This is a genomic window from Pedobacter superstes, assembly GCF_037622515.1.
Taxonomy (GTDB): domain Bacteria; phylum Bacteroidota; class Bacteroidia; order Sphingobacteriales; family Sphingobacteriaceae; genus Paradesertivirga; species Paradesertivirga superstes.
Genome location: NZ_JBBJCN010000009.1, coordinates 1 through 57,671, shown reverse-complemented (window position 1 = coordinate 57,671; position 57,671 = coordinate 1). Strand labels below are relative to the sequence as shown.

Annotated in this window: 52 protein-coding genes and 1 tRNA gene (1 of these 53 running past the window's edge); 24 read left to right on the top strand and 29 right to left on the bottom strand. The window is 37.9% G+C overall.

Going from position 1 to position 57,671, the window contains the following annotated elements:
* The 4 genes in view from WG906_RS17840 to WG906_RS17825 are tightly spaced (at most 32 nt apart) and all read right to left on the bottom strand, a layout consistent with a single transcriptional unit that may run on beyond the window.
* Positions 1–1,750 carry the 5' portion of an efflux RND transporter permease subunit gene (locus tag WG906_RS17840; protein WP_339994222.1) on the bottom strand. 1,679 nt of this gene lie to the left of the window's left edge, so 1,750 of the gene's 3,429 nt are visible here — the first part of the coding sequence; it begins with the start codon at positions 1,748–1,750; the stop codon falls past the left edge of the window.
* Positions 1,751–1,782: 32 nt separating this feature from the next.
* Positions 1,783–2,868: an efflux RND transporter periplasmic adaptor subunit gene (locus tag WG906_RS17835; RefSeq protein ID WP_339994221.1), complete on the bottom strand. Its 1,086-nt coding sequence runs from the start codon at positions 2,866–2,868 to the stop codon at positions 1,783–1,785.
* A gap of 19 nt (positions 2,869–2,887) precedes the next feature.
* Positions 2,888–4,291: a TolC family protein gene (locus WG906_RS17830; RefSeq protein ID WP_339994220.1), complete on the bottom strand. Its 1,404-nt coding sequence runs from the start codon at positions 4,289–4,291 to the stop codon at positions 2,888–2,890.
* 11 nt (positions 4,292–4,302) lie between these two features.
* Positions 4,303–4,914 (bottom strand): TetR/AcrR family transcriptional regulator, encoded by a 612-nt coding sequence (locus WG906_RS17825; protein WP_339994219.1) that lies wholly within the window; start codon positions 4,912–4,914, stop codon positions 4,303–4,305.
* Between the two features lie 147 nt (positions 4,915–5,061).
* On the opposite strand from WG906_RS17825, the gene purB reads away from it, so the two are divergent.
* Positions 5,062–6,408: an adenylosuccinate lyase gene (gene purB, locus WG906_RS17820; RefSeq protein ID WP_339994218.1), complete on the top strand. Its 1,347-nt coding sequence runs from the start codon at positions 5,062–5,064 to the stop codon at positions 6,406–6,408.
* A gap of 84 nt (positions 6,409–6,492) precedes the next feature.
* Complete coding sequence (locus WG906_RS17815) at positions 6,493–7,062, top strand: NifU family protein (protein WP_339994217.1); 570 nt, start codon at positions 6,493–6,495, stop codon at positions 7,060–7,062.
* Positions 7,063–7,159: 97 nt separating this feature from the next.
* On the opposite strand, the gene WG906_RS17810 is transcribed toward WG906_RS17815, so the two are convergent.
* The 6 genes from WG906_RS17810 to WG906_RS17785 all read right to left on the bottom strand — a co-directional run bounded on the left by WG906_RS17810 (position 7,160) and on the right by WG906_RS17785 (position 15,795).
* Entirely contained in the window at positions 7,160–7,951 is a 792-nt protein-coding gene (locus WG906_RS17810; protein ID WP_339994216.1) for an inositol monophosphatase family protein, read from the bottom strand.
* Positions 7,948–9,114, bottom strand: coding sequence for a prolipoprotein diacylglyceryl transferase (locus WG906_RS17805; protein WP_339994215.1), 1,167 nt, complete (start codon positions 9,112–9,114; stop codon positions 7,948–7,950). Before WG906_RS17805 ends, WG906_RS17810 begins: the two co-directional genes overlap by 4 nt.
* Before the next feature lie 36 nt (positions 9,115–9,150).
* The gene (gene mtaB, locus WG906_RS17800; protein ID WP_339994214.1) at positions 9,151–10,470 is read right to left on the bottom strand and encodes a tRNA (N(6)-L-threonylcarbamoyladenosine(37)-C(2))-methylthiotransferase MtaB; all 1,320 of its coding nucleotides are present in this window, start codon (positions 10,468–10,470) and stop codon (positions 9,151–9,153) included.
* An 88-nt stretch (positions 10,471–10,558) separates the two neighbouring features.
* Positions 10,559–11,122 carry a UbiX family flavin prenyltransferase gene (locus WG906_RS17795; RefSeq protein WP_339994213.1) on the bottom strand — a complete coding sequence of 188 codons (564 nt, stop codon included), beginning with the start codon at positions 11,120–11,122 and terminating at the stop codon, positions 10,559–10,561.
* Between the two features lie 1,215 nt (positions 11,123–12,337).
* On the bottom strand, positions 12,338–13,201 hold the full coding sequence (locus tag WG906_RS17790; protein WP_339994211.1) for an N-acetylglucosamine kinase: 864 nt from the start codon (positions 13,199–13,201) through the stop codon (positions 12,338–12,340).
* Between the two features lie 131 nt (positions 13,202–13,332).
* A complete protein-coding gene (locus WG906_RS17785) occupies positions 13,333–15,795 on the bottom strand; it encodes a glycoside hydrolase family 95 protein (RefSeq protein ID WP_339994210.1) in 2,463 nt (820 codons plus the stop codon).
* 206 nt (positions 15,796–16,001) lie between these two features.
* Here WG906_RS17785 and WG906_RS17780 point away from each other — a divergent pair, with 206 nt between their 5' ends.
* A complete protein-coding gene (locus WG906_RS17780) occupies positions 16,002–16,904 on the top strand; it encodes an AraC family transcriptional regulator (protein ID WP_339994209.1) in 903 nt (300 codons plus the stop codon).
* A gap of 306 nt (positions 16,905–17,210) precedes the next feature.
* On the top strand, positions 17,211–17,537 hold the full coding sequence (locus WG906_RS17775; protein WP_339994208.1) for a hypothetical protein: 327 nt from the start codon (positions 17,211–17,213) through the stop codon (positions 17,535–17,537).
* A 75-nt stretch (positions 17,538–17,612) separates the two neighbouring features.
* On the opposite strand, the gene WG906_RS17770 is transcribed toward WG906_RS17775, so the two are convergent.
* Entirely contained in the window at positions 17,613–18,002 is a 390-nt protein-coding gene (locus WG906_RS17770; RefSeq protein ID WP_339994207.1) for a response regulator transcription factor, read from the bottom strand.
* 254 nt (positions 18,003–18,256) lie between these two features.
* On the opposite strand from WG906_RS17770, the gene WG906_RS17765 reads away from it, so the two are divergent.
* Positions 18,257–18,340 (top strand) — tRNA-Leu (locus WG906_RS17765).
* A 52-nt stretch (positions 18,341–18,392) separates the two neighbouring features.
* Here the strand turns inward: WG906_RS17765 and WG906_RS17760 are convergent.
* The 5 genes from WG906_RS17760 to WG906_RS17740 all read right to left on the bottom strand — a co-directional run bounded on the left by WG906_RS17760 (position 18,393) and on the right by WG906_RS17740 (position 24,132).
* Positions 18,393–19,496: a fatty acid desaturase family protein gene (locus tag WG906_RS17760; RefSeq protein WP_339994206.1), complete on the bottom strand. Its 1,104-nt coding sequence runs from the start codon at positions 19,494–19,496 to the stop codon at positions 18,393–18,395.
* Positions 19,497–19,755: 259 nt separating this feature from the next.
* Positions 19,756–20,526, bottom strand: a complete 771-nt coding sequence (locus tag WG906_RS17755; RefSeq protein ID WP_339994204.1) for an MBL fold metallo-hydrolase — start codon at positions 20,524–20,526, stop codon at positions 19,756–19,758.
* Complete coding sequence (locus WG906_RS17750) at positions 20,523–20,798, bottom strand: hypothetical protein (protein ID WP_339994203.1); 276 nt, start codon at positions 20,796–20,798, stop codon at positions 20,523–20,525. Before WG906_RS17750 ends, WG906_RS17755 begins: the two co-directional genes overlap by 4 nt.
* Positions 20,799–20,906: 108 nt before the next feature.
* Positions 20,907–21,557 carry an outer membrane lipoprotein periplasmic chaperone LolA1 gene (gene lolA1, locus WG906_RS17745; protein WP_339994202.1) on the bottom strand — a complete coding sequence of 217 codons (651 nt, stop codon included), beginning with the start codon at positions 21,555–21,557 and terminating at the stop codon, positions 20,907–20,909.
* A gap of 16 nt (positions 21,558–21,573) precedes the next feature.
* A complete protein-coding gene (locus tag WG906_RS17740) occupies positions 21,574–24,132 on the bottom strand; it encodes an FtsK/SpoIIIE family DNA translocase (RefSeq protein WP_339994201.1) in 2,559 nt (852 codons plus the stop codon).
* A gap of 141 nt (positions 24,133–24,273) precedes the next feature.
* On the opposite strand from WG906_RS17740, the gene WG906_RS17735 reads away from it, so the two are divergent.
* Entirely contained in the window at positions 24,274–24,927 is a 654-nt protein-coding gene (locus WG906_RS17735) for an ankyrin repeat domain-containing protein (protein ID WP_339994200.1), read from the top strand.
* A 1-nt stretch (position 24,928) separates the two neighbouring features.
* On the opposite strand, the gene WG906_RS19510 is transcribed toward WG906_RS17735, so the two are convergent.
* The 3 genes from WG906_RS19510 to pyrF form a co-directional block, all read right to left on the bottom strand.
* Entirely contained in the window at positions 24,929–25,150 is a 222-nt protein-coding gene (locus tag WG906_RS19510) for a PspC domain-containing protein (RefSeq protein WP_431844491.1), read from the bottom strand.
* Position 25,151: 1 nt separating this feature from the next.
* On the bottom strand, positions 25,152–26,435 hold the full coding sequence (locus WG906_RS17730) for a DUF2851 family protein (RefSeq protein WP_339994199.1): 1,284 nt from the start codon (positions 26,433–26,435) through the stop codon (positions 25,152–25,154).
* 85 nt (positions 26,436–26,520) lie between these two features.
* Positions 26,521–27,345: an orotidine-5'-phosphate decarboxylase gene (gene pyrF, locus WG906_RS17725; protein ID WP_339994198.1), complete on the bottom strand. Its 825-nt coding sequence runs from the start codon at positions 27,343–27,345 to the stop codon at positions 26,521–26,523.
* A gap of 212 nt (positions 27,346–27,557) precedes the next feature.
* Between pyrF and rho the strand changes: the two genes are divergently transcribed.
* The 3 genes from rho (at position 27,558) to purS (ending at position 30,219) form a co-directional block, all read left to right on the top strand.
* Positions 27,558–29,168 (top strand): transcription termination factor Rho, encoded by a 1,611-nt coding sequence (gene rho, locus WG906_RS17720; RefSeq protein ID WP_339994197.1) that lies wholly within the window; start codon positions 27,558–27,560, stop codon positions 29,166–29,168.
* Between the two features lie 104 nt (positions 29,169–29,272).
* Positions 29,273–29,971 carry a CDP-diacylglycerol--serine O-phosphatidyltransferase gene (pssA, locus tag WG906_RS17715; protein WP_339994196.1) on the top strand — a complete coding sequence of 233 codons (699 nt, stop codon included), beginning with the start codon at positions 29,273–29,275 and terminating at the stop codon, positions 29,969–29,971.
* Positions 29,968–30,219, top strand: a complete 252-nt coding sequence (purS, locus tag WG906_RS17710; protein ID WP_339994195.1) for a phosphoribosylformylglycinamidine synthase subunit PurS — start codon at positions 29,968–29,970, stop codon at positions 30,217–30,219. Before pssA ends, purS begins: the two co-directional genes overlap by 4 nt.
* Here purS and WG906_RS17705 read toward each other — a convergent pair.
* Positions 30,216–30,596, bottom strand: coding sequence for an Hpt domain-containing protein (locus WG906_RS17705; protein WP_339994194.1), 381 nt, complete (start codon positions 30,594–30,596; stop codon positions 30,216–30,218). The two genes, purS and WG906_RS17705, sit on opposite strands and share 4 nt — an antisense overlap.
* A gap of 9 nt (positions 30,597–30,605) precedes the next feature.
* On the bottom strand, positions 30,606–31,097 hold the full coding sequence (gene folK / locus WG906_RS17700; protein ID WP_339994193.1) for a 2-amino-4-hydroxy-6-hydroxymethyldihydropteridine diphosphokinase: 492 nt from the start codon (positions 31,095–31,097) through the stop codon (positions 30,606–30,608).
* Positions 31,098–31,171: 74 nt separating this feature from the next.
* On the opposite strand from folK, the gene sppA reads away from it, so the two are divergent.
* Complete coding sequence (sppA, locus tag WG906_RS17695; protein WP_339994192.1) at positions 31,172–32,935, top strand: signal peptide peptidase SppA; 1,764 nt, start codon at positions 31,172–31,174, stop codon at positions 32,933–32,935.
* 9 nt (positions 32,936–32,944) lie between these two features.
* On the opposite strand, the gene WG906_RS17690 is transcribed toward sppA, so the two are convergent.
* Positions 32,945–34,048 carry an AI-2E family transporter gene (locus WG906_RS17690; protein WP_339994191.1) on the bottom strand — a complete coding sequence of 368 codons (1,104 nt, stop codon included), beginning with the start codon at positions 34,046–34,048 and terminating at the stop codon, positions 32,945–32,947.
* Between the two features lie 89 nt (positions 34,049–34,137).
* On the opposite strand from WG906_RS17690, the gene WG906_RS17685 reads away from it, so the two are divergent.
* The 4 genes from WG906_RS17685 (at position 34,138) to WG906_RS17670 (ending at position 38,141) form a co-directional block, all read left to right on the top strand.
* Complete coding sequence (locus WG906_RS17685; RefSeq protein ID WP_339994190.1) at positions 34,138–35,811, top strand: helix-hairpin-helix domain-containing protein; 1,674 nt, start codon at positions 34,138–34,140, stop codon at positions 35,809–35,811.
* Positions 35,808–36,758, top strand: coding sequence for a glycosyltransferase family 9 protein (locus WG906_RS17680; protein WP_339994189.1), 951 nt, complete (start codon positions 35,808–35,810; stop codon positions 36,756–36,758). Before WG906_RS17685 ends, WG906_RS17680 begins: the two co-directional genes overlap by 4 nt.
* A 90-nt stretch (positions 36,759–36,848) precedes the next feature.
* Entirely contained in the window at positions 36,849–37,526 is a 678-nt protein-coding gene (locus WG906_RS17675; protein ID WP_339994188.1) for a porin family protein, read from the top strand.
* 117 nt (positions 37,527–37,643) lie between these two features.
* Positions 37,644–38,141 (top strand): SixA phosphatase family protein, encoded by a 498-nt coding sequence (locus WG906_RS17670; RefSeq protein ID WP_339994187.1) that lies wholly within the window; start codon positions 37,644–37,646, stop codon positions 38,139–38,141.
* Here the strand turns inward: WG906_RS17670 and dprA are convergent.
* The 4 genes from dprA to WG906_RS17650 form a co-directional block, all read right to left on the bottom strand.
* The gene (gene dprA / locus WG906_RS17665; protein WP_339994186.1) at positions 38,138–39,235 is read right to left on the bottom strand and encodes a DNA-processing protein DprA; all 1,098 of its coding nucleotides are present in this window, start codon (positions 39,233–39,235) and stop codon (positions 38,138–38,140) included. The two genes, WG906_RS17670 and dprA, sit on opposite strands and share 4 nt — an antisense overlap.
* A 304-nt stretch (positions 39,236–39,539) precedes the next feature.
* Positions 39,540–40,205, bottom strand: a complete 666-nt coding sequence (rsmG, locus tag WG906_RS17660; RefSeq protein WP_339994185.1) for a 16S rRNA (guanine(527)-N(7))-methyltransferase RsmG — start codon at positions 40,203–40,205, stop codon at positions 39,540–39,542.
* A complete protein-coding gene (locus WG906_RS17655) occupies positions 40,162–40,776 on the bottom strand; it encodes an RNA polymerase sigma factor (RefSeq protein WP_339994184.1) in 615 nt (204 codons plus the stop codon). Before WG906_RS17655 ends, rsmG begins: the two co-directional genes overlap by 44 nt.
* Positions 40,767–41,888 carry a glycosyltransferase gene (locus WG906_RS17650; RefSeq protein WP_339994183.1) on the bottom strand — a complete coding sequence of 374 codons (1,122 nt, stop codon included), beginning with the start codon at positions 41,886–41,888 and terminating at the stop codon, positions 40,767–40,769. The genes WG906_RS17655 and WG906_RS17650 overlap by 10 nt, the downstream gene beginning before the upstream one ends.
* 198 nt (positions 41,889–42,086) lie before the next feature.
* On the opposite strand from WG906_RS17650, the gene tgt reads away from it, so the two are divergent.
* From tgt to WG906_RS17625, 5 genes are all read left to right on the top strand, one after another.
* Complete coding sequence (tgt, locus tag WG906_RS17645; RefSeq protein ID WP_339994181.1) at positions 42,087–43,217, top strand: tRNA guanosine(34) transglycosylase Tgt; 1,131 nt, start codon at positions 42,087–42,089, stop codon at positions 43,215–43,217.
* Between the two features lie 3 nt (positions 43,218–43,220).
* Positions 43,221–44,306 (top strand): LptF/LptG family permease, encoded by a 1,086-nt coding sequence (locus WG906_RS17640; RefSeq protein ID WP_339994180.1) that lies wholly within the window; start codon positions 43,221–43,223, stop codon positions 44,304–44,306.
* Between the two features lie 11 nt (positions 44,307–44,317).
* Positions 44,318–45,232 (top strand): DMT family transporter, encoded by a 915-nt coding sequence (locus WG906_RS17635; RefSeq protein WP_339994178.1) that lies wholly within the window; start codon positions 44,318–44,320, stop codon positions 45,230–45,232.
* Between the two features lie 738 nt (positions 45,233–45,970).
* Positions 45,971–48,784: a TolB family protein gene (locus WG906_RS17630; RefSeq protein WP_339994177.1), complete on the top strand. Its 2,814-nt coding sequence runs from the start codon at positions 45,971–45,973 to the stop codon at positions 48,782–48,784.
* A 5-nt stretch (positions 48,785–48,789) separates the two neighbouring features.
* Positions 48,790–49,068: a hypothetical protein gene (locus tag WG906_RS17625; RefSeq protein WP_339994175.1), complete on the top strand. Its 279-nt coding sequence runs from the start codon at positions 48,790–48,792 to the stop codon at positions 49,066–49,068.
* Here WG906_RS17625 and ispE read toward each other — a convergent pair.
* On the bottom strand, positions 49,065–49,868 hold the full coding sequence (ispE, locus tag WG906_RS17620) for a 4-(cytidine 5'-diphospho)-2-C-methyl-D-erythritol kinase (protein ID WP_339994174.1): 804 nt from the start codon (positions 49,866–49,868) through the stop codon (positions 49,065–49,067). The two genes, WG906_RS17625 and ispE, sit on opposite strands and share 4 nt — an antisense overlap.
* A gap of 70 nt (positions 49,869–49,938) precedes the next feature.
* Here ispE and WG906_RS17615 point away from each other — a divergent pair, with 70 nt between their 5' ends.
* The 5 genes from WG906_RS17615 (at position 49,939) to WG906_RS17595 (ending at position 56,633) form a co-directional block, all read left to right on the top strand.
* Entirely contained in the window at positions 49,939–50,733 is a 795-nt protein-coding gene (locus WG906_RS17615; protein ID WP_339994173.1) for a thymidylate synthase, read from the top strand.
* A complete protein-coding gene (locus tag WG906_RS17610) occupies positions 50,730–51,215 on the top strand; it encodes a dihydrofolate reductase (protein ID WP_339994172.1) in 486 nt (161 codons plus the stop codon). The genes WG906_RS17615 and WG906_RS17610 overlap by 4 nt, the downstream gene beginning before the upstream one ends.
* A gap of 115 nt (positions 51,216–51,330) precedes the next feature.
* Positions 51,331–54,324, top strand: coding sequence for a protein translocase subunit SecDF (gene secDF, locus WG906_RS17605; protein WP_339994171.1), 2,994 nt, complete (start codon positions 51,331–51,333; stop codon positions 54,322–54,324).
* Between the two features lie 129 nt (positions 54,325–54,453).
* Positions 54,454–55,758, top strand: a complete 1,305-nt coding sequence (locus WG906_RS17600; RefSeq protein WP_339994170.1) for an NAD(P)/FAD-dependent oxidoreductase — start codon at positions 54,454–54,456, stop codon at positions 55,756–55,758.
* Positions 55,759–55,769: 11 nt separating this feature from the next.
* Positions 55,770–56,633: a beta/alpha barrel domain-containing protein gene (locus WG906_RS17595; protein WP_339994169.1), complete on the top strand. Its 864-nt coding sequence runs from the start codon at positions 55,770–55,772 to the stop codon at positions 56,631–56,633.
* Here WG906_RS17595 and WG906_RS17590 read toward each other — a convergent pair.
* Both WG906_RS17590 and WG906_RS17585 read right to left on the bottom strand, forming a co-directional pair.
* Positions 56,614–57,048 carry a GNAT family N-acetyltransferase gene (locus WG906_RS17590; protein ID WP_339994168.1) on the bottom strand — a complete coding sequence of 145 codons (435 nt, stop codon included), beginning with the start codon at positions 57,046–57,048 and terminating at the stop codon, positions 56,614–56,616. The genes WG906_RS17595 and WG906_RS17590 overlap by 20 nt on opposite strands.
* Positions 57,014–57,520, bottom strand: coding sequence for a low affinity iron permease family protein (locus WG906_RS17585; RefSeq protein ID WP_339994166.1), 507 nt, complete (start codon positions 57,518–57,520; stop codon positions 57,014–57,016). Before WG906_RS17585 ends, WG906_RS17590 begins: the two co-directional genes overlap by 35 nt.
* Between the last annotated feature and the right edge of the window lie 151 nt (positions 57,521–57,671).

The following is a 57,671-nucleotide window of genomic DNA, read 5'->3' as shown; positions in this document are numbered from 1 at the left end:
CTAAAGCCCATGCCAAAAGTCTTACATACTTATCCTGAAAGGCAGGCCATATTTTCTTCTGAAACTTTTCTATAGCCGAGGTAAGGTAGAAATGATTCAAAAGGTATAGCAATGCAATAACCACTATAAAATTCCCAAATCCGAAATTGATAAGATAAGCTACAATTGCAAGTCCGCCAAAAATCCACATTGTTCTCTTGGTGCTTCTATCGAACGTTGGCTTTATATGCGAATTCTCATCATGCGGATGCATAAAATCTACCGCAAAAACAGGGTTTATAATGTAGGCCACAACCAAAGATGCCAGTAATGTAATGATGAGGGTTATGGGCAGGAAAAACATAAATTCACCAATAATTCCAGGCCAGAATAACAGCGGTATAAAAGGCGCCAAGGTTGTCAATGTTCCTGAAAGAACGGGTAAAAACACCTCCCCGGCAGCAATTTTAGCAGCTTTAACAATGGGGACTTTACCATTATCGAAAATCCGGTGTGTGTTTTCAATTACAACAATAGCATCATCTACCACAATCCCCAGTCCCAGAAGGAAAGAGAAAAGTACAATCATGTTCATGGTAAAACTGAAGCCAAAAACCGCACCTAACATGGGCATGGTTAAAAACGCCACAAACATCGATAAAGGAACAGAAAGGGCTACAAATAAGGCATTTGTTACTCCCATGAAAAACATGAGGATCACGGTCACCAATATGAACCCGATGATGATCGTATTAATCAAATCGTGCAAAGTAACACGTGTCTGATCTGACTGATCTCCGGTTACTGTAATATTAAGATTTGAAGGAAGTTCTTTACCCTTCATGTCCTCAATAAGGGCATTGATCTTGTCTGAAGCTTCAATAAGGTTTTCTCCGCTGCGTTTTTTAACATTTAAGGTAATAACGTTCTTTCCGTATAAACGGGCATAGCTTTCCTGCTCTTTAAATGAGTCTTTTATTTCAGCTATATCCCTTAAATAGATTGAGGCTCCGACAGGAGATTGTATGACCAGGTTTGAAATCTCAGCAGCACTTTTAAATTCATTTTTAATATTAATGGTACGCCTTACTCCGTCCATTTTCACTGTGCCTCCGGAAATGGTAAGATTTTCGGATCCTACTGCTCTTTCAATGTCCATAAAAGATATTTGAGCTGCAGCCATCTTATTTAAATCTACATTTATCTGGACTTCAGGGTCAAGAGCACCAACAATATCAACCCCTGAAATCTCTTTTAATCCTTCAATTCTATCCTGTAAATCATCCGCGTATTCTTTCAGGCGTTTTAAATCATAATCACCCGAAATGTTCACATACATAATTGGCAAATCTGCCAGGTTAATATCCTGCACAGATGGTTCATTAGGCAGATCGTTTGGCAATTCAGCTTTATCCACCGCATCCTTAACCAATTGCTTGGCATCTCTTATTTCCACATTAGTATTAAACTCAGCGGTAATAATTGAAAAATCCTGATAGGAATTTGAGGTGATTTTCTTTAATCCTTTGGTTGATTTAAGCTCCTTCTCAATCTGCTTGGTCACCAGGTTCTCCATATTCGCCGGAGATGTTCCGGGATAAACTGTGGTAACAAATATTTTAGGGATAATAACCTCCGGAAAGTTCTCTTTAGGCAAATTCTGATAAGCAGAATATCCCATAAGAGTTAAAATAACAACCAAAACATATATGGCCGTCTTATTATCTATAGCCCAACTCGAGGGGCCAAATTCTTTGTTAGCGTCTTTCATTTGTTTGTCTTTTTGTGATAATGTAAGACTGATTAAAATTTAACAGCTTCCCCTTCATTCAATTCCTGCATACCACTCACAATAACTTTGTCTCCAGCTTTTAGACCCAATAAGATTTCAGCCTTACCTTCAGAAACTTTACCGGTTCTGACATTTACACGTTTAGCTCTACCTTTTTCAGCCACAAAAACATAATCAGCAGTTTCTGATTTTTGAATCGCATTTATCGGGACAGTAATCGCATTCTCGATCTTATAATCGACAATACGCAGTACTGCAAGCATGTTCGGGCGGTATACATTTCTTCCGGGAAGTTTTACTTCAACATTAAAACTTCTGGAAACCGGATCGATAACTCTTGAAGCAAAAGTCACTCTCGTTTTTAAACTATCTGGCACATCAGGTAAAATTACTTCAACCTCATCACCCTGATTTACACGTCCCGCATAAGATTCTGCAACATCCGCTTCCACCTTTAAGTTATTGGTATTGACTACAGTAACTCCAGGCATTCCGGGAGATACTGCCTGACCTAATTTAAGGTCCATTTTATCAACCGTGCCTGAGATAGGAGATTTGATTTTATACATCGACTGTTGAGATCTTAATACCCCCATTTGCCGTTCGAGGCCTTCTTTCTGACTTTTAGCAGTTAGAAATTGAACTTCGGTACCAATCTTTTGATCCCAAAGATTTTTCTGGCGGCGATATAATGAGTTGGCCAGCTCTAATTGAGTTTGCAACTGAGCGATATTCTGACGCAAAACTTTATCATCCAATTGAGCCAATACCTGGCCGCGGCCCACTCTTTGGCCCGGTGATACATAAATTCCCGTAATTACCCCGGGTGCTTCCGGATTAACCTGTACGTTTTCTTCCGCATCTACTTTTCCCTGTACCTCAAGGTAATTCCTGAAAGATGATGGAATGATCTCTATAACAGAAACTTCAGCGACTTCCTGAACAGTATGAGTGCCTACTTCTTTCTCGAGTGCTGCAATTTTAGTGTTTAACTCATTACGCTCTTTCTTTAAATTTTCCAGCTCTGCCTTTTTATCTTTTGGCTTGGCACAGGCAGCTAATATTAAAATTACTGCCAGATAGATTATTTTTTTCATTTTATTTTTGATGATAAGGTTATTTAATACGTCCGTAAGCATTGTCCAGATCAACTTTACTTACAAGTGCGTTATATAAAGCCTGGATATAATTGTTCTCTGAAGTTTCAAGCTCTGTTTGAGCCTGAGTAACTTCAATGCTGGAACCAACACCTTCCTGATACTTAATTTTAGATACTCGTAAAACTTCCCTGGCCAGATCCATATTCGCTTTCTGGTTATTTAATGATTTAATGCTATTCTGATAAGTTATACGGGCTTGTTCCTGCTGAAGCAGGAAGCCATTTTTAGCAACATTCAACACATTATTGGTCTTTTGCAGTGCTATCCGGGCCTGCTTTATCTGATTTACCCGCTGAAATCCCGAGAATATTGGAACATTTAACTGAAGGCCAACATATACCGAAGGCAAACTCATGTCAAACAAATTATTAAAAGAGCTCGACTGGTAAGAACTTCCCGTACTACCGAAAGCCGCAAGTGAGGGTAATGCTTGTGATTTGATTCTCTGCAGATCCAGTTTGTTTAACCTCGCCTGAGTTTCTAACAAGCTGTATTCAACCCTGTTTTTGTATGCAGATGTGTCTACTGCGATCGAAGAAGCAACATCCAGACTCACGTTTTCTATTTTATCTTTCACCGATAATGATTCAGTTACCGGCATTCCCATTTGAAATTTAAGCAGCTGAACAGATAACACCAGCAATCTTTCGGTATTTTCTCTGGCAGTGGTCAGATTGTTAAACACCACTCTTAATCTGTCCAGATCTATTTTCTCAACAAAACCCTGCTTATTTAACTCTGTAGTTTCTTTTACCTGCTGACTCAGCTGTGTTAAATTAGCATCAAGTAAACGTAATTGCTCATTACTTACCAAAACCTGATAATAGGCTTTTGTGACAGAAACTGTGGTTGAAATTTTAGTCCGGTTAAAATTTTTCTCGCTTAGCTCTTTAAATGTTTTTGAGGCTTTTAAACCAACCAGGTAAGTTCCGTTGAACAATAATTGATTAACGTTGACAGCATAATTTGCGTTATATTTCTGTTGAAATCCTATTAAACCAAACTGTTCTCCAGTGGGAGCATCAACGCGATTGCCGCTAGTATTTTGAACATTCTGATCGTAAAGGATTTCCTGGAAGAGATAGTCAAAATTTGGAAAAGGAATCTTAGGTACTTTTAGATAATCCTGGAAACTTGCACTGCCGCTTATCTGTGGCAATCCGATTCCAATTGTTTCTTTTACTTTATATTTCGCACTTTCAATATCAAGCTGGGCATTTTTTAAAGAATCATTATTCTTATATGCATATTCAAGGCACTCCTGAAGGTTAAACTGGAACGTTTTTCCCGGCGAAGTATCCTGAGCCTTTGCAGCTATTGAATTTAGAATTATAAGTATGATAATTAGTGTAAATCTCATATTTCTTATTATTATTCTTCTGTTATTTGTTTGTACTTATTAATTAATTTATGTCCCTTTAAAGTGCAGAGGCCATATAAATAATGCTCTGTTATTTCTGTCATTACTTCCAGGAGCATAAACTTACCCGGCGGGAACACGATCTGATTAAAAACCATATCTACCTGTTCAAGCCTAAAAAGAGCTATGATTTCATGATTTAATTCTTTACGGAAAAATCCCTCTTCAACACCCCATTTTAAATTTTTCAGGAGACATTCTTTCATGTAGGCATACCTGAAATTTTTAAACAATGTCCATACCTCGGGGTGATACCGTTGTAAATCGTAAAAAACCATAGGATTCATTTTAGACAGCATTCCCTGCAAATGTGTTACAACCAAAAAAACCTCCTCAACGGCATTGCCTGCGTTTGCAGTTTGAGCATCCATAACTGCCATATGCTTTTCGAGCATATTCTGAAACAGTATATAGATCAATTCATTTTTATCTTTAAAATGATGATAAATGGTTTTTTTAGAAATCCCGAGCCGCCTGGCAATATCATCCATTGTAATCCTCTTTACACCGAATGTGCAAATCAGCTCATCTGCATCTGCCAATATTCTTTCCCTTACATCCATTTAAATGTTTCTCCTTAAACCTCTTGCAAAACTATGGAAACTTTTTTCAATTGCAAAGTTTCCATAAGGAAAATTCGAAAAACTTAATGCTGCCTGAATTATGGCTGTATGTGACTAAAAACGTAAATTGCGCAAAATTTTAATTTCATGAGCTTATCGCCCTTATATGCTATCTCCCCTATTGATGGACGTTATAGAAAAACAACACAACAACTTGCAGACTATTTTTCTGAAGCTGCATTAATAGAATACAGGGTTTATGTTGAAATAGAATATTTTATTGCATTATGTGAACTGCCTCTGCCACAACTCAAAGATTTCCCAAAAGAGAAGTATGTTAAGCTGAGAGAAATATACAAAAGCTTTAAACAGGAAGACGCTCAGCGCATTAAAGAAATTGAAAGCATTACAAATCATGATGTAAAGGCTGTCGAATACTTTATTAAGGAAGAATTCGATAAATTAAGCTTAAGTGATCATAAAGAATTTATTCACTTTGGTCTTACCTCACAAGACATAAATAATACCTCTATACCTCATTCATTTAAACTAGCTATCGATAAAGTCTATCTGCCGGCTTTAGAGGAGTTAATCGCCAATTTAAAAAATCGGGTAGAGGAATGGAAAGACATCCCCTTGCTGGCACATACTCACGGCCAGCCGGCATCTCCGACACGATTGGGGAAGGAATTAATGGTATATGTAGAACGCCTGGAAGCACAGTTGGGGCAGTTTAAAATCATACCTTATTCTGCTAAATTCGGTGGAGCAACAGGTAACTTCAACGCACATTTTGTTGCTTATCCGGAGATAGACTGGAAGGCTTTTGCGAATAATTTTGTGAATAATACCCTGCGCTTGAACCGCTCTCAATACACCACTCAGATTGAGCATTACGATAACTTTGCTGCTCAGTGTGATGCATTAAAGCGCATCAACAATATCATTATGGATTTAGATCGTGATATGTGGACGTATATCTCCATGAATTATTTCCGTCAGAAAATTAAGGCGGGCGAGGTTGGATCATCGGCTATGCCACACAAAGTCAATCCGATAGACTTCGAAAATTCCGAAGGTAACTTAGGTTTAGCTAATGCCATTTTTGAACACCTGGCAGCCAAGCTTCCTGTTTCTCGTTTACAACGGGATTTAACTGATTCGACTGTTCTGCGAAACATCGGAGTTCCGGTTGCACATAGTTTAATTGCTATAAAATCAACTCTGAGAGGATTAGGAAAACTTTTACTCAATGAAAATGTAATATTAAATGATTTAGAGGCTAACTGGGCGGTAGTTGCTGAAGCGATCCAAACTATATTACGAAGAGAAGCATATCCAAATCCGTACGAAGCCTTAAAAGAACTTACCAGAACCAATCAGAACGTAAACGCTGCTACCATATCAGAATTCGTGAAAACGCTGGATGTCTCTGATGTAGTAAAAGAAGAAATAAAACGAATTAGTCCAACTTCGTACACCGGAATAAATTAGGGTAGTCATACTCAAGTAAAAAGCTGGAGTATACTATTTAACTGGTGTGAAAATTGGTAGTTTTGCATTGTAAAAAACTCAGAAATGGCAACAATGGCAGGTAATATAAATGTATATACAGAAACAACGCCAAACCCGGCGACCATGAAGTTTCTGGTAAATAAGCTTTTATTAAACGGAAGCGCTGATTACGCTACTAAAGCAAGTGCTGAAAGTTCTCCCTTTGCTAAAGAATTATATAAGTTCAATTTTGTAAATGGTGTATTCTTCGCAAGTAATTTTGTAACTATTACAAAAACCGAAGATTCAGAATGGACAGATATTGAGCCTATTTTAAAGGAATTTGTCAAAGGAGCAGTTGAATCAGAACTAAAAATACAAGAAGTTGCGAATTCGGACGAAGCGCCGGCATTTGAAGGTTCAGAAACTGAAATAAAAATTCAGCAAATATTACATGACTATGTTCGTCCGGCTGTTGAACAGGATGGTGGCGCTATAAGCTTTAAATCATTTGATGAAGGTTTGGTGACTGTAGAACTCAGAGGTTCATGTAGTGGCTGCCCTTCTTCAACATTCACACTTAAAGCAGGAATTGAAAGCTTGCTAAAACGAATGGTTCCTGAAGTTCAGGAAGTAGTTGCTGAAGCGATGTAAGGTTTCAGGCAAAATAATAGAAACGCAAAGAGCGCTAAGTATGATTTAGCGCCCTTTGCGTTTTTTTTCGTTGTGATCTTTGCGTGAGATTATCTATTTAAAAAAAATGTTTCTGTATCACCCCTTTCATCGCCTCGCCTATTTTTCCATTTGATGCAATAATTTCCCTGGAGGCAAAAAACTCATCGTTGCCTGAAAAATTAAAGGCAGTTCCTCCGGCTTCTCTTACAATCACCACTCCGGCAGCGATATCATACAAATTGATATTGTATTCAAAATACGCATCGAATCTGCCACAGGCTACATAAGCCATATCAACAGCAGCAGATCCCATACGCCGGATGCCATGACAATGCTGCATTAATTCTTTAACAATTCTCAGGTATTGATCTTCTTTATCGAAATTATAGTACGGGAAACCAGTAGCTATTAAAGTTTTCGAAAATTCGGCATGAGGAGAAACCATTATAGGCTTAGCATTCAAATACGCCCCTCCATTTTTCCAGGCATAAAAACATTCATCCAGGTTAATTTCATAGACCACTCCGAGTACCAATTCTTTGTTCTTCTCTAAGGCGATACTTACAGAAAAAACAGGAAGTCCATGAATAAAATTAGTTGTCCCATCCAAAGGATCAACGATCCAGTTATAAACATCTCCGATCTTATTGATCGTTTCTTCTTCTGTTATAAACCCGGCTTCGGGAAGTAATTCCACCAGCCTTTTTACAATTTGTTCCTCGGCAGCTTTATCTACATAAGACACTAAATTACTGTGTCCCTTATACTCAATATCGCTTATCCTAAATTTAATTGATTCCGCTTTTATAAAGGCACCGACTTGCTTTGATAAAGCGATAACTTCTTGTGTTAATACCTCTAAATTCATGCTTTTGACAGATGTTTTTTCTTGTGATTATTAACTGACCAAATCATCCCTGCAATTCCTGCGATCACCATAATTACAGAAATTAACTCTGCCTGAGTAAAACTTAATCCGAAAGCGTGATATAAAGAATTCACCCTGATTGTTTCAATCAGGAAACGTTCAACTCCGGCTAAAATCAGATAGATTGAGAACATCATACCAGCCGGTTTAATCTTTTTACGGATAGACCACATAAATACAAATAATATAAGGCCTGCTATCACCTCATAAAATGCAGTTGGGTATACCGGCAGAGGCAGTTCGGCACAATACCTTCCGACACAATCTTTAATAGGAACCCCTTCGCTGATTACATTATGCGGGTATTTGAATGCCCACATCCAATCCGGAGCCCAGCTTAACCAGGATGGTTTTGGAGACGTATTATTTATCCCCCAATCACCATCTCCTGACATATGGCACCCCAATCGACCGACGGCGTAACCGATCATAACTCCAGGCCCACCTACATCAAACATATTCGCTGGTTTTATTCCATGTTTATTCGCGATGTAAATTACTGCCGCACCACCGCAAATTAAACCGCCATAAAATGTCAAACCGCTAAATGAAAACAGGCCCCCGATAGGATCTCTCATAAAATCGTCGATATACTCGAGATTATGAAAAACTTTAGCACCTATGAAACCCCATACAGCGGCCCAAACTACAATACTGCTCATCAATTGATAAGGATGAACGGTTTCTTCAACTATTTTTGGTTTGGGAAGTTGCTGTTTTTTTTTATCAGAATAAGCAAGGTATGCGAATAATCCTGCCAGAATTAGACCACCTAAAAAATTCCCTCTTGTTGATAAAATAGTTTCTTGAGGATTGTCGACAAAAGCTGTATAATTTAAAATTGCGTAAAGAAGTTTATACCCAACTAAGAACCCTAAAAAACCATTAATGATTAAATCAAAGGTTGAAGGAGCTTCGCCAATAGTTATTTGAGTTTTAAAAGGATGAACTAATCCTTCGGCCTCCTTGCGCTTTAATTCTTCAGATAAAGCGATATATGCCGCCACAAATGCCAGCGCCACAAAAAAACCAAACGTTTGAATAGGAAGCGGAATATTAACGCCAGTTAAATATTCAATAAGATACGATAGGGTTGGAAACATGGCCAAAGATAATGGGATGTTCGGAAAAACATAAAACTAATGAACCAGAACTTCTGCAGCTTCTGATATTTCTACCTCTCCTGATGCTGAAATAGTTTCCAGTTTTATCCATTTCAACTCATTTACAAGAACAGGATCATATTTCGCCTGAACCTTAACATAATTGGTTGTAAAGCCATGCATCAAACCGTCTTTCTGGTCGCCCTCAAATAAAACCTGAGCATCTTTTCCTAACTGCGCTTCATAAAATGCCCGGCGTTTTTTATCAGAAAGTATATGAAGCATTTTACTTCGATCGGCGCGCTGAGATCCGGGTACAGAATCCGGCATTTCTGCGGCTATCGTGTTTTCTCTTTCTGAATAGGTAAACACATGGAGATATGAGATATCTAACCCGTTTAAGAAATCGTACGTGTCAATAAAATCCTCGCGTGTTTCACCCGGAAAACCGACAATTACATCTACGCCAATACAGCAATCGGGCATTACTTCTTTAATCCTGGCAACCCGCTCAACATATAATTCCCTTTTATAACGCCTGCGCATCAGTGACAGAATTTTATCGGAGCCTGATTGAAGGGGAATATGAAAATGAGGCACAAATCGTTTCGAAACAGAAACGAATTGGATAATTTCATTGGTTAACAAATTTGGCTCAATAGAAGAAATCCGGATTCGATCAATGCCTTTCACCTCGTCGAGAGCTTTTACAAGATCTAAAAATTTATCCTCTCTTTTACCGCCCCTGATTCCAAAATCGCCAATATTTACACCCGTGAGTACTATTTCCTTTACCCCGGAAGCAGCAATTTCTTCCGCCTGCTTAACTATATTTTCAATAGTATCACTTCTGCTTGAGCCTCTTGCCAATGGAATGGTACAAAAGGTACACGAATAATCACAGCCATCCTGTACCTTTAAAAAGGTACGGGTACGATCACCGTAAGAATATGATGCATTGAATTGTTTTGCCTCAGCAATTGGCTGATTATAAACGAGAGCCTTCGGATTTTTGGTTAGATCAGTTAAGTATTCAATTATCTGAAACTTTTCAGCAGCTCCTAAAACCATGTCGACTCCGGGAATTTCGGAAATTTCTTTAGGCTTTAGCTGAGCATAACAACCAACAATTAATATATATGCGTTGGGTGAATGTTTCAGTGCCTCTTTAACTACTTTACGGCATTTTTTATCCGCATTATCAGTTACAGAACATGTATTGATTAAATATACATCAGGAGTATCGGTAAAATCAACTGTCGAAAATCCAGCTTGATTAAACTGTCTTCCGATTGTTGAGGTTTCGGAATAATTCAATTTACAGCCTAATGTATAAAATGCAACTTTTTTCCTCATAATCAAGCTGCAAAGATAAGAATTTGGGTTGAAAACTGAGCTTGGGAATTGTTTTTACTCTCTCATTATTAGTTTATTCCTCAAGCATTCATCCGCCCCACCTGTATGAATCATTATTCAAACCTGCTAAATCTAATACCCTGTCAACCACAGTTGCAGCCACTGCCTCGATGCTAGCGGGCCTGCTATAAAAAGATGGCGTTGCCGGACAAATAATTCCCCCGGCCTCTGTAACCGTTTTCATATTATTGATGTGGATAAGATTAAACGGAGTTTCTCTTACAACAAGAATTAATTTTCTTCGCTCCTTTAAAATTACATCTGCTGCCCTTGTAGTCAGATCATCAGAAACACCCGAAGCAATTCTCCCTAAAGTGCCCATTGAGCAAGGGCAAATTATCATGGTATCAAACTTTGCCGAACCGGATGCAAATGGAGCAGTAAAATCCGATTTGGCATAAAACTTAAAGGGGTAATTCATATAAGAATCTTCCTCTAATTCATATTTCCAAACTTCCTTTGCATTATCAGACATAATAATACCTACCGCTTCAATATCAGATTGAAGATTCAATAATTTATCAAATAAAACCTTTGTATAAATTGAACCACTGGCACCAGACACTGCAATAACTATCTTTTTTTTCCTCATCAGATTCTTAACAAAACAGCAATGAAAAAGTTAAATAATAAAAAAGGGTCGAATATTTAAATTCGACCCTACATCTACCTATGAAAAACATGCCCTTTGGGAGGGCATTACAAATATAGATATAATGTTATACGTGCCAAATTTATTTAAGCAAAAAAAGGCTTAAACATCCATTATAGATAAATTATTGATTTACAATGACTAACAGAAATATTTTACCTTAAATACCGGTAAAAACATTTCTTGCATTTTTTAAAAAAAAAGGGTCGAATATTTGATTCGACCCTACATCTACCTATGAAAAACATGCCCTTTGGGAGGGCATATACTAAAAGACAAATGTGGTGCCAACGCTGAAAACCCCTTCTCAGACCTGTTCTAAAATATTTCATTTAACCCCATTGGGATCTATAACCACATATGGGAATACCATTCCCGATTTCGCCACACATTGCATTCTACGACTTAATTTAATATTATCTAAGGATTTTTAGCATTATACTAAGCCCAATAAAAAAGGGCCGAATATTAAAATTCGACCCTACATCTACCTATGAAAAACATGCCCTTTGGGAGGGCATATACTAAAAGACAAATGTGGTGCCAACGCTGAAAAACCCTTTTTTAGACCCTATTCTAACTAACTTTATTTACCCTATTGGGAATTACAACCACATGTGGGAATACCATTTCCCGATTTTGCCACAATTGCTTTTTACAGGCTTATATATTATATGCGTATTATATGCGGTTGTTTTGGTTCTTTTCGCAACAGAATATTCGCGGATCTACCGACTCTTTCAATGCTCCTTCCAGGGCTCAATACCTTGGGGTAGGAAATGCTGAGTGTTGCTCTTAGACTGGCTGATTGTATACTTAGTCCACAAGGTTTTATTCTGATCCATGTCTTTTAGAAATACGTAGCTAAAAAAAGGGCCGAACATTAAATTCGACCCTACATCTACCTATGAAAAACATGCCCTTTGGGAGGGCATATACTGAAAGACAAATGCTGTGCCAGCGTTAAAAAACCTTTTTCATCCCCCTTCTAACCATGTTTCGTTTATCCAACTGGGAATTATAACCACAAACTGGAATACCATTTCCCGATTTTGCCACACTTGCTCTTGTATCATATTCAAGCAAGCAAAAAACGCATACAAGAAGTCATTCCCCCATTCCCTGAAGACCTGATGAAATTTTAAGCGGTAAAAATCAGGTTAAGCCTCTTGACTCAAGGGTTCTTATATGATAGCTGACCAGATCGGTGATTGGAGATTTAATGATCTTTCCAATTTCCATCTCATATTTTTGAGCGCACTTATTCAGAATGTCGGAAAAGTAAAAAGCAACAGATCCAACAGCATTAAACTTATGTGAATTATATCCGGGATAAAGACAAACTAATTGAGTAAACAGGTCGTCTATTGAACTTTCAACAAGAGAATAAATGTGCTGGTCCTTAAGATTTTTATAAGCAAATTCAGCAAAGACCGCACAAAACCTGTTTGCCAGTGGTTCTGTATAAACTTTGTTCAGGATATCATCATGCCTGTAAGTATAAGTTCGTTCAAAATTCTCTCTGACACCCGGTGACAAAGTTCCTCTTAAGTAACTCACCAATATTTTTTTCCCGATATAACAACCACTCCCCTCATCACCCAGAATATATGCCGCAGAATTTACCTGATGAATAATTTTTCCACCATCATACAAACAGGTATTAGTTCCTGTGCCAAGAATAGCTGCAAATCCAGGCTGATCTCCCAATAAGGCCCTGCATGAAGCCAAAAGATCATCTTTAACAACTATTTCAGCATTAATAAAAATATCCTGAAAAGCCCGTTTCAATATCTGAGCTTTTTCTTCCCCGTGCACACCTGCACCGTAGAAATAAATCTTTTCTACACCTGTTATCTTTAAACCCTCAGGCAATACTTTTGACAAGGATTTTCTAATATAATCTTCATTTACGAAATATGGATTATACCCTTCAGAATAAAAATCTTGACTCTCTAAATCTTTGCTCAGCAAACACCAATGGGTCTTGGTTGAGCCTCCATCTGCTATTAGTATCATTATTCTATAAAGGTAATTAAAGATAGTGTAAAATATACACCAAGTTTAGATTTTCACAAATCCAACATCCATTAATGAGGCTTACCAATACGTGACAAAGAATCAGAATTCTTTTTAATACCTGGCCTACTTTATATGCTGATTGTATACTTTTTACCTTTTACAGTAGTAAAAGTGTTAATATAACCGTAATCAGTTTTCAGAGATTTTGAAGCCGCGCCACTTACCTTAACAGGATAAGCAGTCCTTATTTTACAATCTCCTCCGGCATTAGAAAATATGATAGCTTTCGTAAGTTTTTTATCTTTCCAGTTCATCTCCACGGTAAAATTCCCTCTTGCTTTCAATCCTTTCACACTCCCCTCAGTCCACTCATCCGGCATTGCTGCCAGCAGATGAATTTCTCCAAGGTGGCTTTGCAGCATCATTTCTGTCATTCCGGCAATGCTGCCAAAGTTTCCATCAATCTGAAAGGGAGGATGGGCATCGAATAAATTTGCATAAGATCCACCTCCCTTTGAATAATTAGTACCCTTTTGACCTGTAGGGCGCAATAAGGTTCGGATCATTTTATATGCATGGTTTCCGTCAAGCAAACGGGCCCAAAAATTAATTTTCCATGCAAGGCTCCATCCGGTTCCGTCATCCCCTCTTAGCTCTAAGGTTTTTTTAGAGGCTTCTGCAAAGGAGGGAGTAGTGATTGGCGCAATCTGCCTTCCGGGATATAAGCCAAATAAATGAGATACATGCCTGTGTTTGGGATCCACATCTTCCCAGTCTTTATACCATTCCTGTAAATTGCCCTTCTTACCAATCTGCAGGGGGAATAACTTACTTCGCTTTTCTGTAATTAACTCCCTGAATGCTTCATCTTCATTTAACACCTTTGATGCTTCAATCAGATTGGTAAACAGGTCCCAGATAATCTGCATATCCATAGTTGTGGCAACAGAGACAGTTCCGGGTTTCCCTTTATCGTCAATAAAGGCATTTTCGGGTGATACTGACGGAGCCGTAACAAGCCGGCCCTTTTTATCTTCAACCAAGAAATCTATGCAAAACTGAGCCGCACCTTTCATTAAAGGATAGGCGGTTTCTTTCAGATATTTTTTATCCTGAGTAAACTCATAATGCCACCATAAATGCTGAGAAAGCCACGGCGAGCCCATAGTCCAGTTGGCCCACATCGGGTCGCCCTTACCAAGGTCCCCTACAGGATTGGCCAGGGCCCAGATATCGCTATTATGGTGCACTGCCCAGCCTTTTGCGTGATAAAAATCATTGGCTATAGCTTTCCCTGTTACCGAGGTATTCTTTATAAACTCTATAAAAGGTAAATGCATTTCAGAAAGATTGGTTACTTCTGCGGGCCAATAATTCATCTGTGCATTGATATTGGTTGTATAATTCGAACTCCATGGGGGTCTTACTTCTTTATTCCAGATACCCTGTAAATTTGCAGGAACTCCACCTGGCCTCGAGCTGGAAATAAGGAGATACCTCCCGTACTGATAGTAAAGCATTTCCAATTCAGGATCTTTCGCCCCTTCTGTATATCCTATTAAACGTTCATCAGTGGGCAGCGAGGCATTTTTATTATTAGCCGGTACCGCTAATTTAAAGGAAACACGGTTAAAGTACTTGTGAAAATCGGCAGTGTGCGATTTAAATAATGATGTCCAGCCCTTTTTAATTGCTGCATTCAGGTATTGCGATGCTAATTTTTTCTCATCCTTTCCTTCAGAATCCGGGCATTTATCAAACCCATTAAAGCTCGTTGCTGCCGAAAGAAATATCAAAGCTTCTGAAGCGTTTACAATAGTTACTCCGCTTGTATCGCTGCTAATAGTTCCTCCATTGCTTGTAGCTTTTACTCTCAATTCATAACGCACCCCTTTGCATCCCGCTGTATCATCGGCAACCATTGGTTTATCGCTACGTACATAATTAGGCTCTAAGTGGGATGGAGATTTTCCCCGCATCGCAATTTCACTGTTACTGATAACAGTGTTTGTATAGGTTAAAGGGTTTCTAGTCTTTAACTTTAAATTCAGCCGCCCTGGTTTATTAGCCGTTAACCGGATAACAATAACCTGATCCGCTGCAGAACTTATCATTTGTCGCGTAAATTCCGTTCCGTCTATTGTAAATCGTGTGGTTAAAATCGCTTCCTTAGTATTCAAATCACGATAATATGCAGATGGTTCAGAATCTCTGAAATGCTGACTGATAATTAAATCGCCAAGAGGGAAATATGACTCGGAGTAATAGCCCTGCATGTTCTTGGTATATTCATTGGCTTTTGTATAGTCTTCATCTTTAAAAAGAGCCTCTCGGGCCAGCAGCAGGTTTGCATAAGCCTTTGGGTTCACATTTTTCCTAACAGGACCGCCAGTCCATAAAGTTGCTTCATTTAACTGGATAAGCTCCTCCTTAACGCCTCCAAACACCATTGCTCCAAGCCGGCCATTACCAACAGGCAATGCTTCTGTCCAGGTGCTTGCCGGCTTTTTATACCATAACTTTGAATCATTTTGACAGATTGCGGTTAAGGGAATTAAAATGAGAGCAGAAATTATGAGTTTCCTAACCATAAATTTTTTAATAAAATTAAATCACACCGATGTTAATAGAATGCTTCCAGAAAAAACGACGAATGAATACATTCAAAAGTTAAAGGCCTATAGTTGAGTCCAAAACTAAAAGAATAATTGTATATCAATTTTACTTTTTTATCTAAAATTTAAGAGATATTATCCTAATTTGTAGTACGACACAAGAAAGCAGAATAAGTACTACAATGAAACCTCAGTTATTAAAAATAACGCATCAACCCGTGTCCTCATTTAGTGTACGCCAGGATATTCCTAATATCAACAGCAGGTGGCATTATCATCCGGAAATAGAATTAATTTGTTTCCATAAAGGTGGAGGGACGCAATTTATCGGAGATCACATAAAGAAATTCGCTGCAGGAGATGTCGTCTTATTAGGGTCTAATTTACCTCATTACTGGATGTTTGATGAATATCTTGGCAATAATAATGAGCATCTGCCGTATTCCACAGTTATACATTTCGAGGAAAATTTTATCGGAGAACGATTTTTACTTTTACCTGAAAGCAGGGCGCTAAAAACTGTTTTTGAAAAAGCCCAGCAAGGTATTCTTATTTCAGGCCATGAAGCCCGGAACATAATATTTCTGATGGATAAGGTGCATAAATCCAGCGGATTCAGAAGAATTATATCATTAATGGAGTGCCTTGAGGCTTTAGCAAACATAAACCATTTAACTCTTTTATCCTCTATAGGATTTCGATATCATGAATATGACTCTGAAAATGAAAGATTGAATACCATATACAATTTCACCCTGAAAAACTTCATGAAGAAGATAGAGCTGAAGGAAATTGCCTCTATTACCGGTTTAATACCGAATTCTTTTTGCAGATATTTTAAGACCCGTACCGGAAAAACCTACAATCAGTTTTTACTCGAAATCAGGATAGGATATGCTTGTAAGCTCTTGCTTGACAATAATCAAAGTATCAAGCAAGTTTGCTTCGAGTCTGGATTTAATAACTTCAGCTGCTTTCACAAAAACTTTAAAAGCATAACCGGGTATACCCCTCAGGGATACCAGAATGCATACATCAAAAATCATAATCATCTTCCAATAGCCCTTCAGGATATCCTTTTATGAAATACAAAAGTGTATGATATTTGGCCTGATTTCCCATTAAACGAAAAGCTCCGAAAACCTTCCCCCTATGAGTCAAAACAGTTTTACCAGCCTAGATTCTGTACAAGATTTATATTTAATTGTAACTGATTCGTAGACAAAGAGATCAAATAATTCATATTAAAAGAAATTCCTTTCATTCACTGGATCTGCTAATACATTTCAATTAAGCAATGCCGGGGCTGCGGAGAGCAGCTAAAACTGATTTTTTAATAATTGCCTGAAAACATTTGCTACCTGTGTCAGTTTATTTGATATATATATGTTATGGACCAATCAATATTTCTTTTAGTAAAAGATTCCAAGGATGATTGCAGAGATGTAATTCGACATAGAGATGGAGACTTAAAAGTAAGGGTATATTGTTTGAATAAAGATCCTTATGAACCCGACCCCTCTGAACTTCAGTTTTTTGGAAATGACAATGGAGAAATTTTAGCATTTGAAACTGTAGGATATGATGGTTCTGACCCTCTGCTGGTAATTGAATCAATCAGATGGTACGCTGATTATATAGACAATCCAAAGATGGAAATCTTAGCAGAGAATCCCGGGCTACCAGACCCCAATCATAACAAATCTCTATTCAAATAATAATTTTACTTCTTCAAACTAATTTAGTGCGTTACATAAAAATCTGACAATTGATTACTCTGACAGGTTCGCGAATTAATATCGCCTGACTAAAGCTTCCGTTGGGCTTACAAATTTCCTAACTCTTGAGACCAGCTCACTTAAATTAAAAGGTTTTATTATAAAATCATCTCCACCTAATTCAAACGCCTCTAAAAGTACCCTTTCTAATCCTATGGACGAAAGAACTATTACTGGTGTATTTTTAATTACTGGATTATTCTTAATATGACTTACAACCTCAAGACCACTTACAAACGGCATCATTATATCCGTAATAACTAAATCATATAGAGTTTTCGATAGCATCTCAATCCCCTCTGCTCCATCCCTGGCTAAATAAACGTCGTATCCATCTTTTTTTAAACGAAATTCAAGAGCTTTAATCATTAGCTCATCATCTTCAATTACAAGAACTTTTGCCATCGATTAACTATCATTTAGGATATACTACGCAAAAACTTCACCAACTTTCCGAAAACATAAATGCGAAGATATGATTCGTTTAAAGCGCCCCAGGACACTCTTGCAGCTGAGTACCCCATTTGAGAGAAATGCTTAGATGCAACAAAATCCTCAAATTGTATAATAAATTCCCATATAGGCAGAAAATCTTTTATTGGATAATCTCTAAATTGAACATGAATGTTAAGCTTAAGCTATTATATTTGCAACCAATTGCCCGGGTGGCGAAACTGGTAGACGCACCACCTTGAGGTGGTGGCGCCTTAACGGGTGTAGCGGTTCGAATCCGCTCTCGGGCACAAAAAAAGGGGAAAGTACAATTTTCCCCTTTTTGATCTAAATACACTTTTCTTAAGAAACTAAAGCTAAATCCCTTTCTTTCTTCTTTTCAGGCATTCCCAGCTTTTTTATATGAGTTAAGTGGGACACGAAGGCTTTAAAAACCGTTGGATGTTCAATATAATTTACCTCAAACTCCTTACAGGTTCTCTTTACAATTTCATTGATTTTAGGATAATGGATATGGCTGATACGGGGAAACAAATGATGTTCTACCTGGAAATTCAGACCTCCTACAAACCATGAAACCAACTTACTTTTAGTTGCGAAATTGGCTGTTGTACTAATCTGGTGAATAGCCCATTCCTGATCAATTTTATTTGTTAGAGGATGTGGCTCAGGAAATTGCGTCCCCTCTACCACATGGGCTAACTGAAATACGATACTAATGCTGTAACCACACACAAACCCGGCAATTAAAAAGCCCAGAAAGGTTTCCAGCACTCCTACCATAACTATTGGCACAACCAGGTAAACACTAACATAAAATGCTTTTGTTGTCCAAAAAATCAAATGTTCATTTAAAGCTATTTTCTTGGGAGAATCTTTTGGTCCCATTTTACCGGTAAAATATTTTTCGAAATCCTGGTATAAGATCCAGGCCATATAAGATATCCCATACAAAAACACCCAATAAAATTGCTGATATTTATGATAACTCTGTTTAGCTTGTTCGCTATGCATGCGCATAAACTTTATATCAATATCATGATCCATCCCGTCAATATTTGTATAGGTATGGTGGTTTATATTGTGCTTCTGTTTCCAGAAATAAATGGTGCCCCCCATCACGTTAAGTGAATACGCACTGAAGGCATTGAGTATTTTATTTTTAGAAAAACTCCCGTGTCCACCTTCATGCATAATGTTAAATCCGATAGCAGCAAAGGTTAAACCCAGGACGCAGCACAGTAAAACAGATATCCATGGATTTGGAGTAAAAAACACAAGTGTGATATAGGTACTTACTAAAGAAGTTAATAATATAATACTTTTCAGAAACAATTTCCATCCGCCGGAAACACACAATTTATTAGAGGTAAAATAATTATCAACCCTGCTTTTAAGTGTGTTAAAAAAAAGAGTGTTTTGGCTGTTGAAAGAAATTTTTGTCATATAATTTTAAGATACTGTTACTTTAACGCTTATTAGTAATTAACATTGCAGCGAGAATGCGTTTACAACAATGTGAACCTAAATCTGTTCTGACCTGGATCAACAATTAAGCATTTAAAACAAGCTGGTTACGTTCTTTGCGGGACTAGATAACTTTAATGGCTTTCTTCCTTTCTTGCTAAGAAAGCTTTATGCAGAATACTAATTTACAATTGTGTAAAGGTATAAGTTTATTTTACACAATTGGTTTTACATTATTTTATTGATCGTTCAGGTTTAAAACCAGGCTATCATAAGCAAGCTCTATTCCCTCGGGCAGTTCCTTACTCACATCCTCATGCTTCCCCATTCTGTGACTTATATGGGTGAGATATGTTTTAGGGGCGCCTATTTCCTGAGCAAAGGCAATAGCTTCATCCAGTGTGAAATGAGATATATGCTTATCTTTTTGCAAGGCATTTACTACCAGAATTTCCGAGCCTTTAATTTTCTCTTTTTCGGCCTGAGATATTGTCTTTGCATCAGTGATGTAAGTAAAATCATTTATTCTGAATCCAAATACCGGCAATTGGTAGTGCATAACTTCAATAGGTATAACATTGATCCCATCAACCAGAAAAGGTATATTAGATATTTCGGTTAGATTTATAAGAGGTACCCCAGGATATTTGGAATCTCCGAATGCATAATGAAACTCCCTTTCCAGTGTTTGATGCACCCGTTTATTCGCATAAACGTTCATTGCTTCTTTCTGATGATAATTAAAAGCCCTCACGTCATCCAGCCCTGCTACATGATCTTTATGTTCGTGAGTAATCAATATACCGTCGAGGTGCTTAACCTTTGCTCTCAGCATCTGGTATCTGAAATCGGGACCAGTATCAATAACAAGAGTTTTTCCGTCAACTTCAATTAAAACAGAAACTCTTAATCTATTATCATATGGGGAGGAAGAAGTACATACCTCGCAACTGCATCCTATAAGTGGGACTCCCTGAGAAGTTCCTGTTCCTAAAAAAGTAATTTTCACAGTTGAAGGGTAGTTTGTTTTAATACATAAAGAAATTGCTTCTGTTTTTCATCAAGCATACTTTCGTCAGTTTGGATGTTTTGTAAAAGTTGAGCAAGCGAGTTTATTTTACTTTCAACATTTGAAAATTTATTCACGACAACGACTTTACTGTCCTCAAGAATACAAGCTCCCGTCTTGAAGCTTCCCTTTTCATAACGAACCTTGTATTCCAGACTTTTCAGCAATTGCTCAAGCTTTTCTAATGTATGTTGAGTATATGACAGGGACATTTTCAAAATTAACAAAAGCAGCCATTCTCCGAAACATATCATTAAAAAAGCGATGATCTCTCACCGCTTTTTTACTTTTTAATTTTTCAATTATTTACTTTTTACTTTTTACCGTAAGTCTACCACTTCTACACCAGGATACTTCTTGGCATCAAAGCCAAACATAGATTCAGGTACTTTAACATTAGGCGTGAATGTTCTGATTGAATAAGTATATCGATTCCCGTTTTTATCAAAAATAGTCGCGTTACTAATTTGTTTATTCAATTTATCAATATTAAGCCTGACCTTAAAAAAAGAGCGTTTACTATCCAAAGGCGTTAAATCAATCACATGTGTGACGCGGTTATTAATCTTTGAATCACCGGTATATACATATTTAAAGCCTTTTTCGTAAATCGTGAAAATTTGGGCAGGATTCATCGCATTTGGACTATTATCTACTTCGCTTAACTGAACTTCCTTATCGGCTTTCACATAGGTCCACTGGTTTCTACCATCACTTATAAGTTCCTGTGCTTTTAAAACAACCTTATATTTATTGGCCTTAGATTTAGCGTACAAAGTCCCCGCCTGGGTTTCTTTTACTTTAGCCTGAGGATTATCAAGTGTAAAGGTGAAATCAGTTTTAATTACGTCATACGATCGATATTTCTTACTTACTTCAGCTAATATTGCTTTAGCCTTCGCATCTGTTTGTGCCCAAACACTTGCTACAGATCCAATAATTATTATGGCACTGAAAATAATTCTTCTCATCTCTTCTAATTTAAATCTACTTCTTATTAAGGTTGTCCAGGAACTGTTCCAATGCATAGTCATCAGGTAAAAGAACTTCACGTGCCTTACTTCCTTCAAAAGGCCCGACAATACCTGCAGCTTCTAACTGATCAATCAGTCGCCCCGCCCTATTATAACCCAATTTCAGCTTTCTTTGTATAAGCGATGTAGAACCTTGCTGATGCATGACAATAAGCCGCGCGGCATCTTCAAATAACGAATCCCTGTCTGCCGGGTCAAAATCCTTAATACTGCCACCTTCTCCATTTTCATCAACGTACTCTGGCAGCATCCAGGCTGAAGAATACCCTCTTTGATTTCCGATAAAATCCGAAATCCTTTCAACTTCAGGTGTGTCAACAAATGCACATTGAAGTCTTATCAGATCATTTCCTGTGGAAAACAACATATCTCCCCTTCCGATAAGCTGATCCGCACCGCCTGAATCTAAAATGGTTCTGGAATCAATTTTAGACAACACACGGAAAGCCAGACGTGCCGGGAAATTGGCTTTGATCGTTCCTGTAATGATATTTACAGACGGACGCTGTGTAGCAATCACAAGATGTATACCTACCGCCCTGGCCAGCTGAGCCAAACGTGCTATGGGTGTTTCTACTTCTTTTCCTGCTGTCATCATCAAATCTGCAAACTCATCTACAACCAATACTATAAAAGGTAAGAACCTGTGACCCTCCTCAGGGTTTAATTTACGATTGATAAATTTTGCATTATATTCTTTTAAATTTCGCACCTGACCATTTTTCAACAGGTCATATCGCTGATCCATTTCAATACAAAGTGAGTTTAAAGTACTGATAACCTTCTTTGTATCTGTTATGATAGCATCTTCTTCTCCGGGAAGTTTGGCTAAAAAATGTCTTTCTATTTTTCTGAACAGGGTTAGCTCTACTTTCTTAGGATCTACCAAAACGAATTTCAGTTCGGATGGATGCTTCTTGTAAAGCAATGACGCCAGAATACAATTTATACCGACGGATTTTCCCTGCCCTGTAGCACCAGCAACCAGCAAGTGAGGCATTTTTGCTAAATCGGCAATAAATACTTCATTAGATATGGTTTTACCCAATGCAATAGGTAAATCCATCGTCGTATTCTGAAACTTATCTGTCGCAAGTACCGAACGCATGGAAACCATCTCAGGATGCTGATTGGGAACTTCTATCCCTATAGTCCCTTTTCCAGGCATCGGAGCAATAATCCGGATACCTAATGCCGCCAGACTCAAAGCGATATCATCCTCAAGATTTTTAATTTTTGAGATACGAACTCCGGGTGCAGGAATTATCTCATATAAAGTAACTGTCGGACCAATAGTAGCCTTGATTTTATCAATTTCTATATTATAGTGATTTAAAGTCTCTACAATTTTATTCTTATTAGCTTCCAGCTCATCGGTATTAACCGAAATCTTATTTGATCCATAATTCTCGAGTAACTCCAGGGTTGGGTACTGATAAGATGATAAATCAAGCTTGGGATCGTACTGACCGAATTGCTGAACCAGATCTTCCGCTTTTTTCTCTTCCTCCGTTTTGGTAATGGTTAACTCAGGATCAGATTTCTGAACATTTAAGTTAAGGGCTGTAGCACTTGACTCTGTAACAGGAGCCCTGGGAACTAATACTTCCGGCTCAACATTATTTGCCAGTTCCATTGGCGGAACAATTCTTTCCTGCTTCAATAAATTAGCAGAAATTACATCTGCTGAATTATCTTTAACAGGCTCCCGTTTATTCAGTGGAAATTCAACTGGCCGGGTTCTGAAATCGTCCTCCAATTCAATTTCCTCTTCCTTAAAAGAAACCGGTGGAGTTTCAAACTCTTCTTCCTTATCTTTAGTAGGGAATTTAAAATCAATATTATAAGCGATAATCAAAACACTTAATCCGGCAAAAGTTAGCAAGCCAGCGACCCCTGTATTACCGATCTGAGCTTGCAATAATCTATTTGTCCAGAAACCAAACTCACCTTCAATAAAATGTGGAAAATCGGAGACAAAAGCATGAAAAAATGCAAATGTTATCGATATAAAAACTAACAGGAAAAGTGAATATGCCAAAGTTTTTGCAAGGGATACAACCTTCACTCGAAAAAGCAGCCTGTACCCTATTATGAAAAATACAGCTATAAAAATGAAAGATGCAACACCGAACCATTCATAAATAAACTGATGCGATAATAAGGCTCCAAATTTCCCGAGCCAATTCTCTACTACAGGACTTAACACACCAGACTCTGCCAGTTCATCAGCTGTTTTAAAAAGATTGTCCCAACCTCCGTTCGCATCGATAACATAGCTTTGATCTTCTTGCCATGTAAATAAATAAGATGTAAATGCTACTAAAAAGTACAACGAAAGCACCAGGAAGAAAAGACCTATTATCTTAAAGAGCCTGCCATCATTAAAATTTAGTTTAGGTAAAATTTCAGCTTTATCATTTCCCCTGCTAACTCTCGCCCTGGCTGCTGATTTTGGCTGCAGCTCTTCTCTGAAGCTATTTGATTTAAATTGATTTCCTTTTACAGGCATTTAGTACGATGATATTATCCCGACAAATATAATGTATATCTCTTATCACTCTTCACATCCTTTATTTATTTCTTGTTTCGAACTCATAAGTAACATGAAATTTCTTAAAAGAATAATAAATACTAATTTAGTGATATAAACATGAACGACGAAGAATATTTAGTTGAAGAATATATTCAAACAGGCAATATTAATGCACTGAAAGAATTACTGGATTTAAAACCCGCCCTTGCAAATGGAAAAACAAGTTTAAACGTATCTCCATTACTTTTATCCTGTTATTATAAGAAACCAGAAATTTCTGATATCATTTTAAAATTCATTAAAGACCTTAATATCCACGAGTCGGCCGCTGTTGGCAAGTTTGACAGCCTGGCAAGTAATATTTATAAAAACCCCGAATTAATCAATAGCTTTTCCGATGATGGATTTACACCGCTGGGATTAGCCTGTTATTTCGGACATGAAGACTCGGCCAGATATCTTTTATTGAAAGGGGCAGAAGTGAACGCTTGTTCAAAAAACGGCTTTAATGTATATCCTATTCAATCAGCGGTAGCAGCTAATAATATCGAAATTGCAAAAATTCTGCTCGAAGCAGGTGCTGATGTTAACGTCAGGCAAATATCAGGAGTTACGCCTTTACACTCTGCGGCTCAGCACGGAAATATCGATTTAATTATTTTGCTCCTTGAAGCAGGTGCAAATGTAAATGCAGTTACAGAAGATGGAAAAACGGCAGCAGATCTGGCTTCATTGGCTGGATTTAATGATTTAGCCAAAATCCTGGCTTAAATTAGAAATCCCAGATAGATGTCCTAATTCGTTTCACGTAATCTTTAAAACCTAATACGAATGCGGCGAAAAAATAAAAGATCAGAGGAAACCCAACCGAAAGGACCGATATATAAATAAAGAAAAGCCTCAACTTGGAGGTCGACATATCAAATCGCTCCCCGATGTATGTGCAGACCCCGAACGACTGTTTTTCAAAATAACCCAGTATTTTCTGTAGCATATCAATTAGGGTTTACAAGTTTTGTACCAATCGCACAATTTAAACATTTTTTAAAGTCACAGTATGTTTTTTTTAAATGAAGAAGAGCCTGTGATCTGTCAGACCTTCCTTTTTTCACTCCAATTTCAATGAATTTTTGTGTAATCTGATTCTCTTCAAATGGGATGATCTCTAATAAACTTATTACGCGATTTTTTATTATATCACTATCAGTACATTTTCCATAAGTAAATAAAGTATGTGCTATAGAATTCAGCAAAATATTATCTATTGAGGATGCACCTAACTGATTAGAAACCTTTTCAGCTTCTGTTCCAAACCGGTAATGATTTAACCAATAGGGTGAAACAGGGAGAGTTTTAAATAGCTCACGTATTTCTTTGGGCTCTTTAATTTCAACTATTTTTGAGAAAAGGTGACTCGATTGAAGTACAAGAGCAGAAAACTGAGCTAAGCGTAGCGTCGGAAAGTTTTGTGGCCGGAGTCGCAAAAACTTCCATAAGTACTTGTCAATAGGTTTTAAATTATACTTTGCCTTTAAAAAGCGATATTCATTAGCCAGACTTCTATGAAAATCGTCATTAATATCATCCTCCAGAAAACCTGCCTGCCCGAATATTAAAGCTTCGATCTGTAAAGGGTTATTTTTATGCCTGGCCAAAATTTGCTGAGGAAGAGAACGAGCCATCATTTCAAAAGGTAAAGCGTTCGTTTTAAATCCGAAGTTTCTCGCAAGCGTTATATAGAAAGCGTCATCCCAACTTCCTTTATACTCGCTTAATATCTCTATAACCTGCTCTGACTTTGTTTCGAGGCGCTCTATGAGCATGCGCAGAAGCCAGCTCTCCATATGCAAATCGCTTATTTGGGCAATATGCTTTTCGCAGGGAATCCAGTTTAAATTCTGCATCAAAATTTTATACTGAGATTCGATATCCGGATGAATAAATGGTTTGATCTCAAGAGTAGGTATCAGGCTCCCATCGTTTCTGAAAACAGGTGTATCGTATTCATACACCACATGTAAAATCACATTATTATAGGCTTTATCGTCAGGATGGCTATGACGTATCCAGTCAGAGGATTTAATGTGTATTTCAACATTCCCGGCCCATTTGGTATCCCCGATTTGAAGTTTAGCATGTTCAAAATCGGGTCCGGCATTTTTATTTAATATGCCAGCGTGTATGAGTTTAATCGGTTGATCATCTACAGTTTTTAAATCTTTCTGGCTAAAAACCTTAAATTGCCACACATAAAATAAGAAGTCTTCATAGAAAGGCATTCCTAAAATTAGAAATAAAAGTAAATTTCAAGAAATATTTTTTCCCGATTAATACCGCTGTCTTATTGTTTGAAAAATCAAATACTTAAAATATCCGCTCTAAAGCAATTTCCATTTCTTTTTGGATTTTCTGCGCTTCATTTCTCGCCGCCTGGGCAAAGTCCAATCCTGATGAGGCATAAATAACCGCTCGCGAAGAATTTACAAGAAGCCCGCAATCTTTGTTCATACCATATCTGCATACCTCATCCAGGCTCCCTCCCTGGGCGCCAACGCCCGGAACTAATAGAAAATGAGAAGGCGCGTATTTACGAATATTCAGGAAGGATTCTCCCCTGGTTGCACCTACCACGAACATCAGTTGTTCATCACCAGCCCATTCACCAGCTTTTTGTACAACCTTCTCGAAAAGCATTTCAGAACCTACAGATAAATTCTGAAAGTCTTTACTCCCTTCATTAGAAGTTAAAGCCAGGAGAATTACCCACTTATTTTCAAACTTCAGAAAAGGCTTAACTGAATCAGCCCCCATATATGGAGCTACAGTAATTGAATCAAAACTCATTTCCGATGAAACTTCGTCAAAAAATGCTGAAGCGTACATCTCAGAAGTATTACCGATGTCTCCGCGTTTAGCGTCTGCAATAGAGAAGCAATTTTTAGGTAAATATTGCCAGGTTTTAACCAGGCTTTGCCAGCCGTTTATTCCCCGTGATTCGTAAAACGCAGTATTTATTTTATAAGAAACGCAAAAATCCTTAGTCGCGTCGATAATTTGCTTATTAAATTCAAAAACAGGATCATTTAATTCAAGCAAATGCTTTGGAATTTTGTTGATGTCTGAGTCAAGACCAATACAAAGGAATGATTTCTTTAACTTTATCTGATTTATAAGTGTTTTACGATCCATATTATTATATGCCTCAAAGTAACCAAAACATAATCTTTGAAAAAATTAAATTTAATTTTTTGTTTAATTCAATATAATGCAGTAAAATTGTGACGTTATCTCAAATGTTATCCTCTGAAAAGGAAAAATCTTTGTATTTCTTACACAATAATTTTCTTTCCTGACGGGGATTTACTCTTAGAAAAATAATCCTATAAAATATTTCAAATTGAATGGCAGATATTAATGAATTGAACGACAAGCTTGTGTCAGAGCTGCGTGAGATTGCACACTCGTTTGGCGTTGAAAACGCTGACGGATTACGTAAACAAGACTTAATTAATAAAATAACAGAGCAGAAGGAGCTAATTGAAGCTGCCCGTCAGAGTGCTTTGCCAGAGGAAGCACCTCAAGCTGAAGAGGAAAAACCCCGTAAACGTATCAGAACTGTAAAAACCAAAGTCGAAGGAATTCAAAGAAATGTTGTTTCAAGACAAGAAACTCCGCATCTTGATTTCCCGGTTCAAGAGGAAGAAGAAACTTTTCAGGCTCCGGAAGAACCATCGGCTGTAGAAGCTACAGTGGAAGTCTCTGAAGATAGCGCCAGAGACTCTAAGGCAGTAGCGGAACCTCGTTTTCAGAAATTTGAGAAACGAACTCCCAATTTACCAAGAGCCAATGAAGGAAGACCTTCAGAGCCGACCCCTGCTCCTGCAACTAATCTTGACTTTGATAATGTTATTGCAAATGAAGGAGTTCTGGAAATTATGCCTGACGGCTATGGTTTTTTGCGTTCATCAGATTATAATTATCTGACTTCTCCTGATGATATCTATGTTTCCCAGTCACAAATAAAATTGTTCGGACTAAAAACAGGTGACACGGTTCGTGGTAGTATCAGACCTCCTAAAGAAGGCGAAAAGTATTTCCCTTTAGTGAGAGTTGAAGCTATCAATGGAAGAATACCGGCGGAAGTAAGAGATCGTGTGCCTTTCGACTACCTCACCCCACTTTTCCCGTCTGAAAAATTAAACTTGTTTACCGATGTAAGCAATCAGTCTACACGTATAATGGATCTGTTTACCCCTATAGGTAAGGGTCAGCGTGGTCTAATTGTAGCCCAGCCGAAAACAGGTAAAACTATATTATTGAAAGACGTAGCCAATGCTATCGCGAAAAATCATCCTGAAGTTTATCTGATTATATTATTGATTGATGAGCGTCCGGAAGAGGTTACAGACATGGCAAGAAGCGTACGTGCCGAGGTTGTTTCTTCAACTTTCGATGAACCAGCCGAACGTCATGTAAAAATTGCTAATATCGTGTTAGAAAAAGCCAAACGTATGGTAGAATGCGGGCACGATGTAGTAATCTTGTTAGATTCAATTACGCGCCTGGCCAGGGCTTATAATACTGTGGCTCCTGCTTCCGGTAAAATTCTTTCGGGTGGTGTTGATGCAAATGCATTACATAAACCTAAACGTTTCTTTGGAGCTGCGCGTAACATTGAAGATGGAGGATCATTAACAATTCTGGCTACAGCTTTAATTGATACAGGCTCAAAAATGGACGAAGTTATTTTTGAAGAATTTAAGGGAACGGGTAATATGGAGCTTCAACTGGATCGTAAGTTATCCAACAAACGAATCTTCCCGGCAATAGATATTACTGCATCAAGCACCAGACGCGACGATTTACTAAATGATAAGGACACACTTCAGCGTGTATGGATTTTACGTAATCATCTTGCTGATATGAACTCCCAGGAAGCGATGGAATTTTTGCTTGGACAAATGAGGGGTACTAAATCAAACGACGAATTCCTGATTTCAATGAATTCATAAACAGCAAAAGAGGTGTTCAAAAAGTTGTGAACTATAACTAATTTAGTCCCTATGAAAAAATCAGGTAATACAGCTTTTTGCACGTCCTCTTTTTGTTTTTCAATATGAGAAAACACATACCAAATGCGATAACCTGTTTAAACTTACTTTGTGGCTGCGTAGGCATAGTTTTGGCCTTTCGTAACAACCTCATTTTTGCCTCCTATGCAATTATTTTGGCTGCAATTTTTGATTTTTTAGACGGGTTTATTGCAAGACTATTACATGCATATTCTGAAATTGGTAAAGAGCTTGATTCTTTGGCAGATATTGTAAGCTTTGGTGTTTTACCTTCAATCATCATCTATCAGCTGTTTCTGGAAGCCCCGCAGTTAGGTATGCTTAGTCAGTATATAAATTACTCCGCTTTTCTGATAGCAATATTTTCAGCGCTGAGACTCGCTAAATTCAATATAGACACGCGGCAGGAGGATAATTTCCTGGGCTTACCCACACCTGCAAATGCATTGCTGATTGCTTCTTTACCATTTATAGTTTCGGGAGAAAATTTGTTTCTAAAAAACTATATTTTGAATGCTTTTTTCCTGTTTATCTTCAGCTTTGGAATGAGTATTTTACTGGTTATGGAAATTCCATTAATGTCATTAAAGTTTAAAAGCCTCAATTTCAGCGAGAACCTGTACAGATACATTTTAATTATTTTGGCTGTGATTTTAATCTTAATATTTAAATTTGTCGCAGTTCCAATAGTTATTTTTTTATATATCCTTTTATCAATAATTCAATTCCGACTTGTAAGATGAGATTCATTGCAGAAATAAATGTTATGCCCCTGAAAGAAATCCTTGACCCTCAAGGTAAAGCTGTTACCGGAAGCATGAAAAACCTTGGTCTTTCAGAGATTCATAATGTTCGGATAGGCAAACATATAAGTCTGGAAATTGAAGCCGATTCTGAATCTACGGCCAGAGAAAAGGTTGATACAGCATGTAAGAAATTACTTGCCAATATGATTATGGAAAGTTATGAATTTGAGCTGAAGCAGGTTTAAAGACTTGCCTGCAGATCTGTTTTAACTTTTTGCAAAAGGATATAAAGACTCTCACAAACCTCTTTTATTTCTGCAAAATCACCCGGAATCTCGTCCAGATTTGATTCTGTACGAGCATTTTGTTCTATTGCGGCCATTTGATCTTTCGCTTTATTTGCACCCATAAATGCCAAGGTGGGTTTTATTTTATGCGCAATATCACCAACAGTTTTCCAGTCTTTGGCACCAACTGCCTGTATTAGCTGTTCTGTATAAACCGGGGTTTGTTCAATGAAGATATCGATCATATCAATCATAAACTCGGCATCCCCTCCGGCTATATCATTTAAATAAGTTAAATCAATTTGGAGTTTATTGGGGTCTAATTCGTGTGACATTGGGTAAAGTTAATTGAAATTTTCTGATTTCTTTACAGATAAATCGTCGGTTAATTCGAGCAATAATTGATTAATCGTTTTCATTAATACAGGGTGCATAAGATTTGGAGCAATTTCATTAAGTGGCATTAATACAAATCGCCTGTGATGCAAAAGTTTATGCGGAATTATTAAATCGGGTAGATTGATTATGTCAGAACCATAAAATAAAATATCTATATCTATAGTCCGTGCGCCCCATCGTTCTTGTCTTATTCTATTTAAATCGTCCTCGATACTCCATATAACCTCTAAAAGGTTAAGCGGAGACAAATCTGATTTAAGACTAATTGCCTGATTTATAAAATCCGGCTGATCCGTCTTCCCCCAGGCAGCAGTTTCGAAGAACGAAGAACAAAGTTCAACAGGTCCCACTCGCTGAATAATTAAATCAAGTGCTTGCAGCAGGTAATCCTCTCTGTTTCCCATGTTGCTTCCAAGAAGTAAAAATATATCTTCCATAAACTGATTAGCCTTGTAACGTTTCAAATATATTCATATCTAATTGTATACTTGTACTTTATTAAAACGTGTAGATGAAAGAATTTTTCAAGATGGTTTTCGCCTCGATGCTAGGCATGGTTTTATCTTTTTTTGTAATTTTTATATTGTTTTTTGTTGTTATTGCGGCCATAATCGCATCATTTGATGACAATAAAGTCAAGGTTTCTGCTAACTCAGTAATTCATATGACGTTAGACCATCAGATCCAGGAACGCTCTTCGAAGAGCCCATTTGATGAACTGGATTTCGGCTTTGAAAGTAATAAGAGCATAGGACTCAATGATATTATCGCAAGTTTAAAAAGAGCGAAAACAGATGATAAAATTAAAGGGATCTATCTCGATTTAAACTCTGTTCAAGCGGGTTTCGCAACAGTTGAAGAAATCAGAAATGCCTTGATTGATTTTAAAAAATCCGGCAAATTTGTTCTGGCCTATAGCGAAGTTTATACGCAGAGTGCTTACTATCTTGCTTCTGTGGCAGATAAAGTTTATTTGAACCCTGAAGGCTTACTGGAGTTTAAAGGACTTGGAACTGAACTTACATTTTTCAAAGGCACGCTGGATAAGCTTGAAATTGAAGCACAGATAATAAAAGTAGGAACTTATAAAAGTGCTGTTGAACCTTTTATACTTGATAAAATGAGTGATGCAAACCGGCAGCAGGTGACATCATTCCTTGGTTCTATGTATGATCATTTTCTAAATTCCATCGCATCGAGCAGAAAAATTCCAAAAGATTCTTTAATTGCAATAGCAAACCAATTAAAAGTACAGCAAGCAGGAGATGCTGTGAGATATAAACTAGCCGATGGATTAAGATATAAAGACCAGGTTTTAGATGATATAAAAAACCGGACAGGGATCGATAAAGAAAAGGAAGTTAAATCGGTTTCCTTGATCGAGTATAGTAAAAACAACTCATCAGAAGAAGGTGATTTCAACAACAGGGTAGCGATAGTTTATGCTTCAGGAGAAATAACAGGCGGTGAAGGAAATGATGAGACGATTGGCTCTGAACGGATTACCCGGGCCATAAGAAAAGCAAGAGCAGATAAGAAGGTCAAGGCTCTGGTTCTCCGAATAAATTCTCCGGGCGGCAGCGCTCTTGCTTCTGATGTTATCTGGCGCGAAGTGATTCTTACTAAAAAAGTAAAACCGGTAATTGTATCAATGGGCGATCTGGCGGCATCAGGTGGATATTATATTGCATGCGCTGCGGATTCTATCTTTGCACAACCTAATACTATAACAGGATCGATAGGTGTGTTCGGAATTATTCCTAACATGCAAAAGTTCTTTAACAATAAACTGGGCATTACTTTCGACAGGGTTAAAACGGCAGAGTTTGCAGATTTAGGCTCAATATCCCGCCCCCTTACAGATGCTGAGCGTTTAATAATCCAACATGAAGTTAACCGCATCTACAATACATTTACCAAACGCGTTGCCGATGGCCGTAAAAAAGACCAGGCCTATATCAATGAAATTGGACAGGGACGTGTTTGGAGCGGAACAGAAGCTCTTAAAATTGGATTAGTTGACCGCTTGGGAAACATAAATGATGCAGTTCGATCAGCGGCAAAAATGGCTAAGCTAAAAGATTATAAGTTGGTTTCTTATCCCGCTCAAAAAAGCCCGTTTGAATCACTTTTTGAATCATCTGAAGATAAACTGAAAGATTTCTTTGCAAAAAAAGAAATGGGAGAACAATATCAATATTATCAGCAGCTAAAATCTGCGCTTCAATTTACAGGCATACAGGCCAGGTTACCTTATACAATTTCAGTTAGATAGCAAAAGCGCTTAAGGGCGCTTTTTTATTTTTTCTGATTTATTGAACCACTCTCTGATTTTATCGGAAAATCCATGTTGATTTTTCTTCTTTTCCCCTCCTATTAAAAAACCATAGGGTTTTAAAGATTCTACATTGTCAAACACAATTTTAGTTATTCCTAATAAAGGAATCGCCAAAATCATTCCCGAAATACCCCATAATTCCTCCCCCAATATCAAAACAAGTATCGTACATAAGGGATTGATATTAACTTCACCACCCACAACAAGAGGCTCAATTATATACGTCTGAATAAATTGAACCGCCGCATAGGTAATAATTACACCTATCGCCATGGCCCCGCCTCCCTGGCTAATAGCAATTAGAAGTGTTATTCCCGACCCCGTCAGATTTCCGACAAATGGTACTATCTCCAGTATCCCACATAAAACGGCGAAAAACAACGCATTGGGGATACCGGCAATAGAAAAACCTATCCCATACAATATCCAGAGAATTACAATCATCATAAACATCCCGGTAAGGTATTTATGTGCAACCTGTGACGAATCTCTGATTATTTTCGAAGTTTTATCATGTTCATTAACAGGGGTTAACTTCATTATAAAAGTTTTCAGATGATTACGGAAATAGATAAATAAAAAGGAATAAACCAGCACCAATATAATATCAACCAGCACTCCCATAAACCCTGAAATAGCATTGGTTGCGGTACCTTTACCTGATTTTTGCTGTTCTGCAATAATCTTTTCCTGTTCAGCTTTAGAAATCCCTAACTCGGAGTTAATAAACTGTTTTAGCTGTTCGATAGCCGATACAATTTTCTGCTCCAATTGAGAAAAGTCACTTGCCAGATCGGATATCTGCCAAATTAATAAAGCAATTACGCCGCTTACCGAAAGCAGAAAAACTAATAAACAAACGGTTGCCGCCCCGCCTTTATTTAAGCCCTTTCTTTCCAGCCGCCTGCTTAAAGGCAATAGCAACATAGCCAGTATACCAGCAAAGGCAATTGGAATCAGAAAAGAACGGGCATAATACAGACCCGCAAATATTAAGAACAACAGCAATAGAAGTTGAACCGATTTCGATATAGTTAATTTATTTCCCAATATGGAATAAACACTAAGTTTGTTTGAAAGTTTGTTTATAAAGTTCGCAATTTGGGGGGCTTATTTATATATGTATTTTTGTAAGCAACATGGATAACAAAACCATAGCCAGAACCCTAAGGCTTTTAAGCCAGTTAATGGAACTTCATAATGAGAATCCTTTCAAGATTAAATCATTAGCCAGTACCGCTTATACTGTAGATAAACTCCCTTTTTCCCTGGCTAAAAAATCACTGGTTGAGCTAGAACAGGTTAGTGCTATTGGTAAAAGTACAGCGGCCAAAATCTGGGAACTTATTCAGACTAAGACGATTAAAGATCTGGAAGACCTTTATCAAAAAACGCCTCCGGGAGTCATAGAGATAATGGGAATAAAGGGTCTGGGACCCAAAAAAGTGCTAACCATTTGGAAGGACCTCAAAATCGAGGACATTGGTGAACTTTTATATGCCTGCAATGAAAACCGATTATTAGAAGCAAAGGGTTTCGGTTCAAAAACTCAGGAGGAAATAAAAAAAGCCATCGAATTTAAAATGGCGAGTAATGGTCGATACCTGTATGCACAGGTAGAAGAATATGCGGAGTATTTGCTAGAAAGATTTAAAGAACAACTTGACATTGAACAAATTTCATTTATAGGTGACTACCGGAGACGCTGTGAAATAGTTGATGGTCTTGATATCTTAATTGGATCCGAACTTACAGCTGAATTACAAAGCTCTGTTATGACAATTTCCACTCTTGAAATTACATCGGTAAAACAACAGAGTTTGGAAGCTGAAAGTACTTCAGGCATTAAAGTGTACATTAACTTTTGCACGTCAGAGGATTTCCCTTTACAGCTAGCTTTTCAAACGGGAACTGAAACTCATACCGGAGAACTGAAATCACGTTTAAAAAGTATCAGCAAAAAACCGGGCACAGAGGAAGAAGTATATTCTATGGCTGGTGTTTCATATATTGAGCCTGAACTTCGTGAAGGAAGAAATGAATTTGCTTTGGCGGATGCGGGTAAACTACCCAAACTGGTAAATCTGGAAGATCTGAAAGGCTCATTACACAACCATAGTACCTGGAGCGATGGAGTAAACACCCTCGAGCAAATGGCATTATTTTGCAGAGATGAGCTTAAACTTGAATATCTTGGTATCAGCGATCATTCAAAATCCGCTTTTTATGCAAAAGGATTATATGAAGAAAGAGTTTTGGCTCAACACGAAGAAATCAGTCAGTTAAATCAGAAATTAGGTGGGTTTAAAATTTTCAAAGGAATTGAATCTGATATATTATTTGACGGTTCATTAGACTACTCATCAGAAATTTTAGCAACTTTTGATTTTGTGGTAGCTTCTATTCATTCTGTTTTTAAAATGAACGAAGAGAAAGCCACAAACAGATTAATAACTGCGATTGAAAACCCTTATACAACCATTTTGGGTCATCCAAGTGGGAGACTTTTACTAAGCAGAAGCGGATATCCTGTAGATTTTAAAAAAGTGATAGATGCCTGCGCTGCAAATGGAGTCGTGATCGAAATTAATGCCAATCCATTACGTTTAGACATGGATTGGCGTTGGCATCAATATGCTTTGGAGAAAGGTGTAATGTTATCTATAAATCCGGATGCACACAGTAATAAAGGTTTTCACGATACACATTATGGCCTTCTGGCGGCACGAAAAGGCGGAGTCTCTGCCTCAAACTGCCTGAATGCCTTTAGTCTTGAAGAAATAAGCACCTACTTTCAGAATAGAAAACATTGAAGATTTTAATTATAAGATTCAGCTCGATAGGAGATATCGTTTTGACAACTCCGGTAATACGTTGCCTAAAACAACAAGTAAAAGGAATAGAGATACATTATCTCTCAAAGAAAGCATTTCAACAGATATTAAGCAGCAATCCACATATTGATAAGCTTCATTTACTTGATGAACAACTTTCCGTAACCATTGAACAGCTTAAATCAGAACGTTTTGATTATATAATCGACCTGCATAATAACCTTCGGACCAGAATAATAAAATTTCAGCTGGGAGTTAAGTCCCGATCTTTCAATAAACTGAACATTAAGAAATTTTTATTGGTCAATTTCAAAATTAATACACTTCCCGACAAACATATAGTTGATCGGTACCTGGAGACCGTTGCGTTCCTGGGAGTTAAAAACGACGGCAAAGGATTGGAATATTTCTTTAGTCAGGATTATAATTTAGAATTGTTACTTCCGTCTACTCATCAGCATTATCTGGGCCTGGTTATAGGTGCCCAACATGCTACAAAGCGCTTACCACCTGAGAAATTGATAGAAATCTGTAAAGCAGTTAATTTTCCTATTGTGCTTTTAGGTGGAAAAGAAGATGCCGGACGGGCTGATGAAATATGCAAAGCCAGCGGCGAACATGTCCTGAACGGGTGCGGAAAGTACTCGCTTGATGAGTCGGCCTTTTTGGTCAAACAGGCAAAAAAAATCATCTCTCATGATACAGGATTAATGCATATTGCGGCGGCTTTTAATAAGCCTATTGTTTCTGTATGGGGAAACACTGTTCCCGAATTTGGCATGTATCCCTACATGGTTTCTGACCATAAAATAGCTGAGGTAAAAGGACTAAAGTGCCGCCCTTGCTCTAAAATCGGATATAAAAAGTGTCCGCTTGGGCATTTTAAGTGCATGAATGAGCAGGATATAAATTTTATCATCGGTTAATAACCGCTGATAATTTTATTTCGACTCCGTTCTTTCAACTATCATATTAATCTTAACTTCACATTAACTATCTCTACCTTTTGATTAATCATGATAAAAAACCTGATAAACTCCATCTTATTACTATTGATAAGCAGTACTTGCCTTTTTTCTCAAGTTAGGTTTGGTATTAAAGCGGGACCAAACTTTGCAAATATTCAAAGTACAGGAGGAGAAGATGCTGATCTCGGAATCCTACCTTTATATATTACCTCCTTTCATATTGGCGGACTGGCAGAATTTAAAATAAGCCGTATTTTATTCTTTCAACCTGGAATTTCTCTTAGTGGGAAAGGCTATAAAATTGATTATTCTTCTAGTTCAGATGATTATAGTGAATCATTAAAAGGAAATGCTAATCTTCTTTATATGGAAGCACCATTAAATATCATTGCAAAATTTAAAGCAGGATCCGGAAATTTTCTGATAGGTTCGGGGCCCTACATAGGATATGCCTTATCCGGAAAAAGCAAAACAGATATCAAAGTCGATGCTCCGGGAACAGAAGATGATTTTTCAATTAATTCAAAAGAAGACATGGAATTTGGCAAAGAAGAAAACCAAATCAACCCTTTAGATTTTGGTGTAAATTTCATCTCAGGGTATGAATTAAAACGAGGTATTTTTGCAACTTTAGGGTTTGGTCTGGGCTTGAAGAACATGAGCAATTCATCCCTGGAGACGACTAAAAACAAAATAATATCCCTTTCATTTGGATATAAATTCTAGAAAGAATTGACTTCCGGATATCTTAGATTGTAAGCATCATTCCAGTTAGTTTTTTATTCTAAAATAAAATCCGTTCATTTGAAAAGAAGCATTTAAATGCCTTCTTTTTATTACGAAATGAAGCAACTATTATTAATTCGCCACGCCAAATCCGATTGGAGTAATTCAGGTTTATCAGATTTTGAAAGACCACTAAATAAACGAGGCAACAAAGATGCGCCGGTAATGGCTGATAGGTTGCTAAATAAGCATCTCATTCCACAGGCTATTATAAGCAGTCCTGCGCTTCGAGCACTCACAACTGCCAAATATTTCGCTGAAGTTTTCAATATTGATAAAAAAGAGATACAAAAAGAACCGGCCATTTATGAAGCTTCCCCAAATACACTTTTGAGTATTGTTAACGGGCTTGATAATAAGTTTGACTTTATCGCACTATTTGGCCATAATCCAGGTATAACTAATTTTGCCATTAGTTTATGCGATACCAATATTTACGATATGCCAACCTGCGGCGTGATACTTATTGAATTTCCATTCGATGATTGGAAATTGATAAGTAAGAATACTGGTGAAGAAAAATTGTACGATTTCCCTAGAAACGAGGAAGATTAGGCAAGCTTGTACATTTTTCCAGGCAAAGCTATAAGAATGCCCTGCATTTCCAGTCTCAATATGGTTATTGCAAGCTTACTTTGAGGAAGCTGAGTTTCGATCGACAATTCATCTACCCCGGTCTGTCCTTTCTCAAGCAGCACATCTACTATTTTCGTTTCATCAGATGATAAATTCAGCCGCAGGCTTAATTGTTTCTGATCCTCAATTGGTTGAGTAGTAGTAACCCAGCCAAGGATATATTCTAAATCTTTTGCACTGGTAATCAGATTTGCGCGGTTGGTCTTAATCAGGTAATTGCAACCAGCCGAAAACTCCTGCTTAATATTCCCAGGAAATGAGAACACATCTCTGTTATATGAGTTGGCTAACTCAGCGGTTATCAATGCACCACCGGTCAAACTGGCTTCAACAATTATTGTGGCATCAGCCATTCCTGCTACAATTCGATTTCTCATAGGGAAATTTTCTCTTGCTGGCTTTGTTTGAGAAGGAAATTCTGTAAGTAATCCACCATTACCAATCATTTTCTCAGCCAAAGAGCGGTGCGCCGAAGGATAAATCCGATCAAGGCCATGCCCAACAACCCCAACTGTGGGTATGTTCTGTTTCAAGCAGGCCTTATGTGCCATAGCATCTATACCATAAGCTAACCCACTTACCACTAAAACATTATGCTTTTTAAGCTCCTCAACTATTGAGTCTGTAAGCTCCTTTCCATAAGAAGTAGCATTCCTCGTTCCTACAATACTAACAACCCGAGTGCAATTTAATTCTGCATTTCCCTTGTAATACAAAAGCACCGGTGCATCAAAACAGTTTTTTAAACGCTTTGGGTAGTCATCAGAATTATAAAAGAATGTTTTAATCTTATATTTTTCAACAAATTCAAGTTCCTTCTCCGCTCTTTCAAAAAAATCATGTTGCAAGATACTTTGCGCGGTCTTCTCCCCTATTCCGGGAATTGAAATAAGCTGTGATTTTTTGGCTTTAAATACATCCTCTGCGGACCCGAAATGCTTTAATAAAAGCCGGGAATTTACAGACCCCACACCCGGGATCAGGGTTAGTGCTATTTGATGCAATAGAGACATAGGCAAATTAATGATCTATTTTACAAAATTTACAACAAACTACAAACCTAGTTTGGGCCAAGAATAAACGCATGAAAGATAAAAGTAAAATTCATATTAAAGAACTTGCCAGGCAGAAGAGCAGGTAATTCAGATTCGATGGAAGTTAAATGAATCGATACTTAGGGTATAGCCGAAGTTATGACGTATCCAAAGCCCGCTTATAATTTCGTTAACGACATCAAATTGTTGCACCTGAGCAGGATATCAAAATAGTTGACTCCCCTAGGGAGATTACGTAAAGCTTTATATTCTGGCAAAATCCTTATTGCGCCGGAAAATACACCACATATTTCGTCTCAAAATATTCTTCCTCAAAATATTTTGAAAGCGGGTAAAGGTCTATATCTTTAAGTTTTGAGTCTTTAAGCTCTTGCTCTAAATCACCTCCCTTAAGATACAATACACCATTGGGCAATTTGTTCAATGGTTTTTTTTCAAATTTCCCTCTTACCCATGGATAAAAATCTTTTAGCTGTGTTACCGCTCTGGAGATAATAAAATTAAAATGATTATCAATCTGTTCTGCCCTGGCATGGGTTGAAACCAGGTTTTTTAAACCTATAGATTTCGAAACTTCATGTACAACTTTTATTTTTTTTCCGATAGAATCTACCAGATGAAAATGAGTATCAGGAAATAATATTGCTAATGGAATACCAGGAAATCCTCCTCCAGTGCCGACATCCAGCACTTTCTCTCCAGGCAAAAACTCTATTACTTTAGCAATACTTAAAGAATGGAGAATATGATGCAAATATAAGCTGTCAATATCTTTACGGGAAATTACATTGATCTGAGCATTCCAAAACCGATACAATTCTTCAAGCTTGTTGAATTGATCCTGTTGTTCTGTGCTTAAATTGGGGAAGTATTTAAAAATAATATCAGAAGTCACTGCCTGGGTTTTTCTTTCTTCTGCTAAGAACATTGTGTAGTAAATCTCGCGCTCTAAACAATTGCGCCTTAACAGTTCCCAAAGGTAAGTCTAATTGCTGAGCTATTTCTTCATAAGAAAGCTCTTCAAAATATCTTAATACTATGAGCGTTTTATATCGCTGCGGCAGCTTATCAACGATAATTTTCAATTGTTCCTGCTGCTGCTTTTTAATTGAAGTTTCTTCTGGATTGAGCGTATCTGATTTAATTTGCAAAGGTCGTTCATCCCCTTCATCGTCTACCATTGAATTGATAGAAACCATTTTCAAGCGTTTTTTCCGTATAAAGTCTATACAGTTATTAGTTGCTATCCGAAATAGCCAGGTACTGAATGCGAAGTCGGGTTTATATTTATCAATATTTTCGAATGCTTTCCCAAAGGTCTCAACAGTTAGATCCATAGAATCATCCTTATTGTTAACCATTTTCAAAGCCATAAAATAAATAGAGTCCTTATAACGCTGCATCAGTTCCGCATATGCCTTCTGATCGCCATCTTTGGCTCGCATTACCAGGTTAAAATCGTTTACTGCGTTTGCTGAAAAATTCGGATTTACTTCCATTTAACTTTTTTCCTGAATAAAGAAACTATGCTCAGCACTAGTATATAAAAATTAAAAATTAAATCCAAAACAGGAACCCACCAAATTAAATCTTTACCGTCCAATTTTTTCATAATTGGGTAATATACAAGAAGTTGAACTACCAACCTAATTAGATAAAAAGATAGGAGAATCCACCATTGCGCATCAAAGAAAAACAAAGCGATCAGAGTTACATAAAACAACAATGCCGAACCGGTTTGCAAAGAAAGCATCCTTTTATGCTCAGGTCTATACGCTTTTCCGGCTCCCATGTGCCGTACTTTCTGAGTAAAATAAGTTAGAAAAGTAGCTTTTGGATCAGACCACACATGTGTATCAGGATGAATTTCTATGGCTACATTGTGAGGATTGGCATTTTGATTCACAAACAGATCATCGTCTCCTGAAGGAATATGCATATGCGAAGCAAAGCCTTTTCCTTTGAAAAAAAGTGATTTTGTATAGGCCATATTTCTCCCCACTCCCATATATGGTTTCCCTGAAAGTGCGAATGAAAAATAATTTATGGCTGTAATGAATGTTTCGAACCTGATTAATTTATTTAGAAAGCTGATATCCTTTTTATATGGAGAAAACCCTAAAACTATCTCAGTTTTGTCCTGAAAATTCTGTTGCATTCTTGAAATCCAGGTGGAAGAAGATGGCTCACAATCAGCATCTGTAAAAAGGAGATACTCTTTACTGGCGGCTTTAATGCCTAAGGTAACTGCAAATTTCTTTCCGTGCTTAAACCGCTCATGCTCATTTATTGTTACCACCCTAAGATGGGGATATAAAGATGATAAACCGCGCAAAACCATATGAGAATCATCGCCCGAGCAGTCATTGACTACAATTACCTCAAAATCGGGATAATCCTGTTCTAAAATTAATTGCAGATTCCTGGAAAGGTTCTGCTCCTCATTTCGGGCACATATTATCACAGAAACAGGATGTTTTATAAGATCCTCTTTATCATCTGCAATTTTAAACTTGCTTAACCGCGAATTTATAATTGTAATGTAATAGAGTTGAACCCAAAAAGCTAATTGCAGTAATATGAAAACTGCTATGTACAGATTATCTACCAATATAGTGACCTTAAAACACGAATTGGCAAAGTTCTAAATTTTCAGGTAATTATTCCGGATTTATTCTTGTAAAAAAAACAAAGCAAAGCTTAAAAATCTACATTTAAGTCTTCTGAAAAATCTTTTAAAAAGTCCCTGATGCCAGACGTATTTTAATCAGTCAAGCCTGTTTTATTTTAGTATTTTTGCGACTTTATAATGAGATTTAAATTAGAAGCATCAGATAAATTTTCTAAGGCCCGGGCCGGGGAAATTACAACAGATCACGGAACTATAAAAACTCCCATTTTTATGCCGGTGGGTACTGCCGGTACTGTGAAGGCGGTCCACCAACGTGAACTTGAGGAAGACATTAAAGCACAGATTATCCTGGGCAACACGTATCATTTATATCTTAGGCCAGGATTAAATACCATTGAAAAAGCCGGCGGACTACATAAATTTAATGGATGGAATAAGCCCATTCTGACCGATAGCGGTGGTTACCAGGTCTATTCATTAAGTGAAGTAAGGAAGATTAAAGAACAGGGTGTAACCTTCCGATCGCACATTGACGGGTCAAAGCACTTGTTTACAGCCGAAAATGTAATGGATATTCAGCGTGTAATCGGTGCCGACATAATTATGGCTTTTGATGAATGTACACCATACCCATGTGAGTATAACTATGCCCGGAAGTCTATTGAAATGACCCATAGATGGCTTAAACGCTGTTGCGACAGGTTCGATAGTACGGAACCAAAATATGGCTATTCCCAAACATTGTTTCCTATAGTTCAGGGCTCGGTTTACAAAGATCTGAGACAAAAATCGGCAGAAGTGATTGCCTCCTTCAACCGTGAAGGAAATGCAATAGGCGGCTTATCGGTTGGTGAACCTGCTGAAGAAATGTATGCGATGACAGAGGTGGTTTGCGATATTTTACCCTACGAAAAGCCCAGGTACTTGATGGGTGTAGGCACACCTGTTAATATCCTCGAAAACATTGCCTTGGGCATAGATATGTTTGACTGTGTTATGCCGACCCGAAATGCCCGGAACGGAATGCTATTTACTAAAAATGGCATTATCAATATCCGTAATGAGAAATGGAAAGATGACTTTAGTGCCATTGAAGAAGACAGTGATTTGTTTGCAGATCTGAACTATTCAAAAGCTTATTTAAGGCATTTAATTACATCAAAAGAAATTCTGGGCGCCCAGATTGCTACATTACATAATCTCCATTTTTATATTTGGCTGGTTGGAGAAGCTCGCGAAAAGATAATTTCGGGAGAATTCTATGACTGGAAAAATAAAATGACAAATCAACTTTCTCAGCGTTTATAAGGCATGCTAAAGATTAAAATCCTCGATTGGTACATTATCAAAAAATACCTTGGAACCTTTGTATTCACCATGGCAATTTTTTCTGTAATAATTGTGGTTTTTGATATTTCTGAACGTCTGGATGACTTTATTAAGCATGAAGCACCTGTTTCAAAAATCATATTTGAATACTATGCAGGCTTTCTCCCCTTCTACCTTAACTTTCTGTCACCCCTGATCAATTTCATTGCTGTAATATTTTTTACGGCAAAAATGGCTGATCAAACAGAGATTGTGCCCATTTTAAGCGGTGGTGTAAGCTTTAACCGTTTTTTATGGCCATATTTTATTTCATCCTCGGTTATTTTCGTCATAACGCTGATATTCAACCTTTTTATAATTCCCGAAACGAACCAGTTGCTGGTAGAATTTGAAAACGTTTATATCAATCCGAAAACCGATAACACGAAAATGTACACACATTTGCAACTAAATAAGGATAGCTATGTGTTTATAGAAAACTTTGATAATACTCAAAAAACAGGCTACAAGTTCTCACTCGAAAGGTTTAACGGAGATGAATTAGTAGAAAAAACTATGGCCGACCGGATTTTGTGGGATTCCGTAAAATTCAAATGGAAGCTTGAGAATTATTCTACCAGAAAAATTAACGGTTTAAAGGAGGTCATGAGCTCCGGAGCAATAAAAGATACAACACTTGACATGCGACCGGTTGATTTTGAAATCTACGATAACCTTACAAAAGCCATGAATATGAGAGAGCTGAACACCCGTATTGAAAAAGAAAAAATACGTGGCGCCGGCATTATGAACGAGCTGCTTTTAGAAAAATACCGACGTTTTGTTTATCCGTTTTCTGCTTTCGTTCTCACTTTAATGGGAGTTGCCTTATCGTCCAGAAAAGTTCGGGGGGGAATAGGACTGCCGTTAGGGGCGGGTATTTTACTTAGTTTTGTCTATATTTTATTCATACAATTTGCAAATATGTTCTCTCTGAAAGGGGGCTTGCCACCTATAATTGCGGTTGTAATTCCCAACATACTTTTTGGATTTCTTGGCTTTTATCTGTTAATAAAAGCGCCTAAATAACACTCAATAATATGTCAAATTCTGCCTCTGCACTCAAGCGGAATCTCACTGTTTTGCACCTCACAGTTTTTGTCTGGGGCTTCACAGGGATACTCGGTGCACTCATTTCAATCAACGCCACACAGCTGGTTTGGTACCGGGTTTTAATTGCGGTAATTACGCTTTATCTGTATTTCAAAACCACCAAAACAAACTTAAAAATAAGCTGGAATACCTTCCTTAAACTATTCTTTACAGGGGCGATTGTAGGGGCTCACTGGATACTTTTTTTCCAGTCGATCAAGTCTTCCACAGTATCTGTTACCCTGGTCTGCCTTTCCTCTCTAACGCTGTTTACCGCCATTTTAGAACCTATTTTAAACAAGCAAAAAATATCCAGGCTGGAGATCTTTACCGGATTAGCGATTATAAGCGGCATATACTTAATATTTGAGTTCGAGAGTAGATTTACCCTCGGAATAATTTTGGGTTTAACCAGCGCTCTCTGTGCAAGTATTTTTTCTATCATAAACTCAAAACAGATTAAAAACAGGGATGCTTCCATAATAAGTTTCTATGAATTGATTGGTGCCTGGGTTTGGATTTCGCTTTTTTTGGGTGTCACAAATGGCTTTAACAGCAGCATGAAACTTAACACTTCTGACCTTATCCATCTCTTAATTTTAGGAACGATCTGCACTTCGGTAGCCTATGTTGCAGGGGTATCAGTCATGAAATATTTATCCGCTTTCAGGGTTGCTTTGATCACCAATCTTGAGCCTGTATACGGGATTATTTTAGCCTTTCTTTTCTTCGGAAAAAGAGAGCAAATGACTGCTGGATTTTATGCCGGGGCGGCCATAATTCTAACTTCGATATTTTTTTATCCGTTCATAAAAAATCGTCTTTCGAAGAGGCAGCTAATTAAGAAACCCCCTCTTGTTTAGGCCTCTTCTTCAGTATAAAAATACACTAAGGTCTATTTTTATACTGAAAAAATCATTTCATTTTTTTTCAATAACAACAGATCAACCACCCCTTGTTTATCCAGGCCAGCAGCTTTGTTAAGTATAAAAACCAAGCGTTCCTGATTATTTAAAACCACGACCGAGTTTAAGTCTGGCGCGTGAAATATCATTTATAAATCCAGCCGAATTTCCATACTCTAAAGCTAACCACCCACGGCAAGCTGAAACTGGCGATGCAGCCAACTCCAGGAGTCAGGAGAACATCTCAGATCCGGCAGCAATAAAGAAACTCCAGTTAAACCAGCCCCGAACTTTGAGCAGATTTTAAAGAATGCAAATAACCATTTTTCTTTCATCTTCACTAAAACAAGAACAGGGGAGAGAGTAGTTTTTACTCTTCTGGAAACTGGGAGATCTAAAGGATCTATCTATTTTAATCCTATATTTAGCGAGGAAGTTTTTTCATTCAACATATTTTTAAGTTAAAGCATGAAAAGAGTATTTCACCTAAAAAACGTCTTAAATTTCAGCTTTAAAACCGAAAAATATCGAAATAAAATATTTTATAAATATTTATATACCAGCAAAATACATACACAGTAAAAAGTAAAACTTCAAATAAGAAGGGGTAAAAAAAATAATAAAAACTAATATAATTAGCAAATGACTTTTTTAAGCAAAAAATCACTATATACAATCTTAATTTTCAATTTATTAGTGTGTCTAATATTAACTATAAGTTCCAGGCCGGCAAACTCGCAGATTTTTCCGGGAGAACAGAACCCGCCATCGCTAAAATGGAACCAAATCAATACCCCAAACTTCCAGATAATTTATCCTTCAGACTTTGAAGAGGAAGGCCAAAGAATGGCAAATACTCTGGAAGGTATTATTTCCAGCGTAAGCAAATCATTAGGAAAACAACCAAGAAAAATCTCTGTCATCCTCCAAAATCAAAATACATTTTCAAATGGATTTGTGCAGCTCGCCCCCCGGAGGTCCGAGTTGATAGCCACGCCTTCGCAGTCCTTTGATTTTCAAAACTGGCTCAACACAGTTTCCATTCATGAACTTCGGCATGTTGTTCAATTTGATAAGCTGACAGGTAAATTCAACAAGCCCCCTCTCGAGAATCTGGCCCTGGCAATGTTTGGCATTACTCTCCCATCCTGGTTCTTTGAGGGGGATGCTGTAACCACAGAAACAGCACTAACATCTGCAGGCCGAGGCCGTATACCAGAATGGTATCTAGCCTTACGAACAAATACACTAAGTGATAAAAATTACAGCTATTCTAAAAATTACTTTGGCTCAGTAAAAGACTTTGCTGCGGGATATTATCAACTCGGTTTTTTCATGAACACCAAGCTTAGAAGAGATTTTGGAAATGGCATAAACGACAGCTTGTTCAGCCGGATTTCAGGCAACCCATTTCGCCCGTACAACTTCAGTAACTCGGTAAAAAAATTCACCGGATTAAGCACCAGAAAACTTCACGATTCTACCTTACTTGAACTCAAAAACCTATGGTCAAAGCAGCTTGAAAAAGTTGAGGTCGGGAACTATATTTCAATAAATAAACGTGAAAATAAAATACCCGAAAACATGCTCCTGCCTGCGGGCACATCAAAGGGTAGTATTTTATTTCTCAAAGAAAGCAAAGCTTCAACACCCGCAATTTATGAGATGCTTGAAAATGGAAAAATCTCAAAGATTCTCGACATCGGCTCTCAGGAAATTCCCTGGTTCAGCTATGCTTCAGAAAAAATAGTTTGGGATGAATTCAGGTTCGATACAAGGTATCATCAGCGTTCGTTTAACGTTATAAATCTTTATGATATTAAACAAAATTCTAAACGTCAGCTAACTCATAAAACCAAACTATTTGCACCTGCCCTTTCTCCCGACGGAAGTACCATCATCGCTGTAGAAATTTCGACATCTCATAAAATTTCACTCGTAGAACTGAGTGCTCAAACGGGCAAACAAATCCGGCGATTTCCAGCTCCTGAAAACCACATGTTACAGATGCCTGCCTTTAACAAAAACGGAAATAAAATAATTGTAATCGCTGTAGCGACAAATGGTAAAACCATTTATGAATTAAACAGGTCGACCGGGCAATTCACTCAACTGATGCCATTGCAGATGCAGGAAATTCTTCACCCTGTTTATGCGAATGATCAGGTAATTTTCAAAGCCCATTTTAATGGCATCGATAACATCTACAGACTTAATCCGAAAACCAAAGAAATCTATCAGTTAACATCAGCAAGATTCGGTGCGCATAATCCCTTTTTCGATCAGCACACAGACAAACTATTGTTCAACAATTACACCCCTCTGGGTTACGACATTTCTTCAATCCCATTCAAAGGCTCGGAAGGAACTTCCCTTAGTTCTATAAAAAAACTGATAATTAATTACGCCGATCCTCTTATCCCAGACGAAGGCAATAAAAACGTATTTGAAACCATACCCACGAAAACTTATCCTGCCAGACGCTACAGAGAATTAAGTAACCTGTTTTATTTCCACAGCATTGTACCGATAGTGGAAAACAATACTTTCTTTGACGATAATAATCTTGGACTACGTTTACAGTCTGATAATAAGCTCAACACGCTGAGCTTTTATAGCGGCTATCAGTACAACAATGCTTTACGAAAAAGCGAATATGAAGCCGGCGCCTCCTACAGCAGATATTTTCCGGTTCTGAATGTCTCTTACCTTAATCGGCCAAGATTAATAAACAGAAGGGTCAGCGTGTCCGGAAAAACTGTTCTTATTCCTGTGTCATGGAGAGAAAATGAATACAAAGCTGACCTTTCTGTCCCCCTTCTCGCCAACCAGTTTAACAACAATTATAATCTTAATTTCAAAGCAGGCACAAGCTATACAAGCCGCTATTCGATCGAAAACAACTTTTCAGGATTAATTCATAAACTGGAATTCCCGATGCATTATGAATTTTCTGTTTCAAGATCCAATAGGCGGAGCCCGCGGGATTTAGCGCCTAGATGGGGACAAAATATTTCCCTCAGGTACCGACATTTCCCTTTTATGGAACGATTGAATGGCGAGATTTTCACATTCAGGAGCTCATTGTATTTTCCTGGTCTTTTACAAAACCATTCTTTCCAGGCTTCATACAACTTCCAGAATTCCAGCGGCGAATATAGAAATACCGTGGATATCCCTCGGGTTAGCGGGTACAGTTTCATGAGACCGGCAGAGAACACCCGGAATACGCTACTCTTAGACTACCGTATGCCATTGTTTTACCCCGACTGGGAGCTTGGCCCGCTTTCATATATTAAACGCTTTAAAGCGGGATTTTTTGCAGACTTTGAAAACATTGATTCTAAGAAGCAATTCTCACCCCGTTCTTATGGTGCAGAACTTCGTGCAGACATGAACCTCTTACGCTTTCCTTTGCCGAATTTTGATCTTGGAGGAAAAATTATTTTCCTGAACGAAAAACCAAGACAAAATCCGATATTCGAAACGATAGCAATTTATAATTTTTAAAATACATGAGCGGAAAAACCATATTCATCGTCATTGCATCTGTTTTAGTAACGATTGTTTTAATGAACAATACAGAGGAGATTGATTTCTGGCTGTTCGGAGCAACAAAAATTCCGAAGCTGGTAATACTGGGAACAATGCTTGGCTTAGGTTTCGTTATCGGAGTAATAGCTGCCAGGCCTAAAAAGAAAGAACAGGCTCACAAGGAGCCTGAATTCGAGGTTACTTTGCCGGAAGAAAATCGCTCCCCGCTGAGCGATGAGGACCGGGACTATATCAATTAAACATCATAAAAAACCTGATTCTCTTTCTCCATCTCAGTCAACTTAATTTCATTTTGAAATACTCCGTAGACAGAAGCGCCACTTCCGCTCATTGAAGCATACAAAGCGCCGGCGTCATATAAGGCCGCTTTTACCCCTCTGATAGATGCATGATTTTTAAAAATGGATTCTTCAAAGTCATTTTTAATCTTCGACTTCCATTCGCTTACAGGAAGTTTGACCAACTCTTTTAAAGACTCGTCTGGCTGATGAAGCTTTACTCCCCGATATGCCTCTCCTGTAGATACATGCACAGGTGGCATTACCAGAACAAGATAATATTGCGACAAATCAATCTCCGCATTCTGGAACTCATCTCCTTTACCAAAAGCGAATAACGGTTTGTTTTGAATAAAAAAAGCACAATCCGCACCGAGCTTTCGGGCATAGTCCTCCATTTCAGCAAGCTCCAGACCCAAATTAAATTTATCATTGACTAAACGGATGAAGAATGCAGCATCTGCAGAACCACCACCCAATCCAGCTCCTATTGGAATTCTTTTGTGCAAATGAATTTTTAACGGAGGGATATCGAAATCCATTTTCAACAGGCTGTAGGCTTTGAGACAAAGATTTTCGTTAGCATAGCCGGGTATTTCAATTCCCGAAGTTTCAAAGCTTAACTCATCAGATTCAATAATCTCCAAAGCATCGTTTATCTTTACAGGATAAAAAACTGTTTCAAGATTATGATAGCCATCTGTTCTTCTCGAAATAACAGACAGGCCAATATTTATTTTAGCATTTGGGAAAACAAGCATGTTTACAAACAATCAATATTTTGTTCACAATTGTAGGACGGTAAAAATACATTTATTTCTTTTGTAGAAGATGAGACAATATCTTGAGTTGATGCAGCACGTGCTGAACACAGGCACACAAAAACATGATCGTACGGGAACCGGAACAATCAGCGTATTCGGATACCAGATGCGCTTTAACCTGGAAGAAGGCTTTCCTTTAGTAACCACTAAAAAACTTCACCTACGCTCCATTCTTCACGAATTAATATGGTTTTTGAAAGGCGACACCAATATTAGTTACCTGAAAGAAAATGGTGTGAGTATTTGGGATGAGTGGGCTGATGAAAACGGAGACCTTGGGCCGGTGTATGGGTATCAGTGGCGTTCGTGGCCTACTGCCGACGGAAGGCATATAGACCAGATTACCAATGTTATCAATCAAATAAAAAACACTCCGGATTCAAGGCGCTTGATTGTGTCTGCCTGGAATGTTGCCGAAATAGAAAACATGGCACTTCCGCCCTGTCATAGCTTTTTCCAATTTTATGTAGCTGATGGAAAATTAAGTTGTCAGCTGTATCAACGCAGTGCCGATATCTTCTTAGGAGTTCCGTTTAACATAGCCTCATATGCTTTGCTCACGCTTATGGTTGCCCAGGTATGCGGATTAAAGCCTGGCGAATTCATCCATACTCTGGGTGATGCACATCTTTATAACAATCATATTGAGCAAACCAAGCTTCAGCTAAGCCGCGATCCGAGACCTTTACCCCAGGTTAAGTTAAATCCTGAAATAAAAAACATATTTGAATTCAAGTTCGAGGACTTCAGCCTTGAAAATTACGATCCCCATCCACACATAAAAGCGCCAGTGGCAGTATGATAATTTCGGCAGTAGTAGTGGTTGATCAAAACCACGGCATAGGTAAAAACAACCAGCTCCTTGTTTATTTTCCGGCAGATCTGAAAAGATTTAAAAGCATCACGAACGGCCACAGCATTATAATGGGTCGCAAAACTTTTGACAGCATGGGTAAGGCTCTTCCTAACCGGAGAAACATTGTTGTTACGCGGCAGTCGGATTTAAACCTTCCAGGAGCTGAAATCACAAATTCACTCGATGAAGCACTGGCCTTATGTGAAGGTGAAAAAGAAGTTTTTGTAATTGGTGGTGCAGAAATATTTAAACAAGCACTTCATAAACTTGACAGAATCTATCTTACTAAAATTCACAAAAGCTTTGACGCAGATACTTTCTTTCCTGAAATTTCAACCGCTGAATGGGACGAAGCAGAAAAACAAGATTTTGACGCTGATGAAAAAACCGATTTTTCGTATTCCTTCATAACCTACAAAAAGAGGTAAATTTCAAGCTTAATAATTTATCCATTAAAGAATTTCATAAATTAAAAATTTACTTAGATTTGCCGTCTTATCTGAAAAGGGCTCAAATTAAAACAACAATACAATATAAATCAAAATGCAAGGTAAAGGACTGATTAAATTCGTCGCTATAGCGCTAACGATTGGGTGTTTATACTCCCTATCATTTACGTGGGTGGCAAGCAACGTGAAACAAGATGCCAGGGAATATGCCAAAGGCGACCCTCTCAAAGAGAAAGCCTACCTCGATTCTATTGGTACACAGCCAGTATATAATCTGGGTTTTACTCAATTCAACTATAATTATGTAAAAGAACGTGAAATTCCTCTTGGGTTAGACCTTAAAGGTGGAATGAACGTAACCATGGAAATTTCACTTACCGAACTGGTAAGTAACCTTGCTAACAAAAATCCTGATCAAAGTTTTAATACTGCCTTAAGAAATGCTGAATTGCGCTCTAAAAAAAGCACAACAGATTTCATAAGCTTATTTGATGAAGAATTTGATAAGCTTAATCCTAACGGAAAACTGGCTACTTTTTTTGCGACCAGAGAAAATGCTGCAACCATAAAACAGAATTCAAGCAACGCAGATGTTATTAAATTTCTTCGTAAAGAATCTGAAAGCGCAATCGACAGGTCGTTCAACGTTCTTCGTACACGTATTGATAAATTTGGCGTAACCTCTCCAAATATTCAGAAACAAGAAGGAACCAACCGAATCTTAATCGAGTTGCCCGGCGTTTCCGACCAGCAGCGTGTTCGTAAGCTTTTACAAGGTTCTGCCCAATTAGAGTTTTGGGAAACTTATGATAACATGGAAATTTTTCCATTGTTAGAGAACATTAACAAAACTTTAGCTGCCACACAACAAACAACAACAGATACAACCAAAGCTACTGTTGCCGCTCCGGCTGCAAAAAGTGGCGGTAAGCTTGCAAACCTGGGTGCTAAAAAAGACTCTGCCGGTAAAGACACCGCAGCTTTAGCTTTAAATCAGGCTCAACAAGCTAAGATGAATCCTTTATTTGCGGTATTAGCCCCTGCAACTTATCAGGGAGAGAACGGACAAACAGCACTCAGACCAGGATCTGTTGTTGGCTACTCCGCACAAAAAGATACTGTTAAAGTTAATTCATATTTGAATTCTCCTGCTGTAAAATCAATGATCCCTGCAAATACAAGATTCTACTGGGGTGTAAAACCTATCAGTGAGGAGAATGATGTATTTGAGCTTCACGCTTTAAAGGCCTCTGGATTTGACGGCTCTGCTGCACTTGCAGGTGATGTTATAACAGATGCCCGTGATGATGTAGGACAAGATGGAAGTCCGGAAGTGATCATGATCATGAATTCTGAAGGCGCCAGTCAATGGAAAAGAATCACTGCAGCTGCAGCCTCTGATGCCAGCAGAAAACGCAGTATCGCTATTGTTTTAGATAACTATGTTTATTCTGCCCCTACTGTTCAAAACGAAATCCCGAACGGAATTTCTTCCATTACAGGAAACTTTACAGCTAACGATACCAAAGATCTTGCAAATGTGTTAAAAGCCGGCCGTTTACCTGCTCCTGCAAAAATCGTAAGTGAGTACGTAGTCGGACCGTCATTAGGTGCTGAATCTATACAGAAAGGCCTGATTTCATCTTTAGTTGGAGTTGCAGTTATATTACTGTTTATGGCTCTGTACTATAATACTGCCGGCTGGGTTGCTAACGTTGCCCTGGTTGTCAACTTGTTTTTCCTTATGGGCGTTTTAGCTTCTTTAGGAGCTGTATTAACACTACCGGGTATTGCGGGTATAGTTCTTTCGCTTGGTATGTCTGTAGATGCGAACGTTCTTATTTATGAGCGTGTCCGGGAGGAGTTATCGTCAGGAAAAGGTTTGCGTATAGCTATAGCTGAAGGATTCAGCAAAGCAATGTCTTCCATTCTCGACTCAAACATTACGACATTTTTAACAGGTCTTGTTTTATATGTATTTGGAAGTGGACCGATAGTAGGTTTTGCTACTACTTTAATGATTGGTATTGTTACATCTTTATTCGCAGCTATCTTTATAACAAGGTTATTGTTTGAATGGATGTTAAGCAAAGATCAAAAGATCAGCTTTTCGATCAAAGCAACCCAGAATTTATTTAAAGATTCAACATTCGACTTTATAAAAGGCCGTAAGAAATTCTATCTCTTTTCAAGTATAATCATCGTAGCAGGATTAATTTCCATGTTTACCCGAGGATTTAGCCTCGGTGTTGATTTTAAAGGCGGACGCACATACTTTATAGCATTTGACAAAGCTGTTAACACGAATGAAATACGTGATGTCTTAGCGACAGAATTTGGCGCAGCTCCTGAGGTCAAAACTATCGGTTTAAATGATAATGAAGTGAAAATTACCACTTCATACAAAATTGACGACACTTCAGAAAATATTGAAAATGAAGTTTCTCAAAAACTTAATAACGGCTTAAGCAAGATAAGTCCGAAATATGAAATTAAGGATGCACAAAAAGTAGGACCTACGATAGCTCATGACATTAAAATATCAGCGATCTATTCTGTAATCTTTGCTATCCTGATAATTTTCGTATATATTCTGATAAGATTCCGCAGATGGCAATTTGGTGTATCAGCTATTGTTGCGCTTCTGCATGACGTATTAGTTTTACTTTCTATATTCTCCTTATTAAATGGATTTGTTCCATTCTCTCTGGATATAGACCAGGCATTTATTGCTGCCGTTTTAACCGTTATGGGATATTCCATAAATGACACGGTGGTTGTTTTTGACCGCGTAAGGGAATACATTAATGAGCGTAACACCAAAAATGAAGACCTTCCGACGGTTATAAATAATGCCCTTAACAGTACATTAAGCCGTACAGTTATCACGGGTGTATGTACAATTGCGGTTTTAGGTGTCATCTTCATATTTGGAGGTGAGATTTTAAGAGGATTCTCTTTTGCAATGTTAATCGGAGTAATCTTCGGAACTTACTCTTCATTATTCGTTGCAACTCCGTTTGTGGTGGAAATGATCAAGAATAAAGAGGTTGCAAAACCTGCTCCTTTAAAAGCTGAGTTAAAATAATTGAAATAATCGATCTGTTAAAAACACCTATCCATTCCGGATGGGTGTTTTTTTATTTATAATTTGCCCTAAATACATTTAAACAAATCTTTTCTTCCCAGAAAGGGTTATATATCGAATTGAAAAAATATGATATCAACTAATTCATCAGTTAACTTTCCTAAAGTAATTATTGTTGGTGGCGGCTTTGGCGGAATTCAACTGGCCAAAAAATTGAATAATAAAGAAGTACAGGTTTTAATGCTCGACAGACACAATTATCACACGTTTCAACCTTTATTATATCAGGTTGCTACGGGAGGCTTAGAACCCGATTCAATTGCATTTCCTCTTCGCAAGATCTTTAAGGGACAAAATAATTTTCAATTTAGAAATACAGAAGTATTATCCATTGCTCCCGAAAGAAATACGATTACTACAACTATAGGGGACTATGAATACGATTACCTGGTTTTAGCTACCGGATCAAATACAAATTTCTTTGGGTCAAAAGAACTGGAGCATTATACTATGCCCATGAAAACCATTCCCGAGGCATTAAACCTCAGAAGCATGCTTTTACAAAACCTTGAAGAGGCTTTAATCGAAACCGACCCCTCAAAAAAAGCCGCTCTTTTAAACTTTGTTGTAGTCGGTGGTGGGCCAACAGGAGTCGAGCTTTCAGGTGCATTGTCAGAGCTTAAGCGGCACGTATTGAAAAAAGATTATCCCGAATTAAATATTGCCGACGTTAATATTTACCTGATCGAAGGTTCAAATGTAGTATTAGGCCCTATGTCTCCTCAAGCGCAGCGTAGTGCAAAAGAATTTCTTATAGAAATGGGGGTTAATGTAATTACAGGAGTAACGGTACTTTCTTACGATGGAGATGTAATTTCACTGTCGAACGACGTAAAAATCGGATGTAAAAGTGTTCTTTGGTCTGCGGGGGTAAAAGGAGATTTTCCAGAAGGAATACCCCAGGAAAACATCGTCAGAGGAGGCAGAATAAAAGTAGACCAATTTAACCGGCTTGAAAACCATAAAAATATTTTCGCTATCGGAGATGTGGCGGCAATTGTAACAGAGGAAACGCCCTTCGGACATCCCGGGGTTGCGCCGGTTGCAGTTCAGCAAGGAAAATTACTATCTAAAAACTTAATCAGAATAATAAATAATGAAGAGCCCGAACCATTTAAATATTTCGATAAAGGCTCGATGGCTACTGTGGGAAGAAATTCAGCAGTGGTGGATATCCGGAAAATAAGATTTCAGGGTATCTTTGCATGGTTTGTATGGATGTTTGTACACTTAATGAGTTTGGTGGGATTCAGGAACAAACTGGTTGTTTTTGTAAACTGGATGTGGAGTTATTTTAGCCACGACAGAGGTACCCGACTCATTATACGTCCGTTTAACCGGCAGTCTATGCGCGAAGACACTTCTAAGAAATAGACTTATAAACAATGGAAAGCTCCGGAAAGATAAAATTGGTTGAATGCCCTCGGGACGCGATGCAGGGACTAAACTATTTTATTGCCACAGAAGACAAGATTAACTATCTTGATCTGCTTCTTCGGGTGGGGTTCGATACACTTGATTTCGGAAGCTTTGTATCTCATAAGGCAGTGCCTCAAATGGCTGACACAACCCGGGTACTGGAGGGTTTAGATTTATCAAACTCTTCCACAAGGTTACTGGCTATTGTTGCTAATCTGAAAGGTGCTGAGGAAGCTGTAAAACATCCGTCTATTACTTTTTTAGGTTACCCGTTCTCAATATCAGAAACATTCCAAAAAAGAAACACAAACACTGATATCAGCAAGTCTTTATCCACAGTTGAAGAATTGATGAACATCTGCTCAAAATCCGGTAAAAAGGCAGTAATATATCTTTCAATGGCATTCGGTAATCCTTACGGAGATGAATGGAATATGGAATTAATACATTATTGGACTTCCATGCTTATTAGTAAAGGTGTTTCGATCATTTCACTTTCTGATACGATAGGAGCCGCGACACCAGAACTCATTGCAGAGGTATACAAAAGTTCAATTCATAATTTCCCGGATATAGAGTTCGGAGTTCATCTGCACAGTACGCCCGATGGCTGGGAAGAGAAAATTAATGCCGCCTATCAGAATGGATGTAAGCGTTTTGATTCTGCTATTAAGGGTTTTGGGGGCTGTCCCATGGCTTCGGATATCCTTACAGGAAATATAGCGACAGAAAACCTTATCAGCTTTTTTAATAATCACCAGGAAAATTTAAGATTGGATATGAACGCTTTTGAAAAAGTGGTCAACTTTTCTACGCGGATTTTTCATTAAGGTGAAGCACCATTTTATAATGTCGGATACCTGCTTCATCAAATTCATCTCCTTCTCTTTCAAATCCGAATTGTTCATATAAAGAACAAGCCTGCACCTGCCCATGCAAATAAACATAGGCGGCTTGGGGAGGAAGATCTTCGAGGACGGCTTTAACAAGGGCCTTCCCCACTCCCATTCCTCTGAATTCTTTCAGAACCGCAAAACGTTGTAATTTAAATCCATTTTGTGTCTCTCTCCAACGGGCGGTACCCGCTGGAATTCCATTTACTTCAGCCAGAAAATGAACAGACTCTTCCTCATTCTCCCACTCTAATTCCGGTGGGCAACCCTGTTCTTCAATAAACACCTTCCTTCGAATGGTGTAAACGATGTCCAGATCATTTACTTGATTTACTTTCCTTATTTTTATCATTAGCTGGCTTTAATTTAGCACCCGCCAGGCTCCTCAGCTTCTCCATGTGAGACTTTAGGGCCGTTTCACTTGTATGAGTCGTTTTTAACTGTTCAGCATTTTTGGCAAGCTCTGCAATTTTAAAATAAAAGTTGTGCAGCCTGTCCAGTTCCTCTTCCGACAAATCTTCGATATCCACCATTCTGTTACTTGCCTTTGGAATTGATGCAAGCAACTCATTTAGCTTCAAATGAACCGCTTTTGAATCCTTATTCTGAGTTTTTTGAATCAGAAAAACCATTAGGAATGTTATGATAGTTGTGCCGGTATTAATTACCAGTTGCCAGGTTTCTGAATACCCAAATATTGGACCCAAAACACCCCAAATAACTACAATTATTCCTGCACTTAAAAAAGCTGTAGAGCTCCCCGTAAAATGGGTAGCGGCATTGGCAAAGCGTTCAAAAAGATTCTGTTTGTTTGTTTCCTTCATGATCTTTTAAGTAAAAAAAGAAGACTATTTATTTCTTCGAATTTATATATACAAAAAACGCCAGGTTTATAACCCGGCGTTTGAAAGAATGTTTTTTTAATAATTAAAGCTTCTCATTCACATTAATGCAATTCAAATCCTCGAAAGCCTT

What these genes read in the sequence shown, in the direction of transcription:
- WG906_RS17790 (WP_339994211.1), bottom strand. Translation starts at nt 13,201, where the DNA reads ATGATACTAATAGCAGATGGAGGCTCAACCAAGACCCATTGGTGTTTG.
- pssA (WP_339994196.1), top strand. Translation starts at nt 29,273, where the DNA reads ATGAGAAAACACATACCAAATGCGATAACCTGTTTAAACTTACTTTGT.
- WG906_RS17730 (WP_339994199.1), bottom strand. Translation starts at nt 26,435, where the DNA reads ATGCCTTTCTATGAAGACTTCTTATTTTATGTGTGGCAATTTAAGGTT.
- WG906_RS17685 (WP_339994190.1), top strand. Translation starts at nt 34,138, where the DNA reads ATGGATAACAAAACCATAGCCAGAACCCTAAGGCTTTTAAGCCAGTTA.
- tgt (WP_339994181.1), top strand. Translation starts at nt 42,087, where the DNA reads ATGAGATTTAAATTAGAAGCATCAGATAAATTTTCTAAGGCCCGGGCC.
- WG906_RS17615 (WP_339994173.1), top strand. Translation starts at nt 49,939, where the DNA reads ATGAGACAATATCTTGAGTTGATGCAGCACGTGCTGAACACAGGCACA.
- WG906_RS17805 (WP_339994215.1), bottom strand. Translation starts at nt 9,114, where the DNA reads ATGTTTCCAACCCTATCGTATCTTATTGAATATTTAACTGGCGTTAAT.
- WG906_RS17705 (WP_339994194.1), bottom strand. Translation starts at nt 30,596, where the DNA reads ATGTCACACGAATTAGACCCCAATAAACTCCAAATTGATTTAACTTAT.
- WG906_RS17670 (WP_339994187.1), top strand. Translation starts at nt 37,644, where the DNA reads ATGAAGCAACTATTATTAATTCGCCACGCCAAATCCGATTGGAGTAAT.
- WG906_RS17785 (WP_339994210.1), bottom strand. Translation starts at nt 15,795, where the DNA reads ATGGTTAGGAAACTCATAATTTCTGCTCTCATTTTAATTCCCTTAACC.
- WG906_RS17640 (WP_339994180.1), top strand. Translation starts at nt 43,221, where the DNA reads ATGCTAAAGATTAAAATCCTCGATTGGTACATTATCAAAAAATACCTT.
- mtaB (WP_339994214.1), bottom strand. Translation starts at nt 10,470, where the DNA reads ATGAGGAAAAAAGTTGCATTTTATACATTAGGCTGTAAATTGAATTAT.
- WG906_RS17675 (WP_339994188.1), top strand. Translation starts at nt 36,849, where the DNA reads ATGATAAAAAACCTGATAAACTCCATCTTATTACTATTGATAAGCAGT.
- WG906_RS17595 (WP_339994169.1), top strand. Translation starts at nt 55,770, where the DNA reads ATGGAAAGCTCCGGAAAGATAAAATTGGTTGAATGCCCTCGGGACGCG.
- WG906_RS17795 (WP_339994213.1), bottom strand. Translation starts at nt 11,122, where the DNA reads ATGAGGAAAAAAAAGATAGTTATTGCAGTGTCTGGTGCCAGTGGTTCA.
- pyrF (WP_339994198.1), bottom strand. Translation starts at nt 27,345, where the DNA reads ATGGATCGTAAAACACTTATAAATCAGATAAAGTTAAAGAAATCATTC.
- WG906_RS19510 (WP_431844491.1), bottom strand. Translation starts at nt 25,150, where the DNA reads ATGCTACAGAAAATACTGGGTTATTTTGAAAAACAGTCGTTCGGGGTC.
- ispE (WP_339994174.1), bottom strand. Translation starts at nt 49,868, where the DNA reads ATGCTTGTTTTCCCAAATGCTAAAATAAATATTGGCCTGTCTGTTATT.
- rho (WP_339994197.1), top strand. Translation starts at nt 27,558, where the DNA reads ATGGCAGATATTAATGAATTGAACGACAAGCTTGTGTCAGAGCTGCGT.
- WG906_RS17585 (WP_339994166.1), bottom strand. Translation starts at nt 57,520, where the DNA reads ATGAAGGAAACAAACAAACAGAATCTTTTTGAACGCTTTGCCAATGCC.
- WG906_RS17735 (WP_339994200.1), top strand. Translation starts at nt 24,274, where the DNA reads ATGAACGACGAAGAATATTTAGTTGAAGAATATATTCAAACAGGCAAT.
- WG906_RS17750 (WP_339994203.1), bottom strand. Translation starts at nt 20,798, where the DNA reads ATGTCCCTGTCATATACTCAACATACATTAGAAAAGCTTGAGCAATTG.
- lolA1 (WP_339994202.1), bottom strand. Translation starts at nt 21,557, where the DNA reads ATGAGAAGAATTATTTTCAGTGCCATAATAATTATTGGATCTGTAGCA.
- WG906_RS17830 (WP_339994220.1), bottom strand. Translation starts at nt 4,291, where the DNA reads ATGAGATTTACACTAATTATCATACTTATAATTCTAAATTCAATAGCT.
- WG906_RS17590 (WP_339994168.1), bottom strand. Translation starts at nt 57,048, where the DNA reads ATGATAAAAATAAGGAAAGTAAATCAAGTAAATGATCTGGACATCGTT.
- secDF (WP_339994171.1), top strand. Translation starts at nt 51,331, where the DNA reads ATGCAAGGTAAAGGACTGATTAAATTCGTCGCTATAGCGCTAACGATT.
- WG906_RS17740 (WP_339994201.1), bottom strand. Translation starts at nt 24,132, where the DNA reads ATGCCTGTAAAAGGAAATCAATTTAAATCAAATAGCTTCAGAGAAGAG.
- sppA (WP_339994192.1), top strand. Translation starts at nt 31,172, where the DNA reads ATGAAAGAATTTTTCAAGATGGTTTTCGCCTCGATGCTAGGCATGGTT.
- WG906_RS17775 (WP_339994208.1), top strand. Translation starts at nt 17,211, where the DNA reads ATGGACCAATCAATATTTCTTTTAGTAAAAGATTCCAAGGATGATTGC.
- WG906_RS17825 (WP_339994219.1), bottom strand. Translation starts at nt 4,914, where the DNA reads ATGGATGTAAGGGAAAGAATATTGGCAGATGCAGATGAGCTGATTTGC.
- WG906_RS17770 (WP_339994207.1), bottom strand. Translation starts at nt 18,002, where the DNA reads ATGGCAAAAGTTCTTGTAATTGAAGATGATGAGCTAATGATTAAAGCT.
- WG906_RS17810 (WP_339994216.1), bottom strand. Translation starts at nt 7,951, where the DNA reads ATGAATTTAGAGGTATTAACACAAGAAGTTATCGCTTTATCAAAGCAA.
- WG906_RS17610 (WP_339994172.1), top strand. Translation starts at nt 50,730, where the DNA reads ATGATAATTTCGGCAGTAGTAGTGGTTGATCAAAACCACGGCATAGGT.
- dprA (WP_339994186.1), bottom strand. Translation starts at nt 39,235, where the DNA reads ATGTCTCTATTGCATCAAATAGCACTAACCCTGATCCCGGGTGTGGGG.
- WG906_RS17625 (WP_339994175.1), top strand. Translation starts at nt 48,790, where the DNA reads ATGAGCGGAAAAACCATATTCATCGTCATTGCATCTGTTTTAGTAACG.
- purB (WP_339994218.1), top strand. Translation starts at nt 5,062, where the DNA reads ATGAGCTTATCGCCCTTATATGCTATCTCCCCTATTGATGGACGTTAT.
- WG906_RS17815 (WP_339994217.1), top strand. Translation starts at nt 6,493, where the DNA reads ATGGCAACAATGGCAGGTAATATAAATGTATATACAGAAACAACGCCA.
- WG906_RS17760 (WP_339994206.1), bottom strand. Translation starts at nt 19,496, where the DNA reads ATGACAAAAATTTCTTTCAACAGCCAAAACACTCTTTTTTTTAACACA.
- WG906_RS17635 (WP_339994178.1), top strand. Translation starts at nt 44,318, where the DNA reads ATGTCAAATTCTGCCTCTGCACTCAAGCGGAATCTCACTGTTTTGCAC.
- WG906_RS17780 (WP_339994209.1), top strand. Translation starts at nt 16,002, where the DNA reads ATGAAACCTCAGTTATTAAAAATAACGCATCAACCCGTGTCCTCATTT.
- WG906_RS17600 (WP_339994170.1), top strand. Translation starts at nt 54,454, where the DNA reads ATGATATCAACTAATTCATCAGTTAACTTTCCTAAAGTAATTATTGTT.
- folK (WP_339994193.1), bottom strand. Translation starts at nt 31,097, where the DNA reads ATGGAAGATATATTTTTACTTCTTGGAAGCAACATGGGAAACAGAGAG.
- purS (WP_339994195.1), top strand. Translation starts at nt 29,968, where the DNA reads ATGAGATTCATTGCAGAAATAAATGTTATGCCCCTGAAAGAAATCCTT.
- WG906_RS17835 (WP_339994221.1), bottom strand. Translation starts at nt 2,868, where the DNA reads ATGAAAAAAATAATCTATCTGGCAGTAATTTTAATATTAGCTGCCTGT.
- rsmG (WP_339994185.1), bottom strand. Translation starts at nt 40,205, where the DNA reads ATGTTCTTAGCAGAAGAAAGAAAAACCCAGGCAGTGACTTCTGATATT.
- WG906_RS17655 (WP_339994184.1), bottom strand. Translation starts at nt 40,776, where the DNA reads ATGGAAGTAAATCCGAATTTTTCAGCAAACGCAGTAAACGATTTTAAC.